Below are 56,209 nucleotides of genomic sequence, written 5' to 3' on the forward strand. Positions count from 1 at the left end.
CGCTGCTGCGGGTCCAGCATCGTGTCGTCGTGCCCGTCGGGCTCCTCCAGCTCCACCGACAAGCAGTGCGCGACCACCTCGGTGCCGGGCTGCCACTTGGTCACCCCGGGCCCGGTGCGCAGCACCACCCCGGCCAGGTCCGACCCGACCACGTGGTAGGGCAGGTCGTGCCGCTTGGTCAGCGGCGAAAGCCGGCCGTAGCGCTCCAAGAACCCGAACGTCGAGACCGGCTCGAAGATCGAGGTCCACACGGTGTTGTAGTTGATCGCCGAGGCCATCACCGCCACCAGCGCCTCACCCGGCCCCAGCTCGGGCAGCGCCACGTCCTCGACGTGCAACGACTTACGGGGATCCTTCTCCTTGGTCGACATCCCCTCGAACATGTCGACCTCGTCCTTGTGGACCGTGGCCGCACGGTAGTGGTCGGGGATCTCCAGGTTCGCGAAGTCTCCGGTGGCCGCGCTCTGCTCGTCTTCCTGGCTGGCCATGATCGCGTCGAGGATGCGCTGCACAGTCAGAGTCCTATCGGTTGATCGGAGGTGGGAGCCGGGAGGGACGGCCGAGGTCGACGGGAGGGCTGCCGCACCCGCGCGGGCCCGAGGTGACCACCTCGGCTGGTGGTCCCGAGCAGGCCGCGGCGGATGCGCCTCGAGGCAGATCGCGCCGACGATCACGCGATGGCTGCGGGCGACGAGACTCCATCTCTACCCCCGAGTTGTTGAGTGACATTGAATCGCCATCGGGCGACTTCTGCCACGGGCGGCGCTCCTCGAACCGCAGATCGCTCGGGTTGGGGCGGGCTCACGTACCGGATGTCCACTGTGCGGACGCTATAGTTCAATGGTGTCGAAATCAGGCGTCCTGGCTCGAGCGGCACGACTGCTGCGTGCGCTGTCCCAATCGGGTCCTGAGGGAGCAACGACGACAGAGCTCGGCCTCGCAGCCCGATTGCCGAGGCCGACCGCTCACCGAGCCTTGGAGGCGCTTCAGGACGAAGGCTTCGTGGACCGCGATCGTTCGAACGGCAGATGGCACCTCGGGCCCGAGCTGTTCCTGCTGGGGAGCTCGGCAGCCACGCGGTACGACCTCGCCGAGTATGCGAGACCGCATCTGTGCGCGCTGGCTGCTCGCACCGGCGAGAGCGCCTTCTTCTCGGCGCGCCGGGGCGACGAGACGGTCTGTCTCACCCGCGAGGACGGCGACTTCCCGATCCGATCGTTCGTGCTCTACGAGGGGGCGCGGTTCCCACTAGGCGTCACTTCTGCCGGGTTGGCCGTGCTCGCCCACCTTCCGGAGCGCGAGGTAGGGACCTACCTCGAACGGAACGACCTCACACGGACCTACGGCTCGAGCCATGGCAGCGAAGACCTCATCGCGCGCATCGCTGAGACGAGATCGAACGGCTACGCGACAAACCCCGGACTCGTTGTCGCAGGCAGTTGGGGTATGGCGGCGGCAGTGTTCGACAACCGCCACCGTCCCGAGTGGGCACTCACGCTGACAGGTGTCGAGTCGCGGTTCACCCCCGATCGACGGCGTGAGCTGGGAAGCCTGCTGCTTCGCCACGCGCACTCGCTGAGCAAGGAGCTGCAGAGCCGCTACCGATGGTGAGAGCGATCGCCCACCACCACCCGACTCGACGACCACGGCACGGCTGCGCCTGCTCGGTGCCGGCGCGGTCGTCGACCAGGTGCCCGCCGTCTCGGCCACACGTTCGGCAGTCGGCGACGGCCACGTCACCGAAGAGCCGGCTCCCGCGACCCCGACACGGCGCAGGGGGAGGGGCAGGGGCAGGGCAGGGGCGATCTGTCGGCCGGCACCTGTCAGCCAGACGCCGGCCAGCCGCGGGCTCGGGAGCGGAGAGCGTCGTGGACCCCGCCGAAAGCGGTCGGCGAGCCGATCAGCTTCTTCGGCACCTTGCACACCATGGTGTAGACGGTGTCGCACACGTTCGCGACCGGGCTCAGGGCGATCTGCGACACGAGCTGGTAGGCGTCCATCTCCGAGAGCGAGAGAAGCTCCGCGACCCAGCGGACCATCTCGGTGTGCGCGATCCGGAAGGCGTCCTCCAACGGCTTGGCCGAGCCGGTCGTCATCAGGTAGTCGTCGTTCTCGAGGCGCGGCCACGGGGTGGGCGTGTCCTTGATCAGGTCGACGATGATCACCGAGTCCATCGCGCACTCGACGGCAACGCCGCAGGTCTCGCCCTCGGCCTGACGAGCGTGGCCGTCCCCGAAGCTGAGCAGCGCTCCGTCCACGTTCACCCCCAGGTAGCACGTGGAGCCGGCCCGCATCTCGGGCGTGTCCATGTTCCCTCCCCACGACCCCGGGGTGAGTGACGACCGGACCTCGCCCAACGGCGGCGCGACCCCGACCGTGCCGTGCATGGGGTCCATCGGCAGCGGCAGGTGGAGGTCGCCCTCGACTGCTTGGTAGTGGACGAGCCGCGCCTCGTTGTCGAGCTCGTAGATCCAGGTGAGCTCGGGGAGGGCCGGGTGGAGCAGCGCCGTGTCCCGGCTGGCCGTCAGCGCGCCGAAGAACGGGACCGTGGTGCTGACACCCCAGCTGTACCGCGGCTCGATGCGCACGAAGTGCACCGCGACGGTGTCCCCGGGCTTCGCGCCCTCGATGAAGAACGGACCGGTCTGGGGGTTGAGGAAGCGGGGATCGCACACCTGCGACGTCACGTCCGCGGTGCTCCGGACCAGGCCCGCGAAGCAGTCCCGCGTCGAGGTGACGACGACGGTGCCGGGATGGATCGCGGCCACGGGCTCGGCACCGCCGAACGTGAAGAGGAGGGATTCGAGGGGTGCGTCCTCGTCGATCTCGAACTCGAAAACGTGAGTCATGGCATCCATTCGTCGGAAAGTAGTGGACAGGAAGTCGGCCCTGATCGAGGGCCTCGACACAGCCGTGGTCCGCCCGCGACGGCTAGCCCGGGGCCGGCGCGGCCTCGAGCAGTCCGAACCGGTCCTGGGCTCCACTGTCCCAGTGCCGCATCCGCGTGGTCGCCGAGTCACCGAGGGAGCCGAGCACGCCCGCGACCAGGCACTCCACCAGTGCGAACGCCGGGGCGAGTGCGTCGAAGGCGGAGGGCGACTCGACCTCGGTCGGCAGGACGACGTCCGCGTAGGCCGCGGCCGGCGAGAGCCAGGGGTCCGTCAGCAGGACGACGGACGCCTTGCGACGGCGCGCGTGCTGGGCGAGCAGGATGCTGTCGCGCTGGTAGCGCCGGTAGTCGAAGACCACCACGACGTCGTTGCGGTCGATGTCGAGCAGCTGGCTCGTGCGCCGCTGGGAGCTCGACTCGACGAGGCGGACCTTCGGTCGCAGCTGCTGCAGGTACAGCTCGAAGTACTGGGCGAGGACGTGGCTGAAGCGTCCGCCGCCGAGGGTCACCCGCCGGCTGCCGTCCCCGATCAGCGCGACGGCGGCGTCGATCTCCGAGGGCGGCACGGTGAGCAGGGAGGTCGCGACCGCGCGCGCCCGGACCTCCGCATGGTCGCGGACGAGCTCCGAGGCCGTACCGGACGGTCGGGTCGCAGCGAGCCGGCTCAGCGGTCCCGACGCGCCGGGCGCCAGCTCGTGACGGAGCGCCGCCTGGAGCTCCGGGAAGCCCTGGAACCCGATCCTGCGACAGAACCGGACGACCGTGGGGGCGCTGACCCGGGCGCGCTCGGCGAGGTAGGCAACGGTGTCCAGCCCGGCCGTCGGGTACTCGGCCAGGAGGGCGCGGGCCACCTTCTTCTCCGAGGAGCTGAACTGGTCCATCCCGTTGCGCACCTGGTCGGCCACCGTGAGCACGGCCGCGGGCCGGGGGGCCGGCAACGCGGTGCTCATGGCTCCTGGACTCGGTTCGCTGGGGTCCGTCGCATGTCGGGTGGGCGGGTTCACCAGCCGGCGAACGGGAGCAGCAGCTCATCGGCGACGGCGCCGTTGCTCGCGTCCTCGATCGCCCGGCCCAGGATCTCGACGCCCCGGTCGGCCTCCTCGTCGCTGATCACCAGGGGCGGGGTGATCTCCAGGACGTTGCCGCCCACGTAGTAGACGACGGCGCCGAGCTGCCAGGCGCGGTAGACGACCTGCTGGGCCAGTCGGCGGTCGGGGGCGTTCGTGCCCCGGTCACTGACCAGCTCGACGCCGATCGCCAGGCCGGCACCGCGGACGTCACCGATCTGGGGCAGCCGCGCCTGGAGCTCGCGCAGGCCGGCCACCATGCGCGAGCCGGCTGCCGCCGCACGGGCCGGGAGCTCCTCGGCGACGATGGTGCGGAGCACGGCGCGGCCCGCCGCGGTGCAGATCGGGTTGCCGGCGGTGGTCAGCAGCGCGGAGGCCGCGGGTCCGTCCAGGATCGCGGCCGGTCCGACCGCGGCCGACAGCGGCAGGCCGCCGCCGATGACCTTGCCGAAGGTAATGATGTCGGGCACGACGTCGTCGAGCTGGAAGGCGTGCAGCACGCCGGGGCGCCCGAGGCCCATCTTCACCTCGTCGCACACCAGCGGGACGTCGTGGCGACGGCACACCTCGTGGAGCCGCCGGAGGAAGCCCGGCGGCGGGAGCACCATGCCCCCGTCGGAGAGGATCGGCTCGACCATCACGCACGCGACGTCGCCGCGGGCCAGCTCGCGGTCGACCTCGGCCAGCGAGGCGGCGACGCTCGCCTCGACGGGGTCGTCGCCATCCGCGTGCGGCCGGAACGGATTGGGGTAGGTCGCGAGGTACAGGTCGGGGTCGGGAGCGAGTCCGGCGTCGATGTGGACACCGGAGACGCGCATGGCGACGCCGATGCCGCCGTGGTAGCAGTGCTCGAACGTGACCACGCGGCGGCGCCCCGTGGCGTGGCGGCAGGCCCGGATGACGACGTCGTTCGCGTCACTGCCGGCGTGCCCGAAGTACACCCGCCGGTCCCCCGAACCCGGCGTGAGCTCGAGCAGCTCCTCGGCGAAGCCCACCGAGTCGGGGTGGACGGCGGAGAGGCCACCGGCCCCGGGAGGGGCCTGGAGCGCGCGGGTCACCGCCTCGGTCACCGCCGGGTGCCCGTGCCCCAGACCGCAGGCGGTCCAGGTGGCACTGAGGTCGAGCAGCTCGCGGCCGCCCTCCTCCGTCAGCCAGACGCCGCGGCCGGCGACGACGGACAGCGGGAAGAAGCGCAGCTTCTCGATGCCGGCCACGACGGCGGCATCGCGCTCGTAGAGCGAGCCGGCCGCGGTGGTGGCAGGCGTGGACGAGGACGTCATCGGGACTCCATCTGTGCCGGTGGATCGAAAGGGGGAAATGAAGGACGGTCGGCTCAGGCCGACCAGGCGAAGCGCAGGCGGTCGACGACCTCGGCGATGTCGGTACCCGAGAACTGCCGCTGCTCGTGGCGACGCACCGCCACGAGCGCCTCGTGCAGGCTCTCACCGAGCAGCTCCCGGGCGACCGCGGACTTCTCCAGCGCGTCGAGCGCCTCCTCCTGCGTACCGGCCAGCTGCACCACCCCGAGCCGGCGGGCTTCCTCGACCGACAGGCCCGAGGGGTCCTGGTCCGTCTCCGGCGGGAGCGGCGTGCCGGCCGCCAGGCCCCGCAGCGCGGCGCCGAGGATGGCGCCACACGCGATGTAGGGGTTGGCGGAGGGGTCGACGCACTTGACCTCGACGTTGGCGCCGTAGGGGTTGCCCTGGGTGGCGGCGCAGAAGCGCACCGCTGCCTCCCGGTTCTCCAGGCCCCAGCAGGCGAAGGCGCCCGACCAGCGCCCGGGCTGGAGCCGCACGCTCGACAGGGCCGACGGCGCCAGCAACCCCACGATCTCGGGCAGGGCCTCGACGATGCCCGCGACGAGCGAGCCGCCCTCGGCCGTCATGCCGCGCGGCCCGTCCCCGCCGGAGAACAGCGGCACACCGTCGCGCGTGAAGGACAGGTGGAGGTGGGCGCCGTTGCCCATGCCGTCGACGAGCGGCTGCGGCGAGAGCGAGACGCGCAGGCCGTGCCGGCGGCCGACCCGACCGAGGAGGAAGCGCGCCAGCACGAGCTTGTCGACCGCCTGCAACGGCGCCGCCGGCGCCAGCGAGAGCTCGAACTGGTCGCCGCCGTACTCGGCGTGCAGCTGCTCGAGTCCGAGACCGGCTCGGTCGAACTCCTCCTCGACCTCGGCGAGGAAGGCCTCGTGGGCGAGCAGCGGGCTGAGCCCGTAGGCCGTCCACGACGCGTCCCGCTGCCCCGACTCGGGGAGCAGCACGAACTCGATCTCCCCGGCCGCGAGCACCTCCAGGCCGACCTCCTCGGCGGCGGCCTGCTGCCTCCGCAGGAACCCGCGCCAGCAGACCTCGTCGGGTTCACCGTCCTGGGTGAACATCTCAGCGGGGGCCCACGCGAGGCCGCCGCCGACGTCGACGGCGGCCTCCAGATCGGCGCGGAGGCGCTTGTCGCCCACCGCGCCGATCCCCGGCGTCATCGCGATCGCGTTGTCCGCGCAGAACACCGCCCAGGTCGCCGAGGCGCCGACACCCGACCGGTGGAGCGACCGCACCCGGTCGAGAGGCACCTGCTTCCCTCGGAGCACGCCGGCGGAGTCCACGATGCTCGCGAGGACCTGCCGGACTCCCCCACCAGCGAGGGCGTCCACCACTGACCCGATCTCGGCGTCGGACAGCACGGGCAGGGACGGGCGGGTGCTCATCACTTCTCCAGGAGGGGTCGGCGGACGGACGACGGCAGACGGCTCAACGTGGTCCGGTCAGTCGTCGGTCCACGCGTCGAACACGTCGGACAGCGTGCAGAACCACACGTCGTCCAGCGCCCGGATCGACGTCAGGAACTCCTCGAACCCGGCGACGTGGTGGGCGCGCCCGATGGTCTGCGGGTGCACCGTCAGGTTGTACACGGCGTTCGGCACCCGCTGGTGGGCGTAGTCGAAGATGTCCTGCCACCGCTGCAGCATCACGCGATGCGATCCCAGCTGGGGGGACACACCCGGGATGTACTCCACGGCCGGCCAGTCGTCGAGGTACCACGAGACCGGGATCTCCAGCAGGCGGCTGGGCGGACCGAACTGGTTGGCGGACTCGTAGGCGACGGTCACCGGACGCGGGTGGTAGGGCTCGAACTCCCGCCCCATCAACGAGCTGTCCCACTCGAACTCGAAGTCCTCGAGGATGCCGAGCGTCGCGTCGGAGAAGTCCCACGCAGGAGAGCGGTAGCCGCGCGGCTTGCGCCCCACGACCTGCTGGTGCTGCTGGAGCTGCAGCTCCATGAGCTCACGCTCGCGGTCGGCGTCGAGGGAGCGGATGTCCTCGTGGTAGCACCCGTGCGCGGCCATCTCGTGGCCGCCCTCGAGCACCGCTTCGATCTTGTCCGGGAAGGTGACCAGGTCGTGGCCGGGCGTGCACCAGGTCGTGGTGATCTCCAGTCGTCGGAACAGGTCGAGCAGCCGCGGTACGCCGACCTCGGCGCCGAACTCGCCCCGCGAGAGCACCGACGGGCTGGTCATGCCCATCGTGCCCATCCAGGGCGAGTGGGCGTCGAAGTCACAGGTGATGGCAACCGCCATCCGCTTGCCGTCGGGCAGGGTCAGGGACATTCGAGTGGCCTTTCAGATAGCTGCTGGTGGGACGGGAACACGGTTCACAACAGGGCGGGCGCGGTGCTGGGTACCGTCTCGAGCTCGATCGGCAGACCGGTGTCCACGCTCACGACCGAGACCGCGCGGGTGCGTCGGTCGACCGTCATGACGCATCGGTTGGGGAGGAGCGACCACCCGGGCTGCGGCCAGCCGCTGGACGCGATCACGACTTCATCCGCCGAGTTCTTGACCCGCAGGTGGTAGTACTCCTCGGGCTCGCCATCGGTGCGCGTCGGGTCGAACATCGAGCCCACGACGAGCTGATCCGGCGTGAGGAGGATCGAGTTCAGGCTGGAGTACGACGACACCTCGTCGATCGCGACCAGCGTCTCGCGCATCGCGTCGGCTGCCGGCAGGTCCCGCATCCGGGTCAGGATCGCGAGGAAGTAACGCTCGCTGTCGGTGTCTCCGACCGTGCCGGCACGCAGGGAGGGCGCGACCAGACCCTCGAGGGCCTCGATGTCGTGCACCGATCCGTTGTGCGCGAACGCCGCTCCGCTGCGCGAGAACGGGTGCGTGTTGTTCGCGGTCACGGCCAAGCCCATGGTCGCCCAGCGCAGGTGGACGAGCGAAGCCGTCGACCGCCGCTGCGACACGTGCCGGTCGAAGCTGTCGCACCGGAACGCGGGCTCGACCGACGTCACGACCTCGATCTCCCCGCCGTCGTCCCACGCCGCTCCCCACCCGTCCCCGTGCCGCTCCTGCGAGAGGTCGGCGAAGAGCCGGAGGTCGTCGGCGAGAACGTCGGTGATGCTGGCGGGCTGGTCCGAGACGATGCCCAAGAGGCGGCACATTGCTTGCGAGAGCTCCTTCGTTGCGCTGCGGGGACGGGGGACGACCGGGGGCTAGGCGGTGCTCCAGCGGTCGCGGAACGCCTGGTCCGCGGCGACGGCGAGCACGACGATCGCGCCCTTGGTGATCAGCTGCCAGTTCGAGTCGACGGCGAGGCTGAAGAAGATGTTGTCGAGCACGGCGAGGATGAGCAGGCCCACCCCGCTGCGCCAGATGCGACCCTCACCGCCGGCCAGCGAGGTCCCGCCGATGACCACGACGGCGATGGCGTCGAGCGCGAGGTTCGCACCGACGTCGCCCTGTCCGACACCGAGCCGGGAGGCGGCCATCACGCCACCGAGGGCGGCCAGCAGGCCGCTCAGGGCGTAGGTGCTGCCGCGGACCAGCCGGACCGGCACGCCGGAGAGCCGGCTGGCCTCGGCGTTGCCGCCGACGGAGAACACGCGGCGACCGTAGGTCGACTTGTGCAGCAGCACGGCGCCGACGCCGAACACCGCCATCAGCACGATCACCGAGAGCGGCACGCCGGCGACGCTGCCGGCGCCGAGCTCCATGAACGACATCTTGGTCACCGTGTACGGCTGGCTGTCGGAGTAGAGCAGGATGCCACCGGCGTACACCGACGTGGTGCCGAGCGTGGCGACGAACGGGTTGATGTTGAAGCGGGCGACCAGCACCCCGTTGACGATGCCGAGCACCAGGCCCAGCCCGAGGGCGGCGAGGATGCCCAGCGCCACGGAGTGGTCCATCGACACCTTGGCGGCGATCGTCCCGGCAGTCGCGAAGATCGCACCGACGGAGAGGTCGAATCCCCCGGCGATGATGACGAAGGTCATGCCGACCGCCGCGACGCCGAGCGGGGCGCTCTGGCTCAGCACGATCAACAGGTTGTCCGGCGCCAGGAAGCCGGAGTACAAGACGGTGGCCACGACGACGAGGCCGACCAGGACGGCCACCATCCCGTAGTCGACGGCCAGCCTGGCGGCGACGTCGCCGGCTCGCCGGCCGGCGGGCTGGGCCGGCCCCGTCGGGGCGTCGCCGGCTCCGGTCAGCGTCGGCGTTGCGCTCTGATCGCTCATTTCTTCCTACACTCCAAACGCGAGGTTGAGGACCTCACCCACGGTGGGGTCCTGTTCGTGCATGTCGATCTCCGCCACGACGCGACCCTCGGAGAGGACGAGGACGCGGTCACTGACGTCGAGAACCTCTTCGAGCTCGGCGCTGGCCACGACGACGCCCATGCCGTCGCGTGCGAGCTTCCGCAGCGTTGCGAGGACCTCGACCTTCGCCCGTACGTCGATGCCGCGGGTGGGCTCGTCCGCGAGCAGCACCTCGGGCCGGTGGTGCAGCCACTTGGCGATCGCGACCTTCTGCTGGTTGCCGCCGGAGAGCTGGCGGACCGGGTAGAACCCGACCCGGCGACCGAGGTTGAGGCTGTCGAGGAGCTCGGTGGAGCGCGACAACTGGCGCCGCCGGCTGACGAGCCCACGCGACGACGCGCTCCCCAGGTCGGTCAGCGTGATGTTGTCCGGGATCGGCATGCCCAGGACCAGCCCCTGGCTCTTCCGGTCCTCCGGCAGCAGCGCGATGCGCAGCCTGCGGATCGCCGCCCGAGGGGAGCGCGGCCAGCGGACCGCGCGCCCCCGCATCGTCAGCCGCCCGGTCGAGGTCGGCTCGGCGCCGGCGAGACTGCGCAGCAAGCTGCTCCGGCCCGACCCCACCAGCCCGGCCAGACCGACGATCTCACCGCTGCGCACCGAGATGTCGATCCCGGTGATCGCGCCCGGCAGCCGCACGTCGCGCGCCTCCAGGAGGAAGTCGCCGGTCACGGGCACGCGATCGCGCTCGACCCGCAGCGGCGTGTCGCCGACCATCGCGGAGACGAGCGACCGCCCGTTCCACTCCGCCACGGGAGCGGAGGCGACCTTCCGGGAGTTGCGCATCACCGTCACGGTGTCGCTGACCCGGAGCACCTCCTCGATGTTGTGGCTCACCAGGACGATCGTCACGCCGCGGTCGCGGAGGTCGCGCATCAGCCCGAGGAGGAAGTCGCGCTCCCGCTCCGAGAGCGCGGCGGTGGGCTCGTCCAGCAGCAGGATGCGCGCCTCGGCGTGCACTGCCCGCATGATCTCGAGGATCTGCTGGTCGGCGACCGAGAGCCGGTCCGCCCGGACGTTCGGGTCGATCCGCACACCGAACTGCTCGCAGAGGGCGATGAACCGCTTGGTCATCGCCCTCTCCGAGAGCATCCCTCGGCGCGCCGACTCCTGACCGAGGTAGACGTTCGCCTTCGCCGTCAGCTGGGGCACGACGGTCAGCTCCTGGTACACCGAGCGGATCCCGGCCGCCATCGCCGCACGGGGCCTGCCCGGCGCGACGTGGTGGCCGAAGATCTCGATGGTGCCCTCGCTGGGCGCGATGCGGCCGCTCAGCATCCCGAGGACCGTCGACTTGCCCGCGCCGTTGGCACCCATCAGGGCATGCACCTCGCCGCGGCGGACGGTGAGGTCCACCTCCGTGACCACCGTGTTGTTGCCGAACCGCTTGCTGACCTGCGCGCAGCGGATGGCGACGTCGGTGTCGACGTCGGTGTCGACGTGGTGGCTGGCGAGAGACATGAGCTGGCTCCTTCCGGGCGTCAGCGAGTGCCGGCTACTTGAACTCGGCCTTGAACTGGTCGACGTTGTCGGCGGTGACGAACGGCGCGCCGTCGAAGGTCAGCTCGGAGCTGAGGTCGAACGACTCCGGGATGTCCTTGCCCTCGTAGGCGTCCACGGTGAGCTCGACGCTCTTGGCCACCTCGGTGTAGGGCAGCATCGGCAGGCTCATGGTGACCTTGCCGTCCTTGATCGCGTCGACGATCCACTCGTTGGCGCCGTAGTCGTAGACCTTGACCTGACCGGTCTTGCCCGCGGCCTCGATGGCCTGGACGACGCCCTTGGTCATCTCGGCGTAGTTGGTGACGTAGATCTTCAGGTCCGGGTTCGCCTGCAGCACCGCCTGCGCGACGTCGTACGCCGAAGCGGTCGTGTAGTCGGACTGCTGGTTCGAGACCACGTCGAAGGCCGAGTTGCTCTCGACCTTGTCCTTGAGCGCCGCCAGGGCGTTGTTGGTGTTCGCGTTCAGGTTCGGACCGGTGAGCAGCGCCAGCTTGCCGCCGTCGGGGTTGTCCTCGACGATCGCGTCCATCCAGGCGTCGTACAGCTCCGGCGTCTGACCGCCGACGAAGCCCATCGTGCCCTCGGTGAAGGTGGCGTCACCGCACAGGCTCTGGTTGGAGACGAAGACCTTGATGCCCTGCGCCATCGCCTGGCGGATCGGGGCGCACGCCTGGTCGGGCGCCACCGCGGCGACGATCCAGGTGTTGTAGGTCTTGCGCGTCATGGCGGTCTGGAACTGGTTGATCTGGGTCGCCGAGTCCCAGTTCCCCGAGATGACCTCGAGGTCGACGCCGAGCTTCTCGGCGGTCTCCTTCGCCGCGTTGACGTTGGTCTGCACGTAGGAGTTGTTCGTGCCGGAGATGAAGTAGCCGATCTTCATGTCGCCCGCACCGCCGCCGGCGGAGGAGGACGACGCGTCGTCCCCGCCGCAGCCGGCCAGGGCGAACAGGCTGGTGGCGGTGAGGACGGCGAATGCCTTCGTGAGGAATCCACGACTCATGGACGTGCCTTTCTGAGGTGGTGAAGCACGGAGAGGACGACCCCGGACGGTGGTCGCCGAGGGGTCAGCGCGCGAGGGTCTCCTCGTGCGCGATCCAGGCGTCGCAGGCATCACTCAAGGTGGTGAACCAGACGTCGCCCGCCGAGACGGCGTGCTGGATGAGGGACTCCAGCACCAGCATGTGGTGGGCCCGACCGATGGTCTGGGGGTGCATCGTCAGGTTGAACAGCCCGCCGGGGTGGTGCGCCCGGCCGTAGTCCAGGATCTCCTGCCAGCGCAGCCCCATGTCGCGGTGGGAGCCCAGGCCGGGCGCCGTCTCCCTGATGTAGTCGACGTCCGGGGCATCGTCGAGGTACCACGACACCGGCAGCTCGACCAGCGGGCTCGGTGCGCCGAAGGTGCTGGCCTCCTCGTAGCGCACGTCGACCGGCCGGGCCCGGTACGGCTCGAAGTCCCGTCCCATCAGCGAGCTGTCCCAGTCGAACCCGTAGTCCTCCAGGATCTGGGCGGTCACCGCCGAGTAGTCCCAGGCCGGGGAGCGGTATCCCCGCGGGAGCCGGCCGACGATCTGCTGGTGCTGGGCCAGCTGGACGTCCATGAGCCGCCGCTCCTCGGCGGGCTCCAGGGTCGGGATGGCCTCGTGGTAGCAGCCGTGAGCGGCGATCTCGTGGCCGGCCTCGAGGATCTTCTCGATCGTGTCGGGGAAGGTCACGAGGCTGTGGCCGGGGACGCACCAGGTCGCCTTGATGTCGAACTCGGCGAGCAGGTCGAGCACGCGGAACGCACCGACCAGCGCGCCGAACTCCCCGCGGGAGTGGTACGACGGCGAGTCGATCCCGAGCATGCCCATCCAGAGGCACTGGGCGTCGAGATCGAAGGTGAGGGCCGCGGCGAACCGCTTGCCTTCGGGCAGCTGTAGGGGCATGGAGGAGTTCCTGGGATGTTCCTGGGGCGGACCGACGCCGAGGCGCCATGAGGGCAGGGAGAAGCGGCCGAAGGGGTGGGGTCGAGGAGGGCTGGCCCGGGGTGCGGCGGGCCCGCCCGAGGGGGCCAGCCGCGGTGTCGACCTGTGCGGCAGACCACGGTTGGCACCCGAGGTCACAGAGGTTAGAAGTATTCCAAGATCGAGTCAATGACCGAATTTGAAATATTTGTTACGAACTTCGAACGGGCCTCCCAGCCGGCCTCGATCGACCCCGGTCCGCGTTTGACAACGGGTTCGGCGGCCCTGTACCCCTTGCTCACACGAGTCGCGCGGCGCCACCGCCGCGTAGAGACGCAGGCGGGGTGCGGCCGCCCTGAGTCGATGTCGTCCTCCCCTCTGCCGCCCGTACGCGGGTGCGCCGCACCCCGCTTGGAGTCACTCGATGCCCGAACGCCTGGAGTTCCGTCTCGATGACCTCGACGCCCCCGTCGAGATCCTGATCGACACGTGGGGGGTCCCCCACATCTACGCCGAGTCGCGTGCCGACCTCTTCGTCGCGCAGGGCTTCAACGCCGCCCGCGCCCGGCTCTTCCAGATGGATCTGTGGCGCCGCCGCGGTCTGGGCCTGATGGCCGAGGCGTTCGGGCCCCAGCACGTCGAGCGCGACCGGGCGGCCCGGCTCTTCCTCTATCGCGGCGACATGCGCGCCGAGTGGCTGGCCTACGGCTCCGACACCAAGGCGATGACGACGGCGTTCGTGCGAGGCATCAACGCGTTCGTCGCGCTCTGCCGCCGGGACCCCAGCTTCCTGCCGCCGGAGTTCGAGGAGCTCGGGTACCTCCCCGGGACCTGGGAGGCGACCGACATCCCGCGGATCCGCAGCCACGGCTTGTTCCACAACCTGGAGCAGGAGGTGGCCCGCGCCGCCACCCTGCGCGACTACGGACCGGCCGTCGAGGACCTGCGCCGGATCCGCGACCCGCACGCCCCGGTCGCGATCCCCGAGGGCCTCGACCTGACGGTCATCCCCGACGACGTCCTGCGCGTGTACCGCCTCGCCACCGGGCCGGTGGACCTCAGCACCCCGTGGACCGACCCGTCGGGCGAACGGACCCCCGAGGGGAGCAACAACTGGGTGCTGGGCTCCAGCAAGACGGCCACCGGGCGCCCGCTGCTCGCCAACGACCCGCACCGTGCCGTCACCCTGCCGTCCCTGCGCTACGTGGCGCACCTGTCCGCACCCGGCCTCGACGTCATCGGCGGCGGCGAGCCGGTGCTGCCCGGGGTGTCCATCGGCCACAACGGCCACCTGGCCTTCGGGTTGACGATCTTCGCCATCGACCAGGAGGACCTCTACGTCTACCGGCTGAACCCGAGCGCGCCGGACGAGTACGCCTACCGGGACCGCTGGGAGCCGATGACCACGCTGACCGAGGACATCCCCGTGCGAGGGTCCGAGCCGGTGACCGTCGAGCTCCGCTTCACCCGCCACGGCCCGGTCATCTGGGAGGACCCCGACGCGGGGTCGGCGTTCGCCGTGCGCGCTGCCTGGCTCGAGCCCGGCATGGCTCCCTACCTCGGCAGCGCCGACTACATGACCGCCGCCGACGCCGACGAGTTCCGCTCCGCGATGAACCGCTGGGGCGCGCCCGGGGAGAACCAGGTGTACGCCGAGCCCGGGGGCACGATCGGTTGGCGCCCGGGGGGTCTCGTGCCGGTCCGCCCGAACTGGGACGGGCTCCTCCCGGTGCCCGGTGACGGTCGCTACGAGTGGGCGGGCTTCTACGACAACGACGTCCTGCCGAGCTCGCACGAGCCGGAGTCGGACTGGGTGGCGACGGCGAACGAGATGAACCTGCCGAAGGACTTCCCGGCCGACGTGACGGTCGGGCACGACTGGTACCCGGCCTACCGGTACGAGCGGATCGCCGAGGAGCTCGACGGGCGCGACGCGTGGACGGTCGAGGACTGCCTCGCGCTCCAGACGGACTACGTCAGCCTGCCGGCACGCGCCCTCCAGACGCTGTTGGCACGCGTGGACACCGACGACGAACGGCTGCGCGACGCCGTCCAGCTGCTGACCGACTGGGACACCCGCGAGCACGCCGACTCGGCCGCCGCGGCGCTGTACGAGGTCTGGCTGCGCAAGCACCTGCGGCCCCGGCTCCTGGAGACCGCGCTCTCGCGTCATCTGCCGGCGGCCGAGGTGGCCGGCGCCGCCGCGCGCCTGCTCCCGCAGGAGGAGTACTGCGGTGACCCGCGCGTCGACCTCGAGCTGCTGACCCGGCCGGTGCACCACCTCGGCCCGGACGGGGAGCGGATCGCGGGCGAGATCATGACCGACACCCTGGCAGCGGCGGTCGACGACCTGACCGAGCGGTTCGGTGCGGACATGGCGTCGTGGTCGTGGGGCGCCCTGCACGTCGCCGAGCTCGTGCACCCCGCGCACCGCGTGCTCCCGCAGGACTCCCCGTGGACCGCGCTCGGCCCGGTCCCGCGCGGCGGCAGCGGCGACACGGTGGGCAGCACGTCATTCGGGAGCGACTTCCGCCAGACCGCCGGCGCCTCCTTCCGGGTCGTGATCGACGTCGGGGAGTGGGACAACTCCCTGGTCGTCAACTCCCCCGGCCAGTCGGGCGACCCGCGCAGTCCGCACTACGCCGACCACCTCGAGACCTGGGCCGCGGACGGCGCCTTCCCCCTTCTCTACTCGCGCGAGCGCGTCGAGGAGGCGACGACGGAGCGGATCTACCTGCTCCCGCGCTCGTAGCGGTCCGGCGCCGGGGCGCTGCCCCAGCGCTGTCGCGTGTCCTCGATCAGCTCCAGCCGGGAGCGCCCCCGCTCCCCCAGCTGGGCGGACACCGCGGCGACCAGGCTCTCGACCACGGCCATGGCGGGAACCAGGGAGTCGAAGGGCGAGGGCGCCTCGACCCGGGAGGGGAGGACGACCTTCGCGACCCGGGAGATCGGTGAGAGCCACTGGTCGGTCAGCAGCACGACGGTGGCCCCGCGCTCGTCCATCCACTGCGCGAACCGGACCGTGTCGACGTCGTACCGCCGGTAGTCCAAGGCCACCAGCACCGGCCCCCGCGCGACGTCCGCCCCGACGGCCAGCCGTTCCAGCTCGTCGTCGGTCACCATCGACACACCCGGCCTCAGCAGCTTCAGGTGGGAGGTCAGGTAGTCCGCGAGCACCCTGCTGAACCGGCCGCCCACGACGTAGACGCTCCGCTTGGCGTCACACAGCAGCTCCACGGTCCGCGCGAACTCCGCCGGGGGCAGCTCGTTGAAGGTCGCGCGGAGCGTCTCGACGAAGGTCGACGCCGCGTAGGGCAGCAGGTCGTCGTTGTCGGGAGCGGCGGGGTGGTCGCCGTACTGGCGCAAGGGAGATCCCATGCCCTCGTTGACCTCGTGCCGCAGCGCCTCCTGGAAGGCCGGGTAGCCCGAGTACCCGAGCCGGGCGACGAACCGCACCACGGTGGGAGGGCTGACGCCCGCGCGGGCTGCCAACTGGGCCACCGTCTCCAGGCCAGCGACGGGGTACGCCGCGAGCAGCGCCCGGGCGACCTTGCGCTCGCTGTCGCTGAAGGTGGCCAGCGACTCACGGGTGTGACTTGCCACCGACCCCAACGCACTCACCTCCGCTCGGTCAGGAGATCGCCGGGCTGCCGGCGCTCTCCCCGGAACCTACCGACCTCGGGCCCGGAGTGGAGGCGAACGCCGACCACCGGCCGAACCCGAGGAACCAGACCCCGGAAACAGAAAACCCGGACCCCAACTAGGGTCCGGGTAGTCCGGGATCTCTTGAGAGATCACACTGCGCGCCCGTAGGGATTCGAACCCCAAACCTTCTGATCCGTAGTCAGATGCTCTATCCGTTGAGCTACGGGCGCCCGTCGCCCGCCGGGCGGACGACTGGACGAGGATAGCCGACCCCTCGGGCGTTGCCGAAATCAGCACCGTCCCCGACCATCGGCGGGTGGTCCGCGTCCCGCTCCTCGTCCTCGTGATCCTGCTCGCCGCGGGCTGCGCCGGGCACAGCGGTACGCCGGAGCCCGCGCCGACCAGCGTCGCCGCCTTCCCCGACCTGCCCCGCATGCGGGGGCCGTTGCCCGTGCGGTTGCAGCCGGCGCTGCCGCTTGCGGGCAGCGACCCGTGCGCGCCCGCGCCCGGGCGGTACTGCCTGGGCGACCAGGGCTACCGGGCGCTCGGCGCCGAGCAGCAGGGCATCGTCGGCGCCGCGTCGACGGCGCCCGACGCCGAGCACACCGGATGGGACGTCGTGGTCCGGTTCGAGCCGGGCCCGGCCGTGCGCCGGGCCGCCGCCGACGCCGCCGGCATGGGTGGCGTGGTGCTGATCGTCGACCCGGCCGACCGGGTCCTCGCCGCCGTTCCGCCGCTCGACCTGGGCGCCGCGAAGGCGCACTTCTTAGGTCTCGAAAAGGCCGAAGCCTGGGCCCTGGTCGACGGGTTTTCCCGCTCAAAACAAGGGATGTGACGCACCACACGCCCCGTTGATCGATCCAATGTGAGAGCGTCCGACGACGGGGGTACTGTCGCCCCACCCACGGGGTCGGGCGCGTCGCGCCCCCGCCTCCGCGGGGGCAACAGAGTCGCCGACAACGACGCCGAGCGAGCCGCCGCGAACGCGCGAGAGGGAACCGCCATGACCGCCACGACGACCGCCCCGACGACCCACCAGGGCATCCTCGACTTCGTCAACGACGTTGCCGCGATGACCCAGCCCGACCGCATCCACTGGTGCACCGGCTCCGACGAGGAGTGGACCGAGCTCACCGACGCCCTGGTCGCCACGGGCACCTTCACCCGCCTGAACCCGGACATCAAGCCGAACTCCTTCTACGCCGCGAGCGACCCGATCGACGTCGCACGCGTCGAGGACCGCACCTACATCTGCTCGGTGGACGAGCGCGACGCAGGGCCCACGAACAACTGGATGGACCCGGAGCAGATGAAGGGGATCATGCGGGGGCTCTACCAGGGCTCGATGCGCGGCCGGACCATGTACGTGATCCCGTTCGTGATGGGCCACCTCGACGCCGAGAAGCCGATGTTCGGGATCGAGCTCACGGACTCGGCGTACGTCACCGCCTCGATGCGCGTGATGGCCCGGATGGGCACCCAGGTGCTCCAGCGGATGGAGGAGCTCGAGGCCGAGTTCGTCCCGTGCATCCACTCCGTCGGCCACCCGCTGGAGCCCGGCCAGCCGGACGTCGCCTGGCCGTGCAACGACACCAAGTACATCGTGCAGTTCCCCGAGGAGCGCGCGATCTGGTCCTACGGCTCCGGGTACGGCGGCAACGCGCTGCTCGGCAAGAAGTGCTACGCCCTGCGCATCGCGAGCGTGATGGCCCGCGACGAGGGCTGGCTGGCCGAGCACATGCTCATCCTCAAGCTCACCTCGCCCGAGGGCACCGTGAAGTACATCGCCGCGGCGTTCCCGTCGGCGTGCGGCAAGACCAACCTCGCGATGCTCCAGCCGACCATCCCGGGCTGGAAGGTCGAGACGCTCGGCGACGACATCGCCTGGATGCGGATCGGCGAGGACGGCCGGCTGTGGGCGGTCAACCCCGAGTACGGATTCTTCGGCGTCGCCCCGGGCACCAACGAGCACACCAACCCGAACGCGATGAAGACCATCAACAAGGGCAACTCGGTCTTCACCAACGTCGCGCTCACCGACGACGGCGACATCTGGTGGGAGGGCCTGGAGAACCCGCCGGCCAGCGCGACCTCGTGGAAGGGCGAGCCGTGGGGCCCGCAGTCCGAGGAGCTCTCGAGCCACCCCAACTCGCGCTACTGCACCCCGATCAAGCAGTGCGACATCCTCGCGGCCGAGTACGACGACCCGCGCGGCGTGCCGATCGACGCGATCCTGTTCGGCGGCCGCCGCAAGACCACGGTGCCGCTGGTGTTCGAGGCCCGGGACTGGACGCACGGGACGTTCCTCGGCGCGACGCTGTCGTCGGAGACGACCGCCGCGGCCGTCGGCGCGGTCGGCGTGGTGCGCCGCGACCCGATGGCGATGCTGCCGTTCATCGGCTACAACGCCGGCGACTACTTCAACCACTGGATCACGATCGGCAAGGACAACGACGAGGCGTTGCTGCCGAGGATCTTCTACGTCAACTGGTTCCGCCGTGACGACGAGGGCGGCTTCCTCTGGCCGGGCTTCGGCGAGAACAGCCGGGTCCTCAAGTGGGTCGTCGAGCGGCTCGAGGGCCAGGCCGCGGCCGTCGAGACCCCGATCGGACACGTGCCGGCCCCCGAGTCGCTGGACACCGACGGCCTGGACCTGTCCGACGAGGCGCTGGCCGCCGCCCTCCACGTCGACGTCGAGGAGTGGAAGGCCGAGCTGCCGCAGATCCAGGAGTGGTTCGAGAAGTTCGGCGACGACCTGCCCACCGTGCTCTGGACCGAGCTCGACGGCCTGCGGGCGCGGCTCGACGGCTGATCCCACCCGGACCCCCGAAGGGCCTCGACCGCGCCGGTCGGGGCCCTTCGTGCGTACCTGTGGAATCATCAGCCACAAGAGTTCGGCTGACGGGGGGCTGGTCGAGAAGGGGGAACGGCGGCGTGGAGAGCTACGGGCCCGAGGAGCGCGCGCTCTTCGAGGGAGCAGGTACCGCGCTGTACGAGGAGCTGGTGTCCGCGGGCGGACTCCCCGTCGAGGATCGTCGCCTGCTCAAGGGCGGCGAGTGGGCGGCGGCCGTCGAGCAGCTGCGCGAGATGGGCCTGATCAGCGTGTCGACCGACGGCGCGCGCTGGGAGGCCCAGGACCCGTCGACGGTGCAGTCCCGGATCGTGTCCCCCCTCGGCCAGGAGGGCGCCCGACTGCTCACCGAGTCCTCGCACTGGGCGACCGCGTTCGGCACGCTGACCCACACCTGGCGCAAGGCGGCGCACGCGGTGGAGTCCGGCCCGTTCATCTACCTCCACGTCGACCAGATCGATCACTACATCGCCACCCTGGTCGCCGACTGCGAGGAGGAGATGCTCACCGCGCAGCCCCAGGCCATCCGGGACATGAAGCTGATGCCGATCGGACTGCTGCGCGACACCGCCCTGCTCGAGCGGGGCGCCCGGATCCGCACCCTGTACCAGCACAGCGCCCGCCGCAACAACGTCACCCGCCAGTACGTCGCGGAGGTGACCGAGCGCGGTGGCGAGGTCCGCACGCTGGACGAGTTCTTCAACCGGATGATCGTGATCGACCGCCGGGTGGCGGTCATCCCCAGCAAGGAGACGCACCGGGTGGCGCTCGCCGTCCGCGAGCCGTCCGTGGTCGCCTACCTGGTCGACGTGTTCGAGCGGTCCTGGGAGCGCGGCCGGCCGTTCACCAGCCGGGAGGCGTCGGTGATGAAGGACATCGCCAGCGAGCAGCGGTCGATGACGCTGCGGATGCTCATCGAGGGGCACTCCGACCCCGTCTCGGCCAAGCGGCTCGGGGTCAGCCCACGCACCTACGCGGGCTACATCTCCGACCTCAAGGACGAGTTCGAGTCGGAGACCCGGTTCCAGCTCGGCTACACGATCGGCCGGCTCGGCATCACCGGGCAGGACGACGAGGACGTCGACCAGGACGACCCGGGAGCGTGAGCGGACGCGACGAAGGGCAGCGACCCGAGGTCACTGCCCTTCGTCGTGGTGGTCGAGCCGGGCCGGGGGGTGGCACTGGGACCGAACAAGTGGGGGGTGAGTTGGGTCCCCGACTCGACCGAGCTGTGTCTGCTGTCAGCGACCGCCCGGGGGCCGAAGACCCCAGGTGCTGTCAGCGTGCGCCGGAGCGGTCACGGCGACCAGTCCGAGGCTGAGCGTCGCGGTGACCACGGCGACGGCGATCTTTCGCGCAATGTTCATGTTCCCTCTCCCACCTTCTGCCATCGGGTCCCACGGAAGACCCGGTGACACCAGTGTGGGCGAGGAACGCCCCTGAGCACGAACGCACGGCTGCCTCAAATCTCTGCATTGCACATTCCTGCAACCGCTGCATGAATATGCAGTCAGATCCGCATACCGCAGGTACGGCGCGACCCCCTGGCGCGAGGCGCACAGGGGGCCGCAGCTGGCGGAGGCGGAGGGATTTGAACCCTCGATGGGGTTGTAGCCCCAAACCCGCTTAGCAGGCGGGCGCCATAGACCGGACTAGGCGACGCCTCCCGACAGCCCGCACAGGCTACAAGGACGTCCGTCCGGACGGCCAATCAGGGGCGGATCACCGGGTGACCGCCGGCCGGTTCACAGCGGCCGGAGGCCGTGTCCGTCCTGCAGGTGGGCCTGGAGGTCGCGCACGAAGTCCTCCCGGTCGGCGGCGAGCATCTGCACGGGGATCGTGGTCGACCGCCCGTCCTCCAGCCGCAGCACGACCACCGGCGTACCGCCCGGGCTCGCGGTCACCGCCTCGGTCACCTCGCCCCACGCCGCCCGGTCGGTGCCGACCTGGCGGACCAGCCGCACCCGGTAGCCCCCCTCGCCGAGGCGGACCACCGGCATCCGGCGGAACCCGACGTACACCGCCACCACCCCGGCCAGGCCGGCGCCGCCCACCGCGATCAGCACCGCGACGGGCAACCCGAGGAGGACCACGAGGAGGGTGACGAGGACCAGCAGCAGGGCGAGCAGCACCAGCAGCGCGCCGGCGAATCGGGCGGCGAGGGCCGGCGCGAGCCGATAGTCGGACGTCTGCATGGGTTGATTGAACAAGACACCGGAATTTGCCGGGCCACCGGGTTGTGGCGCGCTCACGTCGGGGTGACACTCGAAGTCCCCCCACCGCTCCGGGCCTCCGGGAGGTTCTCATGACCGTCACCTCCATCGAGACGACGTCCGCACTGCAGGGCCTTGCGCAGGCCCTGGAGGCCCCCCGCCGGCCCGGAGTCCCCCTCGGTACGTGGCGCTGGGGTGTGCGGCAGCGGATGGCGGCGGTCCGCGACGCGCTGGTCGCCGAGACCGGCCTCGCCGGCGAGGGCTGGCTCGCAGCGCGGGAGATCGGGCTGCTCCGCGAGCGCAACACGCTGCTCCGCAGGCTGAGCTCCTTGGGGCCTCAGGTGCTGGAGAACCCGGACGTCGACGAGGTCCGCTCGGAGCTGCACCGGCTGCTCGCCGACGTCTCGCACCACATGCAGCGTGTCCGCGACCTCGCGTACGACGAGGTCGCGTTGGAGCTCGGCGGCTCCGAGTAGGCCCACGGGGCCGGAGACCGCACCTGGCAGAGGGGGCGGGATTCGAACCCGCGGTGGGTCTCCCCACGACCGCTTTCAAGGCGGTTCCGATCGGCCACTCCGGCACCCCTCCGTGCCTCCGCACGCGGCGGAGCACTCGAGGAGTCTAGGACCTGGCTAGCGGAGGACCTCGACCAGCACATCGCCCTCCTGGACGACGTCGCCCGGCGCGACCTTGACCGCGCGCACGGTGCCGGCGAACTCCACGAGCACCGGGATCTCCATCTTCATCGACTCCAGCAGCACCACGGTGTCACCGGCCGCGACCGCATCGCCCGGAGCCACGGCGACGCTCATCACGTTGGCCACCATCTCCGCCACGACCTCCGCCACCTGCTCACGCGCCATGCTGCGAACCTAGCCGTTACCGCCGCGTAGGCCGGTATCAGAGGAGGGGTCGGGTGCGGGCCGGCTCGGGGCGCAGGGCCGTGGCCTCCTCGGCGCGCCGGCCGCGGCGACCGGACGACCCGGTGACGGCGAGGTCGAGGCGGATCACCGCGAAGCCGAGCAGCAGCCCGACGACCACGCCGTACACGACGGCGAGCACGGACTCCTCGAGGGTGACCGCGGGGTTGACCAGGGCGTTCGCGACGGGCGTGGTTGCCGCAACGCCGAACGCGCAGACCCACCAGCCCTGACGACGCCGGGCGCGCATGTGGGTGCCCCACGCCAGCGCAGGGATGCCGAGCGCGGTCTCCAGGGGCCGCGGGAAGGCACCGAGGTTCTCGCGGCTCCAGGTCACGCCGTCGAGCAGGCTGCCGACCAGGCCGGGCGTGCCGTAGCGGCGCAGCAGCTCGGCGTAGGCGAGCGTCAGCGCGAGCACGGCGGTGCCGATCAGGACGGTCGCCACGCCCCGCCGGCCGAGCCCGTGCAGGCCGGCGCCCAACCGGTAGACGACCGCGAACGCGCCCAGCAGCGCGAGGCCCAGCGTGACGTACTCGAACCGCGCCACGGTCACCACCGGTTCGAAGCCGACCACCGCCACGGCTCCGGCCGCCGCGACCACGACCGCGACCACCACCTCGCGCGCGGCGTGCACGAAGCGCACGGCGGGCACGGTGACCATCACCGCCAGGACGGCGGCGACCACGCAGGTGAGCACCGCGGCGCCGGTGCGCAGCCGGTCGTCGTCGCTGAGCACGGTGGCCACGCCCAGCACCAGCGCGAGCGTGCCGACCACCACCGGCCGGCCACCGGCGCGAGCCGCGAGCGCCCAGGAGTACGCCGTCGAGACCGCGATCGCTCCCGCCCCGCAGAGCCACCCGGGGCCGACGTCGGCTGCGCCGGCGCCGAGGGCACCCAGCCCGGCGAGCACGAGGACGACGCAGGCCGCGACCGGGAGCCGTGAGCTCGCCACCCGCTCGGTCCGGGTCCGGGCGGCAGCGGCCAGGCGCGCCCACCGGGACGGCGGCCGCTCGGCACGACGACGCGGAGCGGACCTGGACACGGCAGGGAAGGTTACATTCGCCGGTTGGCGAGCGACGGGTTGGTGCTCCGGGCCGTGGCGAGGCTCTCCCCGTCGAGCCGGGCGGACAGCACCTCGGGCCCGTCACCGGCCTCCGCCAGCACGTCGCCGAGCGGGTCCACGACGAGCGAGTGGCCGGTGTAGCGGGGCCCCGGCTGGCCGGCGGCGACCACGAAGACGGTGTTCTCGATCGCCCGCGCCCGGACCAGGGTGCGCCAGTGGTCGGCCTTGCGCGGGCCGGCGACCCACGCGGCCGGCGCGACGAGGACCTCGGCGCCCTCGTCGACCAGGCGCCGGGCGAGCTCGGGGAAGCGGAGGTCGTAGCAGGTCATCAGACCCAGCCGGAAGCCCGCCACGTCGACGAGCACGGGCTCGACCGGGCCGGCGGTGAGCCGGTCGGACTCGCGGTAGCCGAAGGAGTCGTAGAGGTGGATCTTCCGGTACGACGCCTCGGCGGCTCCGCGCATCACGAGCGTGTTGAACGGCCGCGCCGGGTCGTCGCCGGTCTCGAACATGCCGGCGACGACGGTGGTGCCGCGCTCCCCCGCGACCCGGGCGACCTCGGTCGCGAACGGCCCTTCCAGCGTCTCGGCGTACGCACTCACGTCGTCACCGGGCTCGCCGAAGTCGCGGGCGAACGCCTCCGGGAAGACCACCAGGTCGGCGCCGTCGGGGGCCAGCTGGCCGAGCAGGTCGCGGTTGCCGCCCGGCTCGAGGCCGGACGCGTGCTGGACGACGGAGACTCGCAGGATGGCCACCCTGGGAGACTGCCACACATGTCGTTCGCCGCGATCGTCCTGGCCGGGGGTCGAGCCGTGCGCATGGACGGCGCCGACAAGGCGTCGGTGGAGCACCAGGGCCGCACCCTGCTCGAGCACGCGGTGGAGGCGCTCGTCGACGCCGACGAGGTCGTGGTCGTCGGCGACGCGGTACCGACCACGCGCCCGGTGACGTTCTGCCGGGAGAGCCCGCGGCACGGCGGGCCGGTCGCGGCGCTGCTGACCGGGTACGACGCGCTCCGGTCGCGCCCCACGACGGTCGGCGTGCTCGCGGTCGACATGCCCCGCGTCACGCCCTGGACGTTCCGCCGGCTGCACGAGGCTGCCGCCGGACGCGACGGCGCCTTCCTGGCCGACGCCGACGGCCGCCGACAGCTCGCCGGCGTGCTGCTCGCCGACCGGCTCGACGACGTGCGTCCGGACCACGAGGGCCAGCACGGGATGGCGTTCCGGCGGCTGCTCGACGGCCTCGACCTCGCCGACGTCGCGCCCGAGGGCGACGAGGGCCGCGACGTGGACACCTGGGCCGACCTGCGCGACCTCTAGGGGGGTTGCGGACGGCCCGCGGTTGGCGGAAATCTGGGTCTCGTGAACCTCCACGACTGGATCGACGAGCTGAGCGACGTCCTCGACGTGGACACCGAGGTGGACGAGGGTCTGGTGCTGGACCTCGCCCGGGTGGCGGCGCACAACGTCGCGCGCCCGGCGGCGCCGATCACGGCGTACCTGCTCGGGTTCGCGGCCGGCTCCCAGGACGCGGACCCCGAGCAGATCGAGGCCCTGGCCGCGAAGGTGCAGGTGCTCGCCGACGGCTGGGACCGGCCCGCCGGCGCGCCCGACCCGGACGACGTCGACGACGACGTCCCCGACGACAGCGCCGTCGACCACACGGGGGACGCGTACGAGGAGGTGTGACCCCCCGCTGGTGGTCACCACTAGCGTGGGCGTCATGCGTGCCGTCGTAGCCAGCGGGCCCGGTGGCCCCGAGGTCCTGACCGTGGGCGAGCTGCCCGACCCCCAGCCGGGCCCGGGCGAGGTCGTCCTCGACGTCGTCGCCGCGGGGCTCAACCGCGCCGACCTGCTGCAGCGGCAGGGGTTCTACCCGCCGCCGCCGGGCGCGTCGGACGTGATCGGGATGGAGTGCAGCGGCACCGTCGCCGCGGTCGGCGAGGGCGTCGAGGGCTGGTCCGTCGGCGACCCCGCGTGCGCGCTGCTCGCCGGTGGTGGGTACGCCGCGAAGGTCGCCGTACCCGCCGGGCAGGTGATGCCGGTGCCCGCCGGCGTCGACCTGGTGACGGCGGCGGCGCTGCCCGAGGTGGCCTGCACGGTCTGGTCGAACGTGTTCATGGTCGCCGGCCTGCAACCGCGGGAGACGCTGCTCGTCCACGGCGGCGCCGGCGGCATCGGCACCTTCGCCATCCAGCTCGCCCACCAGCTGGGCTCGCGCGTGCTCACGACGGCCGGGACGCCCGAGAAGCGTGCCCTGTGCGTCGCCCTGGGCGCCGACGTGGCGATCGACTACCGCGAGCAGGACTTCGTCGAGGAGACGAAGGACGCGACCGACGGGCGCGGTGCGGACGTCGTCCTCGACAACATGGGTGCGAAGTACCTCGACCGCAACATCGACGCGCTCGCGACCGAGGGCCGGCTGGTCATCATCGGCATGCAGGGCGGCACGAAGGCCGAGCTCGACATCAACAAGCTGCTCCGCAGGCGCGCGGCCGTCATCGGCACCACGCTGCGCTCGCGACCCGTGGCCGAGAAGGCCGCGATCTGCTCGTCGGTCGTCGAGCACGTGTGGCCGCTCGTCGCCGAGGGGCTGGTCAGACCGATCGTGCACGGGACCATGCCGGTCGAGGACGTCGCGGCCGCGCACGCGCTCATGGAGTCCGGGGAGCACAGCGGGAAGATTCTCCTGACCTTCTGATGGATACCGTGGACCCATGAGCCAGGAGCAGCAGCAGGTCGTCGTCATCGGTCCGGACGGGCAGCCCGTCGGCGTGACCGAGGACGGTGAGCAACGTTCGGTGACCGAGCTGGTCGAGCAGCCGGACAAGGTGATGCGGATCGGCAGCATGATCCGGCAGCTCCTCGAGGAGGTGAAGTCGGCGCCGCTGGACGAGGCCAGCCGCAACCGGCTCAAGGAGATCCACCAGGCGTCGATCAAGGAGCTGGAGGACGGCCTCGCCCCCGAGCTGGTCGAGGAGCTGGAGCGGCTGTCGCTGCCGTTCACCGAGGACGCCACCCCGTCCGACGCCGAGCTGCGGATCGCCCAGGCCCAGCTGGTCGGCTGGCTCGAGGGGCTGTTCCACGGCATCCAGACCGCGATCTACGCCCAGCAGATGGCGGCGCGGGCCCAGTTCGAGCAGATCCGGCGCGCGCTGCCCCAGGGCATGGCGCCGGCGGAGGCCCAGGTCGAGGACCCGCAGGCCGGCCAGCCCAAGCCCGGCGACTCCGGCGGGATGTACCTCTGATCCGGGTCAGGAACGGCGCCGGCCGAGGCCGGCGACCAGCAGCAGGCCGAGCAGCCCGACGATGACGAGCGCCACGCCCGGCGCCGCGAGCCGGGCCAGCGTGGTCGGCTCGCCGGCCACCAGGCTGAGGGTGGCGTGCGCGGGCTCGGCCGGCGTCGGCGACGTGCCGGGGCCCAGCAGCCGCTCCACCCGGGCCACCCGGGCGTCGGTCGCGGGTGCCGCCCCGTGCACGTCGATGTGGCCGCCGCTCACGAAGAACACGTACTCCCGGCCCTTCTCCAGGCCCGGCTCGCCGCAGGCGCGCGGGCTGCGTGGCGTCGTGAGCGACGCCTGCGCGCCGACGTCGCCCTTGTAGACCCGCTCGACGTCCACCGCGTAGTGGATGCCGGGGCCCTGCCGGGTGCGGTCGGCGACGGTGCCGGTGAAGACCTGGTCGGCCCGCTTGGCCAGCGCTGCCGGCGAGCTGTCCAGCTGCGGGCAGGCCGAGGCCGCCGTCCCGGTGGCGGCGACGACGCCGCCCACGAGCAGCACCAGGGCGAGCAGGCGGCCCAGCAGACGGCCCAGGAGACGGTTCGGCACGGCGTCCAGTGTGCAGATCACAGGTCGAGGAGGCCAGCCAGCACCCGCGCGACCCCGTCCTCGTCGTTCGCCGGAGCCGTCCGGACCGCCGCCGCCAGCACCGTGTGGTGGGCGTTCGCCATCGCGTACGACGTGCCCGCCCAGGCGAGCATCGGCAGGTCGTTCGGCATGTCGCCGAAGGCCACCACGTCGGCCGAGCCGATGCCCAGGTCCGCGCACAGCAGCTCCAGGGTCGACGCCTTGGTCACCCCCGGGCCGCTGATCTCCAGCAGGGCGGTCGCCGACGACCAGGTGATCACCAGCCGGCGCTGGACGACCGCCTCGGCGGCGTCCCAGAACTCCTGGGGCGACAGCTCCTCGTGCCGGGCGAGCAGCTTCAGCGCCGGGCGGTCGAAGAGCTCGGCGATCGGCCCGCGCCGCGCGCCGTCCGGCACCGGGTGCCGCTCGAGGAACTCGCTCTCGAGCCCGATGCCGTCGAGGGTCTCGACCGCGAACACCGAGCCGGGGATGGCCTCGCGCAGGAGCGCGCAGACCTCGAGCCCGAGCGCGGGGTCGATGGGGCGCTCCAGCTGGGGCCGGTGGCGCGCGACGTCCCAGACCAGTGCCCCGTTCGACACGACGGCGAGGCCGTGCTCGCCCACGTGCTCGAAGACCTCCTCGGCCCAGCGCAGCGGCCGCCCGGTCACGAACACGACCGGGATGCCGAGGGCCTCGACCCGCGCGAGCACGTCGGCGGTGTAGTCGGAGACGCTTCCGTCGCTGCGGACCAGGGTGCCGTCCAGGTCGGTGGCGACCAGCTTCACGGGAGCGGTCTCGCCATCACCAGCTGGCCGTCCTCGTTGCTGCCGCGCAGCTCGGTGAACCCGCACTTGGCGAGCACCCGGATGCTGGCCTTGTTCTCCGGCGCGACGCTGGCGCGCACCCGGACGCCGGCGCGGTCGGTCTCGGCCAGCAGGGCGGTGAGCGCCTCGGTCGCGAAGCCCCAGCCGTGCGCCTCGTCGACCAGCCCGTAGCCGACCTCGACCTCGGGGACGCCGTCCGGCGCGTCCTCCGGCGGTCCGAAGAAGCCGATCGAGCCGAGCGCCGTCGTACCCCGCACGATGTGACGCGGCCCCCAGGGGTCCCCGGCGCGGTACATCGTCGCGGCGTCGCGATCGTCCTGCCGCGGGTAGTCGCGGTGCCAGCCCTCGCGGCGGTCGCCCGCGAGGATGGCCGCGGCCTCCTCGGGCGTCCACAGCGGCAGCCGGAGACGCGCCGTCGTGATCACGTCGGGGAGGGTCACCGGGTGTCCCCGAACCAGCGGTCCAGCTCGAGGGCCAGCCCGTCCTCGTAGACGCTGGCGGTCACGTCGTCCGCGGCGGCGAGGACGTCCTCGATCGCCTGGCCCATCGCCACGCCCCGGCGCGCCCAGGCGAACATCTCGAGGTCGTTGCGGCCGTCGCCGACCGCGAGGGCGTCGGCGGCGGTGAGCCCGAGCTTCCCGGCGACGAAGTCGAGGCCGGAGGCCTTGGAGACGCCGACCGGCGCGAGGTCGAGCCACGCCGTCCACCCGACGACGTAGCTGGTGCCGTGCAGGCCGAGCTCGCCGGCCAGGGCGACGAACTCGTCGGCGGTGGACTCGGGGTCGCGGATGATCACCCGGCTGACCTCCGTGGCGAGGAGGTCGTCGACGTCGGTGACGATCATGTCGCCGGAGAGCTCACCGTCCGGGAAGTGCGAGGTGACCCGGTAGCCGACGCCGCGCTCCTCGACCGCGACCAGCGCGCTCGGGTGCCGGGCCAGGATCGCCTCGACGGCCGGCCGGGCGTCGAAGGTCTCCTCGTGGACGACCTCCAGGGGCGGGTACCGGAACACGACCGCGCCGTTCGACGCGACCACCCAGACCCGGTCCCGGTCCGCGCCCGACAGCTCCAGCACGTCGGCGACGTTCGTCATGCCGTGCGGCGAGCGACCGCTGGCGAGGACGACGTGCGCGCCGGCGTCGACGGCCCGCCGTACGGCGTCCTTCACAGCCGGCGAGATCTCCTCACGGGTGACGCCGGACCCCTCGATCCACTTCAGGATGGTCCCGTCGATGTCCAGCGCGACGAGCCTCGGTTGCCAGTCCGTCACTCCCTCGTTCACGAAGCGACCGGCTCCAGCACCTCGCGGCCGCCCAGCCACGGCTGCAGCGCCTTCGGGACCCGCACGGACCCGTCGGCCTGCTGGTGCGTCTCGAGCAGCGCCACGATCGTGCGGGTGATCGCGCAGAGCGTGCCGTTGAGGGTCGCGACCGGCCGGGTGCCGTCCTCGAACCGGCCGCGGATGTCGAGGCGGCGGCTCTGGAACTCGGTGCAGTTCGAGGTCGAGGTCAGCTCGCGGTACTTGCCCTGGGTCGGGATCCACGCCTCGCAGTCGAACTTGCGGATCGCGGACAGGCCGAGGTCGCCGGCGGCGACGTCGATGACCTGGTAGGCGAGCTCGAGCTTGTCGAGGAACTGCTTCTCCCACTCCAGCAGTCGCTGGTGCTCGGCGTACGACTCCTCGAGGGTCGTGTAGACGAACATCTCGACCTTGTCGAACCAGTGCACGCGGATGATGCCCTTGGTGTCCTTGCCGTGCGAGCCGGCCTCCTTGCGGAAGCACGGGCTGAACGCGGCGTACCGCCGGGGCAGCGAGGCGGCGTCGAGGATCTCGTCCGAGTGGTACGCCGCCATCGGGACCTCGGACGTGCCGACCAGGTACATGTCCTGGCCCTCGATCCGGTAGACGTCGTCGGCCGCCTGGCCGAGGAAGCCGGTGCCCTCCATCGCGCGCGGCTTGACCATCGACGGGGCGATGACGGGCGTGAAGCCGACCTCGCGGGCCTGCTCCATGGCCAGGTTGACCAGCGCGAGCTCGAGCTCGGCGCCGACGCCGGTCAGGAAGTAGAAGCGCGACCCCGACACCTTCGCACCGCGGTCGAGGTCGATCGCCCCGAGGATCCGGCCGAGCTCGACGTGGTCGCGAGGCTCGAAGCCCTCGGCGGCGAAGTCGCGTGGCGTGCCGACCCTCTCGAGGACGACGAAGTCGTCCTCGCCGCCGGCCGGCGCCTCGTCGGCCGCGAGGTTGGGGATGTCCATGATCGCGGCCTGCCAGGCCGCCTCGGCCTCGGCCTGGGCGGCCTCGGCCTGCTTCACCTCGGCGGCGAGCGCCTTGGTGCGGGCCAGCAGCTCCTGCTTCTCCTCGCCCTGCGCCCGGGCGACCTGCTTGCCGAGCTGCTTCTGCTCGGCCCGCTTGGCCTCGAACGACGCGATCGCCGCGCGACGGGCGGCGTCCGCGGACAGCGCCCGATCCACGACCTCGGTGGACAGACCGCGCTTGGCCTGGGCGGCTCGCACGCGGTCGGGGTCGTCACGGAGGATGCGCGGGTCGATCATGTCGGCAAGGCTATCCGGGGCGACGCAGGCCCCGCCGCCCAGATACCCGGCAGGCATACTTCCCCCCATGCTCGACCGACCCCGCGCCGTCATCCTGAGCTGGGCTGCCGTCTGCTTCGGGCTGTTCGCGCTGGTGGCGGTCGCCGTCGTCGCCGGGTGGGGGTCGATGACGTCGCTGGACGACCGCGGGGAGCACGCCGAGACCTGGGCGGTCGACTCACCGTGGCTCCGGCAGCCGCTGAACGCCGTCGAGGACGCCTTCGGCACCGTCGGGATGACGATCCTCACGACGCTCCTCGTGGTGTTCCTGGTGGTCAGGGGGCACCGCCGCGCGGCCGTGTTCACCGCTGGCGCGATGATCGCGACCTCGCTGCTCACCACGGCCCTCAAGCTCTCGATCGGCCGCGGCCGGCCGGAGTGGCAGAACCCGGACGAGTTCCTGCACAGCATGTCCTTCCCGTCGGGCCACGCCTCCTCGATCGCCGCGATGGGCGGCATCCTGGTCGTGCTCGTCTCGATGTTCGTCCGCCGGGCGAACCTCCGGCGCACGGCGTACGCCGCGATCGTGCTCGTGGTCCTGGTCGTCGGCGCCGACCGGGTGCTGCTCGGGCGGCACTACCCGAGCGACGTGGTCGCGGGCTTCCTGCTGGGCATCGGCATGGTGCTGCTCGGGATCGCGCTCCACAACCCGCTGCCGCGCAGCCACGCCGCCACCGTCGAGCCGCTGCCGGAGGTGTACCTCTCCGAGCGCAGGCTCGCGGTGATCCTCAACCCGAGCAAGGTCGAGGACGTCGGGCAGTTCGAGTCGATCGTCACCGCGATGGCCGCGGAGGCCGGCTGGTCGGCCCCGACCTGGTACTACACGACCGTCGAGGACCCCGGCACCGGCATGGCCGAGGCCGCCGCGGTCACGGGGGCCGACCTGGTGCTGGTCTGCGGCGGCGACGGCACCGTGCGCGAGGTCTGCGCCGAGCTGGCCGGCACCGGCATCCCGGTCGGCATCGTCCCCGCCGGGACCGGCAACCTGCTGGCGCGCAACCTCGACATCCCGCTCTACATCCGCGCCGCCATCGACGTCGCGCTGAGCGGCCAGGACCGCGCGATCGACCTGGTCGAGGTGTCCGGCGACGGGTTCGAGGACACCCACTTCATGGTCATGGCGGGCATGGGCTTCGACGCCGCGATCATGGAGGGCGTCAACGAGGACATCAAGAAGCGCGTGGGGTGGCTGGCCTACGTGCTGTCGGCCCTCAAGTCCCTGATGTTCCCCGCGGTGCGCGTCGAGGTCTCGGTCGACGGCGGCGACTTCACCAAGCACCGCGCGCGCACGGTCGTCGTCGGCAACGTCGGCTTCCTGCAGGCCGGGATGCCGCTGCTCCCCGAGGCCCGCATCGACGACGGCGTCCTCGACGTGGTGCTGCTGCACCCGCGCAAGTTCCTCTCCTGGGTCCCGCTCGCCTACCGCGTGCTCGCCCGCCGGCCCCGCACCGACGACCTCGTGAACCGGATGACCGGGCACACCGTCGTCATCCGCGCCGCCACCGACACCCCGCGCCAGCTCGACGGCGACTCGATCGGCCCCGGCAAGGAGCTGCGGATGACCTGCATCCACGGGCGGCTGCTGGTCCGGGTGCCTCGGTGACACGCCGGCGGGTTTCACCGGTCAGCCGGTGAAACCCGACCGACACGCCGGGGGTGATCGGCGTGTCGGTCGGGTTTCGGCGGACAGGTTCAGCGCGGCGTGAGCCAGAAGACGGGCAGCTCCCGCGGGGTGCGCTCGGCGTACTTCGCGTAGTTGGGCCAGGTCTCGAGCATGGTCGCCCACTTCTCGTCGCGCTCCGGACCGGTGAGGAGGCGGGCGTCGGCGGCGACGGTGCGGCCGCCGAAGGTCACCAGCGGCTCGTCGGCGGCCTTCAGGTTGGCGACCCACGCGGGCGGCTCGGGGGCACCCCAGTTGGAGCCCGCGACCAGCCAGCCGGCGCCGTGCGGGACGCACAGCAACGGCGTCACGCGCAGGATGCCGGTCCTCCGGCCGGGCACCCGGAGCTGGAGCTCGGGCAGCCCGGCGAAGGTCAGCAGCGTGATCCGGCCGCGGGTGACCCGCTGCAGGGCGAGGTCCGAGCCGACGATCACCCGCGAGAACCGGTGCAGCCAGGGCTGGGAACCCAGCCTCAGGGCCAGCCACCGCATCGGGTTCACAGCGGGAGCCTAGGCCCCCGCGGTCGCCCGCGGGGGCCTCGCGGACCTCAGGCCCGGAACGCCCCCACCGTCGTCCGCAGCGACCCGGCGAGCTGGGCCAGCTCGTCGACGGCCGTCCGCGCCTGGGTCAGGGCCTCGGTGGTGGAGTCGGCGGCCGCGGCCACACCGCTGATGTTGACCGCGATCTCGCTGCTGCCGGTGGAGGCCTCGGCGACGTTGCGGGACATCTCGTTGGTCGTGGCCGTCTGCTCCTCGACCGCCGACGCGATGGTCAGCTGGTAGTCGTTGATCGAGGTGATGATGGCGGCGATCTGCCCGATCGCATCCACCGCGCCCGAGGAGTCGGCCTGGATCGCCTCCACCCGGCGCGCGATGTCCTCGGTGGCGCGGGCGGTCTCCTGGGCCAGCTCCTTGACCTCGTTGGCGACGACGGCGAAGCCCTTGCCGGCCTCGCCGGCGCGAGCCGCCTCGATGGTCGCGTTGAGCGCCAGCAGGTTGGTCTGCTCGGCGATCGAGGTGATGGTCTTGACGACGTTCCCGATCTCCTGGGACGACGCACCGAGCTTGCCGACGGTCAGGTTCGTGCTCTCCACCATCGACACGGCCTCGGCGGCCACGTGGGCGGCGTCGTTGGCCGAGGTCGAGATCTCCCGGATCGACGCACCCATCTGCTCGGCACCGGCGGCGACGGTCTGGACGTTGCGCGAGATCTCCTCGGAGGCCCCGGAGACCACCCCGGCCTGCACCGCGGTCTCCTCGGCGCCCGCGGCGATCTGCTGCGAGGACGCCGACAGCTCCTCCGACGCGGCCGCCACGGCGTCGGCCGACGACACCACGGAGCCCATGAGCTCGCGGAGCTTCCCGGTGGCGACATCGAGGCTCTCGGCCATCCGGCCGACCTCGTCCCGGGCCGCGACGTCCGCGCGACGGGTGAGGTCACCTTCGGCCAGCGCGTCCGCCACGTCCTTGACCCTGCCCACGTTGCGGGCCAGGGCGGTCGCGACGAGCCACCCGACGCCGAGAGCGAGGCCGATCCCGGCCAGCAGCAGGACGATGACCGTCAGGCGGTTGCTCCGGTACGAGCTCTGGGCCGCGGCCGCGGCCTGCTCGGCCTCGGCCGCCTCGATCCCCGTCAGCGTCGTGAGCGAGTCGGCCATCGTCGTGGTGAGCGGCTTCATGACCCGCTCGTTGGCTTCCGACCAGGCCGCGTTGGAGTTGCCCATCGCGAGCGGCGCCATCACGGTGCGCTGCTTCCGGACGTACTCGTCCATGGCCGCGGTCAGCTCGTCGAAGGCCTCCTGCCGCTGCTTGTCGAGACCCCCGGCGCGGTAGCGCGCCGCGGCCTCGTCGAAGTCCGAGCGGAGGGCCTGCAGCTCGTCCAGGGCGGCCCGCGAGTCCTCGTCGGTCACCGCGATCAGGGCGTCGCGGGACTTCAGCCGCATCACGTTGACGGCCACCTCCATGTCCCCCGCGGCGTCGACCGCCGCGAGGTTCTCCGTGTAGATGTCCTCGGCGGCGTTCGCGGACGCGCTCAGTGCACGGAGGCCCATGAGGCCGACGGCGAGCGCCACGATCGCGGTCACCAACACGGCGCTGAGCACCTTGGTGCGGACGGAACGGTCGCGGAACCAGGTCGACCAGGTGGAGGGTCGGGACGCGGACATGCTGTGCCTTTCGCCGGATAACGTCGCCGAGCACGATCGGCCGCGATGCCGCAGACCTGAGGAGTCGGTGGTGCGCCGCCGACGGCGCCGTTACGGGCGGGCGTGCTCGATCGCCTCGAGCTCCTCGGGTGACAGCTGCTGGTCGCACGTCCACCCGGCGATGCTCTTGGCGTAGGTCCGCGCCTCGCTGCGACCGTGGATCGAGGTCAGCACGACACCGTCTCCGCCGTCGTCCAGCAGCGCGAGAGACCACGAGAGGTGCCCGCCCATGTCGCCGAAGGCGTCGTACCGGACCACCGCCAGGTGACGCAGCGCATCCGTCGCCTCGGCGCGCAGGGCCGCGACCTCCTGGCGCAGCCCGTGCACGTCCTCGGGCAGCGCCTCGGCACCGGTGGCCATGCGTCGTCCGGTCCCGCGGCGAGCGCCGAGGGCGACTGCGAGGGCGACGACGGCGAGGGTGAGGGCGGCGATGTCCACGCGCCGAGCCTAGGTGCGGGCCGCGAGCCTCGCGGTGAGGGCATCCAGCGTGTCCACCTCGGCGGAGCCTGTGCGGCCTGGGCGCCCCGGTCTCACCGGCTCCCGCCGGAATCCTGACGCGCGCGGCCGCGTGCGACCATGACGACCGTGACCCGACGCATCGCCTACCAGGGGGAACCCGGCGCGAACTCCCACCAGGTCTGCATGGAGCACTACCCGGACTGGGAGGCCGTGCCGTGCGCGTCGTTCGAGGACGTCTTCGCCGCCGTCGAGTCGGCCCCTGGAGGTGAGCGGAGCGCGGACCTGGCGATGATCCCGATCGACAACTCGATCGCGGGCCGGGTCGCCGACATCCACCACTTCCTGCCGAGCTCCGGCCTGCACATCATCGCCGAGCACTTCCTGCGGATCCGCTTCTGCCTGATGGGCGTCCCGGGGACGACGATGGACACGATCAAGACCGTGCACAGCCACGTGCACGCGCTGGGCCAGTGCCGCAAGATCATCCGCGAGCACGGCTTCAAGCCCATCATCTCCGGCGACACCGCCGGGGCCGCCCGCGAGGTCGCGGAGGCCGCCGACCCGACCCAGGCCGCGATCTCGCCCCCACTGGCCGCGGAGATCTACGGGCTGGAGATCCTCGCGGAGGACGTCGAGGACGAGGAGCACAACACCACGCGCTTCGTCGTGCTCTCCCCCGAGCTCGTCGAGGCCCCGGCGGGCAACGGGCCGGTCGTCACCAGCTTCATCTTCAACGTGCGCAACCTGCCGGCCGCCCTCTACAAGGCGCTGGGCGGCTTCGCGACCAACGGCGTGAACATGACCAAGCTCGAGAGCTACATGGTCGGCGGCGAGTTCACCGCCACCCAGTTCCTCGCCGAGGTCGACGGGCACCCCGACGACATCGGCGTGCAGCGCGCACTCGAGGAGCTCGCGTTCTTCACCACCGACGTCAAGGTGCTCGGGGTCTACCCCGCCGACCCGTTCCGCGCCGAGGTCAGCCCCGGTCCTGCATCGGGTTGAACCGCCGCGGTCGAGTAGGTTCGGCCCGTGGACCAGCAGGACCCCCGGATCGCCGACCTCGGCTTCGCTCGCGTCGACATCGACCGCGCCGCGCGCACCGGCGACCCCGAGGTCGTGTACGGCGCGGGCAAGACACCCGACCAGGTCGTCGCGATCCTCCGCGCGCTGCACGAGAGACACCCCGAGCGGGCGGTCCTCGCGACCCGGCTCGCCCCCGAGGCCCTCGACGTCGTGAGCCGGGCGCTGCCCGACGCCGCCATCGACCTCGTCGCCCGCGCGGTCACCCTCGGGCCGCTGCCGACGCCGACCGGCACCGTCCCGGTCGTCGCCGCCGGCACCTCCGACGCCCCGGTCGCCGCCGAGGCGGCGCTGACCGTGGCCGTCCACGGTGCCGGGGTCGACCGGATCGACGACGTGGGCGTGGCCGGCCTGCACCGGCTGCTCGGCGTCCGGGACCGCCTCGAAGCGGCCGACTGCCTGGTCGTCGTGGCGGGCATGGAGGGCGCGCTGCCCTCGGTGGTCGGCGGGCTGACCGGCGTACCGATGGTGGCCGTCCCGACCAGCGTCGGCTACGGCGCCTCCCTCGGCGGCGTCGCGGCCCTGCTGGCGATGCTGAACTCCTGCGCGCCCGGGGTCACCGTGGTCAACATCGACAACGGGTACGGCGCGGGGGTGCACGCCGCGCGGGTGGCCCGCCAGAGCGTGCCGCGATGACCGCGCTCTGGGTGGACGCCTCCGCGGGGGCCAGCGGCGACATGCTGCTCGGTGCCCTGGTGGGCGCGGGGGTGCCGCTCGACGTGGTCCGGGACGCCGTCGACGCGGTCGCGCCGGAGCCGATCGCGCTGCGGGTCGAGCAGGTACGCCGGGGCGGGCTCGCCGCCACCCGCGTGCACGTCGACGTCACCGACTCGTCGGTGCACCGCACCTGGCACCACGTCCGCGAGCTGCTCGGTCACGGCGCCCTCGAGCCGCGCGTCCGCGACCTCGCGCTCACGACGTTCGAACGGCTCGCGGTCGCGGAGGCCGCCGTCCACGGCACGACGCCCGACGAGGTGCACTTCCACGAGGTCGGGGCGCTGGACGCGATCGCCGACGTGGTCGGCGTGTGCGCGGGGTTCGCCCACCTCGGTGCCGAGGCGGTCACCGTGTCGCCGGTCGCGGTCGGCTCCGGCACGGTCGAGACCGCGCACGGCACGCTGCCGGTGCCGCCGCCCGCCGTCGCCGAGCTGCTCCGGGGGGTGCCCACCCACGCCGGCCGGGTCGCGATGGAGCTGTGCACGCCCACCGGCGCGGCGCTGCTGACCACGCTCGCGACGTCGTACGGGCCGCAGCCGGCGATGACCGTCGACGCCATCGGCATCGGTGCGGGCGGCCGCGACCCCGACGGGCACGCGAACGTGGTCCGGCTCTTCACGGGCGTGCCGGGCGGCGCCGCCGGCGCCGAGGGACCGCTGCTGCTGGAGTGCAACGTCGACGACCTCGACCCGCGGGTGTGGCCGTCGGTGATCGCGGCGCTCCTCGAGGCCGGCGCCTCCGACGCCTGGCTGACGCCGATCCTGATGAAGAAGGGACGCCCGGCGCACACGCTCAGCGCGCTGGTGGACGGCGGCCGGGCGGCCGACGTGCGGGCCGCGATCTTCCGGCAGACCACCACGATCGGCCTGCGGGAGCAGCCGCTGCGCAAGCACGCGCTGGAGCGCGAGTTCGTCTCGGTCGACGTCGACGGACAGACCGTGAGCGTCAAGCTCGCCCGCCATCAGGGTACGGTCGTCAACGCCCAACCCGAGTTCGACGACGTGGCCCGCGCCGCGGTCGCCCTCGGCCGACCGGTGTCCGACGTCCTCGCCGCGGCCGCCGCCCTCGCCAGAAAGTTCCTGTAGTGGATCCCGTGGTCATCGGCCTGACCTTCCTCGCCATCTTCGTGGTCGAGCTGCCCGACAAGACGTTCCTCGCGACCCTGGTGCTCGCCACGAAGTACCGCCCGATCCTGGTCTGGATCGGCGTCGGGCTGGCGTTCACCGTGCAGACGGTCGTCGCCGTGCTGCTCGGGCACGCGGTGTCGTTCCTGCCCGACGACCTGGTCAAGGCGATCGCCGGGGTGATCTTCCTCGTGGGCGCGGTGATCCTGATCCGGGAGGGCCGCAGCCACCAGGCCGCGGAGGGGTCGGACGTCGAGACCAAGGACGTGCACGGCATCCGCGCGGTCATCGCGTCGTTCCTGGTGCTCTTCGCGGCCGAGTGGGGCGACCTGTCCCAGCTGCTGACGATCTCGCTGGTCGCGAAGTACGAGCAGCCCGCGGCCGTGTTCGTCGGTGCGCTCGCCGCCCTGCTCCTGGTGAGCGGCCTGGCCGTGGTCGCCGGCCGCGGGCTGCAGCGGTTCATCAAGTTGCACGTGCTGCACTACGTCGGCGCCGCGATCTGCCTGGTGCTCGCAGCCCTCACGGCGTACGAGCTCTTCTCCTAGGCTGTCGGTCATGTCCACGCACGGCGCCGACAGCGAGGTCGGCACGCTCCAGACCGTCATGCTCCACCGGCCGGGGAACGAGCTGAAGCGGCTCACCCCGCGCAACAACGACCGCCTGCTGTTCGACGGCATCCCGTGGGTGGCCCGGGCCCAGGAGGAGCACGACGCGTTCGCGCAGCAGCTGCGCGAACGCGGCGTCGAGGTCCTCTACCTCACCGACCTGCTGACCGAGACCCTCGCGAGCGACGACGCGCGCAACCACGCGATCACCACCGCGCTCGCCGGCCTGCACCTCGGCGACACGCTGCGGTCCTACCTCGCCCGGTTCCTCCGGGAGGCGTCACCGGAGGAGCTCACCGACTACCTCACCGCGGGCATCCGCAACGACGAGGTGCGCGGCGGCCACGGCATCGTCACCTCGCTGCTCGCCAGCGACGACTTCCTCATCGACCCGCTGCCGAACCTGCTGTTCACCCGCGACTCCAGCGTCTGGGTCCGGGATCGCGTGGCGGTGACCTCGCTGGCCATGCCGGCGCGCACCCGCGAGACGCAGCTGACCGAGCTCATCTACACCGAGCACCCGCGGTTCCGCGGCACCCGGAAGATCCACGGCTGGCACCACGAGCACGTGGAGGGCGGGGACGTGCTGCTGATGGCGCCGGGCGTGATCGCGGTCGGCGTCGGCGAGCGCACCACCCCCGCCGGCGTGGAGCGGTTCGCCCGCCAGGTCTTCCACGCCGACCTGGCGCGCACGGTGCTCGCCGTACCGATCGCGCAGGAGCGCGCGACCATGCACCTCGACACGGTCTGCACGATGGTCGACACCGACAAGATCGTGATGTACCCGAACGTCGCCGACTCGCTCCAGGCGTACGCCGTCACGCTCGCCGACCGCGCCGAGGACGACCGCGACCTGGTGCTGCAGGTGGCCGACGCCGAGCCGTTCCTGGTCGCGGCCGCGAAGGCGATGGAGATCGACACCCTCCACCAGATCGACACCGGCCTCGACCCGGTGACCGCCGAGCGCGAGCAGTGGGACGACGGCAACAACACCCTGGCCGTCGCGCCCCGGGTGGCGGTCGCGTACGAGCGGAACGTCGAGACCAACGCCCGCCTCGAGGAGGCCGGCATCGAGGTGGTCCGCATCTCCGGCTCCGAGCTCGGCTCCGGCCGCGGCGGCCCCCGCTGCATGAGCTGCCCGATCTCCCGGGCCCCGCTCACCGTCGACTGATCTGACGGATAGTCCCTGACGAAAATGTCGTGAACTGGCCGGCCGGCCGACATTTTCGTCAGGGACTATCCGCCTAGACAGCCTCGGGGTAGGGGTCGGGGAGGTCCGGCTCGAGCTCCGGCATCACCATGGGCTTGGGGCGGAGAAGGACCCCGCCGGCGACGGCTGCGAGGAGGGCGGCGGCCGCGCCGACCGCGAACGCGAGCTGGAAGCCGCCGTTGAGGGCCTCGAGCGGCGCGGTGCCGGCGGCCGCCAGCGACTCGGTGCGGGCCGTCGAGATGCTGACCAGCACGGCCAGGCCGAGCGCGCCGCCCATCATGAACGACGTGTTCACGACGCCGGAGGCGAGGCCGGACTCGTGCGGCTCGACGTCGCCCATCGCCGCGAGCAGCACCGGGTTGAACGCGATGCCCGCGCCGGCGCCGAGCAGCAGCATCGACGGCAGCACGTGGACGGCGAAGTCGCCACCGACCGGCGCCTGCGAGAACAGCGCGAGGCTGATCGCGGCCAGGGTCAGGCCGGCGACCAGCGGCGGGCGGATGCCGAACCGCATCACGAGCTTGTCCGAGACCCGCAGCGAGCAGACCGCCATCACGACGCTGGTGGGGACGAACGCGAGACCGACCTCGAGGGCGCCGTACCCGAGCACCTGCTGGAGGTAGAGCGCGGCCAGGAAGAACCACGCGAACATCGCGGCCGCCCAGAACACGCCCACGACCTGCGACACGACGACGTTGCGGAGCCGGAACAGCCGCAGCGGGACCAGCGGCTCGGCGGTGCGCGACTCCCAGAGGACGAACGCCGCCAACAGGACCGCGCTGCCGCCGAGCAGGGCCCAGGTGCTGCTGACGATCCCGTAGACCGAGAGCATCAGCGCGCCGGTGACCAGCACGGCGCCGAGGACGTCGATCCGCGCGCGCTGCGGGACCACCTCGTCGCCGGGGAGCACCCGGCGGGCGGCGAGCCAGACGCCGACCCCGATCGGGACGTTCACCAGGAAGATCCAGTGCCACGAGAACAGCCCGGTGAGGACGCCGCCGAGCAGCACGCCCACGGCGCCGCCCCCGGACATCACGAAGCCGAAGAAGCCCATCGCCTTCGCCCGCTCGCCCGGGTCGGAGAAGAGCCCCATGATCAGCGACAGCGCGACCGCGGACACCGCGGCACCGCCGAGACCCTGGACCGCGCGCCCGACCACCAGCAGCGACGCGGTCGGCGCCAGCCCGCAGGCGACCGAGGCGGCGGTGAACGACACCACGCCGCCGAGGAAGACGCGCTTGTTGCCCAGCAGGTCGCCGAGCCGGCCGGAGAGCAGCAGGAACCCGCCGAAGGTCAGCAGGTACGCGTTGACCACCCACGCCAGCGCCGACTGGGAGAACCCCAGGTCCGCCTGGATGGACGGCAGCGCGACGTTCACGATGCTCGAGTCCAGCACGATCATCAGGTCGCCGAGGCACAGCACGTACAGCGCCAGCCAGCGGCTCTTCAGGTCGGTCATCATCGTCTCCTCGGTGGCAGGTTCCCTCACCTGCTCCACGAACCAGGAACTACGAAATCGACAGACCTGCCGAGAATTGCTTTCTCATCGGTGCCGTCGGGCGTCAAACGTGCCGGCGCGACTGCACCACCCGGAACCGCGGGGCGACGTAGGCGCCGTCGGTGTACGAGGCGTTCGCCGCCGGGTTGGCGCCGGTGCCGTGGAAGTCGGAGAACGCCGCCGACTGGTTGACGAACACCCCGCCGAGCAGGTTCTCCGACAGCGCCACGCCCGCGTCGAGCGCGGCGTCGCGCATCTGCTCGACGACCTCGTCGGACGTCGAGTACACGGCCGCGGTCATCGCGCCGTGCCGCTGGACGGTGTCGCGGAACAGCTCGATGGACTGGTCGGTGCCGTCGGTCTCGATCAGGTACGAGACCGGCCCGAAGCACTCCGACTCGTAGACGTCCGCGTCCTTCGCGGTCAGCCGCAGCAGCGTGGGCGTGCGGACCGTGGCGCCGTCGTACGAGGGATGGCGAACCTCACGGCTCGCAACGAGCACATCACCGCGGCGACCGGCCGACGCAGCCTCCAGTCGCTCGACGACGCCCGCGTTCACGATGCCGCCGAGCAGCTCGACGGCGCGGGCGTCGTCCCCGAGCAGCCGGTGGAGCGCGGCGCCGATGCCCGCGGCCACCTCGGCCGGCGACTTCACCCCGTCCTCGGTCGCCACCCCTGCCGCCGGCAGGTAGACGTTCTGCGGCGCGGTGCACATCTGGCCGGAGTAGAGCGAGAACGAGAACGCGAGGTTCTGGCACATCGCGGCGAAGTCCGAGGTGGAGTCGAGGACGACGGTGTTGACGCCCGCCTTCTCGGTGAACACCACGGCCTGCCGGGCGTGCTCCTCCAGCCAGTCGCCGAACGCGTTCCCGCCGGTGAAGTCGACGAGCCTCACCTCGGGGCGGACGGCGAGCGTCGCGGCCAGGTGGTCGTCGGGCTCCTCGGCGGCCAGCGTGACCAGGTTCGGGTCGAAGCCCGCCTCGGCCAGCACCTCGCGGCAGACCTGCACGGTGATCGCGAGCGGCAGCACCGCCGCCGGGTGCGGCTTGACGACGACCGGGTTGCCGGTGACCAGCGAAGCGAACAGGCCCGGCCAGGAGTTCCAGGTCGGGAAGGTGTTGCACCCGATCACCAGCGCGACGCCGCGGGGCACGACGGTGAAGGTCTTCTCCATCCGCAGCGGCTCGCCGCGGCCGGGCTTCTCCCAGATCGCGGTGGCCGGCGTCCGGGTCATCTCGGTCCACGCGTAGGCGATCGCCTCGAGTGCGCGGTCCAGCGCGTGCGCCCCGCCCGCCTGGAACGCCATCACGAACGCCTGGCCGCTGGTGTGCTGCACCGCGTTGGCCAGCTCGAAGATACGCGCGTGGAGGCGGTCCAGGATCTCCAGGCACACGCCCGTGCGACCCTCGGGACCCGCGTCCCGCCACCCCTTCATGCCGGCACGCACCGCCGACAGCAGCGCGTCGACGTCCACGACCCGCGGGTAGGAGACGCCGAGGTCCAGGCCGAACGGCGAGCGCTCGGTCGCCACCGTGCCGGAGGCACCCGGGGTCTCCAGCGGGAAGGCGCCGCCGAGCCACGCCTCGAACGCCGCCCTGCCGGACCCGGCGGCCTCCTCGCCGTACACCCGCGGCGACGGCGACTCGTCGAAAGCCGAGAAGTACGTGCGGCCGGCGCAGGCCGCGACGGCGTCGTCGAGACGCTGGCGGTGGCGGTCGAGGAGGGCGGTCGGGGCGGCGGTCATGGTCGATCTCCTTGTGACAGTGACGAGACACTCTCGCACAGAACTGTCACAAGCCGGGAGCCCGACTACCCTGCTCCTCCATGAGGGTGCGTTGGATCGGGCTGACGCTCGCGCTCGTGGGGATCGGAGCCGTCGCCGGGTACGGCGTCGGCGTCCTCCGGCACGAGGCCCCCACCACCTTCGCGGCGGCCGCGCCGGTGCCGGCGAGCTCGCCGTCCATCCCGGTGCTGCCCCTGCAGCCGTACGCACCCGACATCGACTACCCGCCGCTCGCGGCGGGGCTCGAGTACGCGCCGCACCGGCTCGGTGACCCGACGTACCAGTGGCGGTACGACGTGCCGCGCGGGTGGGTCCCCGAGGACGTCTCGCCGCTGTTCGAGGTCCGGTGGCGCCCGGCCGACGAGCCGACGACCGGCGGCTACAGCCTGCGCGCGAAGCTGGTCAACGAGCACCGGACCCCCGGCGAGATGGTGTCGGCGAAGCTGGCGGCCGTGCGGGTGCTCTACCGCGACGTCACGGTGCTGGCCCGCACCGACGACATGCTCTCGTTCCGGTACCGCGAGCCCGACCGCAACACGCTGCGCTTCAACACGTTCACCTGGTTCGCCGCGCCGGGCGGCACCACCGCCGAGTTCGAGATGAGCGTCGTGGGGCGGGCGGTCGACCTCCCCGGCCTCGACAGCCTGCGCGACCACGTCGCCGCCAGCGTCGAGAAGCTGACCCGTCCGGCCGCCGGAGTGGCACGCTGAGCACATGGAACGCGTGCTGGGCATCGGCGGGTACTTCCTGCGGGCGACCGACCCGGACGCCCTGAGCGCCTGGTACCGCGACTGCCTCGGGCTGGACGTCGACGAGCACGGCCTGTGGCGGCCCGAGCCGGGACCGACGGTGTTCGCGGCGTTCGCGGCCGACACCGACTACCTCGGCTCCCGCGACCAGGGGACGATGCTGAACTTCCGGGTCCGCGACCTCGACGCGATGCTCGCGCAGCTGCGGGCGGCCGGGGCCGACGTCGCCGAGGAGGTCCAGGACCTGGACGGCGTGGGCCGGTTCGGCTGGGTCACCGACCCGGAGGGCAACCGGATCGAGCTCTGGCAGCAGGCCTGAGCGCGGGTCAGAACCCGCGCGCCTGCACCTCGTCGAGGACGAGGTTCGCGGTCGCCCGCGTGGCGCTGCGGACCTGCACCCACAGCAGCCGGTTCGCCGCCAGCTGGACCACCCGCTCCACCGTCACCCCACCGGGGCAGTCGGTGAACAGCACGGTCCGTGACGGGTGGCCGTCGAAGGTGCCCTGGACCTGGGTCTGCTTGGCACCGCACTCGGGGTGCTGCGGCAGCCGGACCGGCAGCTCGGTCCCGGGCAGGATGCCGAGGAAGACCCCCTGGGCCGTCGAGCTCACGTCGGTCCAGCGCGGCGACGTCCCGACCGACAGCGCGGGGAACTCGCCGCCGTCCAGCGGCGCCGTCCACCCGCTCGGGGCCAGCGCCCGCTCCCAGTCGCCGGGCACGGTCACGTAGAGGGTGCCGGTGTCGTCGCCGACGGTGGCCTCGCTCTCGCCGCGCTGCTCGTACCAGTAGCCGGCGCCGGCGCCGGCCGCGAGCGCGAGCACGCCGGCCAGCGCACCGGCGACCCAGCGGCCCCGGCGGCGCCGGGGCGGGACCGGTGGCGGTAGCGGGTCGCCGGACGGCAGCGGCGACGGGCGCGCCCCGGGCTGGGTCAGGTGCGGGTCGACGGGCAGCCACGCGGCCGACCGGTCGTCGGCGGTCACCGGCGTGAGCGCCGCCTCGAGCGCGGCGAGGTACGACGCGACGTCCGGCCAGCGGTCGTCGCGGTCCCGGGCGAGGCCCCGGCGTACGACGGCGTCCACCTCGCGGGGGAACGGGCGCTCGGGCGAGGAGAGCGGCGGCGGCGCGGCGGGCGAGGCGGGCGCCGACAGGGTCGCGTGCGAGTAGGGCGCCCGCCCGCTCAGCAGCAGGTAGGTCAGCGCGGCGAGGGAGTACAGGTCGGCGCGCGGGTCGAGCGGCTCGCCCTGCGCCTGCTCCGGCGCGACGAACGTCGGCGTGCCCGCGATCATCGTCAGCCGCGAGGACACGTCCAGCGCCTTGCCGAGGCCGAGGTCGGCGACCATCGCGCGCACGGAGCCGTTGGCCGACCCGCTCGCGGAGTCCTCGACGGTGCGGAACAGCACGTTCGCGGGCTTCACGTCGCGGTGCAGCACGCCGCGCTCGTGCAGCGCCCGGAGGCCCGACCCGACCTGGCGCACGACCTCCAGAGTCTGCGCCGGCGTCAGGCCCTCGACCTCGAGCCGGTCGGCGAGGGTGCCCTGGTCGGCGTACGACATCACCAGGTACGGCCGGCCGTCCTCGAGCTCGCCGGCGTCGTACACGCTCACGACGTACGGCGACTCCACCTTGCGGAGGAACCGCCCCTCCTCGACGAACCGCTGGCGCACGGCGGTGTCCTCGGTCCAGTTCTCCGCGAGGACCTTGACCGCGACCGGCGAGTCGAGCTGCTCGTCGTACGCGAGCCACACCGTCGCGAAGCCGCCGGAGCCGATGCGACGGCGCACGACGTAGCGACCGAGACGAGAGGGCATGGACACCGGGCCATTATCACGGGCTCGGGGTCCGACCCCGAGATACTTAAGGGTCGGATCAGGGATGCGGCGCCGTTCCTCCCCGATGTGGGGACCCCCGCGCGACCGCGAGGCTCGTCGTCATGATCAAGGTCCAGTCCCTCACCAAGAAGTACGGCGGCTTCACCGCCGTCGACGACGTCAGCTTCACCGCCCGGCCCGGCCGCGTCACCGGCTTCCTCGGCCCGAACGGCGCGGGGAAGTCCACCACCATGCGGATTATGGTCGGCCTCACGCCGGCCACCTCGGGCCACGCCGAGGTCAGCGGGCGGCGCTTCGCCGACCTGCCGAACCCCGGCCTCGAGGTCGGCGTCCTGCTCGACGCCTCCGCCCAGCACGCCGGCCGGACCGGCCGCGAGATCCTCACCGTCGCGGCGCAGACCATGGGCCTGGGGCGCGGCCGGGTCGACGAGATGCTCGAGCGGGTCAGCCTGACCCCGAGCGAGTCCGGCCGGCGGGTGCGCAACTACTCCCTGGGCATGCGCCAGCGGCTCGGCATCGCGACCGCGCTGCTCGGCGACCCCGAGGTGCTGATCCTCGACGAGCCCGCGAACGGCCTGGACCCGGCGGGCATCCGCTGGATGCGCGACCTGCTGCGCGGGTACGCCGACCAGGGCGGCACCGTGCTGCTCAGCAGCCACCTGCTGCACGAGATCGAGGTCATCGCCGACGACCTCGTCGTGATCGGGCAGGGCCGGATCGTCGCCCAGGGCACCAAGGCCGAGCTGCTCGCCACGGCGGGCACCCTGGTCCGCACCCGCGACGTCCCCACGCTCGCCCGCGCCCTGGTCGACGCCGACCTGGAGTTCTCCCCCACGACCGACGCCCTGCGCGTCGACGCCGACCCCGACCGGGTCGGCCAGGTGGCGCTCGCCGCGGGCGTCGCCCTCACCGAGCTGCGCGCCGCCGACGGCGCCGGCCTCGAGGAGATGTTCCTCGAGCTCACCGCAGACACCCAGCGAGACCACAACCGAGAAGGAGTGGCGGCATGACTGCCGTAGCCGTCGAGAACGAGGTCGTGCGCACCGCGCGGCCGACCCCCACCCGGATCCCGATGTCGCGGATCGTGGCCGTCGAGCTGCGCAAGTCGTTCGACACCCGGTCCGGCTTCTGGCTGATGATGTCCATCGGCATCCTCGCGGTCGTGGCCACGACGGCCACCATCCTGTTCGCTCCGGACGACCAGCTCACCTACGACAGCTTCGCCGCGTCGATCGGCTTCCCGATGGCCGTCGTCCTCCCGGTCATCGCGGTGCTCTCCGTGACCAGCGAGTGGAGCCAGCGCACCGGACTCACGTCGTTCACCCTGGTCCCGCACCGGGGCCGGGTGGTTCGCGCCAAGCTGGCCGTCACGGTCGGCGTCGGCGTGGCGTCGATGCTCCTCGCCGCCGCGGTCGGTGCCGTGGGCAACGTCCTCGGGTCGACCATCGCCGGCGTGCCCACCACGTGGGACGTCACCGCCATCGAGCTCGCGTACATCGTGCTGGCCAACGTGCTCGGGATGCTCATCGGGTTCATGCTGGGCGTCCTCCTGCGCAACTCGGCGGCCGCGATCGTGGGCTACTTCGTGATCAGCTTCGTACTGGTGCCGCTGTCGGCCCTGCTCGCGCAGAGTCAGGCGTGGTTCGAGAAGGCACAGCCGTGGGTCGACTTCAACTTCGCCCAGGGCTACCTCTTCAACGGCGACATGGGCGGTGCGCACTGGGCTCAGCTCGGCGTCGCCAGCGTGATCTGGCTGGTGATCCCGATGACGATCGGCCTCTGGGGCGTGCTGCGCGCCGAGGTGAAGTAACGCTTCGGTCACCCTTCCCCGTCGGCCGTCTAGGGTGCTGTCGACGGGGAAAGGTGGTGACCGTGACGATCGAGGCACTCACGCCGGACGAGCTCGACGACCTCGCCCGGCGTGCGCAGCAGGGGGACCGCGACGCGCTGGAGGCGCTGCTGGCGGCCGTCCGGCCGCGCGCGCTCAACGTGTGCCGGGGCGTGCTGCCGCACCTGCCGGACGCCGAGGACGCGTGCCAGGACGCGCTGATCAACATCGCGAACAAGATCGGCTCCTGGGGCGGCCGCGGCCGGTTCACCACCTGGATGCACGTGGTCGCCGTCAACAGCGCGCGCACGACGTACCGCCGGATGAAGAACCAGGCCACCGCCGCGGACCCGCAGGAGGTCGGGCCGCTCGAGCGGCCCGACCCGCGGACCACCAGCGTCATCGCCGGCACCCGCCTGGACCTGCTCGACGCGATGGAGACCATCGAGAAGGACCACCCGCAGTTCGTGGAGCCGCTGCTGCTGCGCGACGTCTACGGGATGTCCTACGAGGAGATCGCCGAGCAGGTCGGGGCCCCGCTCGGCACGATCAAGGCGCAGATCCACCACGGCCGCAGGCTCGCGAGGCCGCTGCTCCGCGGCGAGTGATCTTGCGCACCGGAGGTGAACGACTCAGATGAGCGACTCGCCCGCCGATCATCTCTCCGACAGCATTGGGACGAGGCAGGACAGCAGGGACGCCGTGGCCACTGACGCAGCACGCGCCGGGGACCCCACGCCCGGGCCGGGTCCGGGCACCCGCATGGTGCCGCTGGACCGGCAGTGGCGCCACTTCCGGGCGGTGCTGCGCATCGTCGTCCTCGCCTGCGTTGTGTGCGCGGTGCTCCTCCAGCCGTTCGTGCTGCCCGCCGACACCCGCGAGGTCGTGACCTCGGTCGCGACCGTGGTGAGCGGAGCGTTCCTCGCCGTCAGCTCGTGGCTGCGCGCCCGGCACACCATCGGCCGGCGCCGGCGCTTCTGGCGCCTGGTCATGCTCGCGGTCCTGCTCGCCATGCTCGGCAACGGGTGGACCGCGGCGGTCGGCGCCGACCCGGTCGCCTCCCCGAGCCGCGTGGGAGACCTGTCGATCACCCTGGCCCTGGTCGTGGCCATCGCCGCGGTGCTGGGGTACCCGAGCATCCGCAGGCGAGGCATCGACCACGTCGTGGTCTTCCTCGACGGGTTCCTGGTCGGCGGCGCGATCCTGGTCATCTCCAGCACGCTGGTCTACGCACCGCTGCTCGACCTGACCCGGGGCAGCAGCCTCACCTCGACCGTCTCGACGATGCTGAACCCGGTGCTCGACGTGACGGTCCTCGTGGTCGTCATCCTGGCCCTGCTGCGCAGCCGGGGCGCCGACCGGCGCGCGCTGCTCCTGCTGGCCCTCGGCTTCTCGTGCTGGATCCCGAGCGACCTGGCGTACGCCGTCCTGGTCGCCAAGGGCGACTTCCGCTTCGGGACCCCCCTCGACCTCGGGTGGATCGTCGGCTACGCGCTGGTCGCGCTCGCGGCCTGGTACCCCAGCGTCGAGACGGACACCCCCGAGGACTCCGGGAAGCCGACGCAGGTGCCGGACACGGCCCTCGTCTACACGGCGCTGATCTCGGCCGCCGCCGTGCAGGTGCTGTCCGGGGCCGTGGACCTGAACGCCGCCAGCCGAGCACTGTGGCTGGCGCTCGCGGTGGCGGTGGCCGGCCGCCAGATCCTGCTCACCCGGGACAACGTCGCGCTGCGCCGCAGCCTGGAGCAGCGGGTCCAGGAGCAGACGGAGGACCTGCGGCGGCTGGCCCGGCAGACCGAGGTGCTGCTCACGTCCGTCGACGACGGCATCTACGGCGTCGACGCCTCCGGCGACCTCACGTTCGTGAACCCGTCCGGTGCCCGCGCGCTCGGCTACGCGGGTCCGGACCTGCTCGGCCGCAACGCGCACGACGTCTTCCACGTCGCGTCCGAGGACGGCGGGTCGTATCCCTACAGCGGCTGCTACATCGCCGAGGCCATCGACACCGGCACGGTCACCTCCGCCCAGGACGACGTCTACATCCGCGCGGACGGGTCCACCTTCCCCGTCGAGATCAGCGCGAGCCCGCTGGTCGACGAGCGCCCCGACGCGCGCACGGTGCGCGGCGCGGTCGTGGTGTTCCGCGACGTCACGCAGCGGCGCGAGGTCGAGCGGATGAAGAACGAGTTCCTGTCCGTCGTCAGCCACGAGCTGCGCACGCCGCTCACCTCGATCCGCGGGTCCCTGGACCTCGTGGTCAGCGGGGTGCTGGGGGAGCTCGCCCCCCGGGCCCGATCGCTGCTGTCGACGGCGGCCGACAGCACCGAGCGGCTCACCCGGCTGATCAACGACATCCTCGATCTCGAGCGGATCGAGTCCGGCACCCGGACCATGGAGCTCACCACGATCGAGGCGGGCGAGCTGCTCACCCGCTCGGCCACCGAGATGGCCGGCCTGGCCCGCTCGACCGGCGTCCGCGTCGAGGTCCGCCCCAGTCCGGGCCGCGTCGTCGCGGACCCGGACCGGATCGTGCAGACGCTCACGAACCTGGTCAACAACGCGATCAAGTTCTCGAGCGAGGGCCAGACGGTCGTGCTCGACACCCGGCTCGAGGACGGGCACGTCCTGTTCCGGGTGCGCGACCAGGGCCGCGGCATCCCGGAGGACAGGCTGCAGTCGGTGTTCGAGCGGTTCGAGCAGGTCGACTCCTCCGACTCCCGACAGAAGGGCGGTACCGGGCTGGGACTCGCGATCAGCCGCGGCATCGTGGAACGGCACGGCGGCCAGATCTGGATGGAGAGCACGCTGGGCGAGGGCACCACGGTGTTCTTCACGCTGCCCCGGCCCGGGCACGCCCGGCAGCCGCGCACGAGGCCGGCCGCGCTGGCCGGGACCGAACGGAGCCGGTCGTGAGACAGCCGACCGTCCTGGTCGTCGACGACGACGACGACATCCGGGAGATCACCCAGCTCGCCCTCGAGGCGGTGGCGGGCTGGCGGGTGATCGCCGCCGACGGCGGCGCGGCCGCCATCGAGCTCGCCCGCGAGCACCGGCCGGACGCCGTGCTGCTCGACCTGATGATGCCGGTGATCGACGGGCGGGCGACGTTCCAGGCGCTGCGGGCGGACGAGCGGACCCGCGACATCCCGGTGATCCTCCTCACCGCCAAGCTCCGCGCCGGTGGCGCCCAGGCCTGGGACGATCTCGACGTCGTCGGCGTCATTGCCAAGCCGTTCGGCCCGATGACGCTGGGCGCCGAGGTCGCCGAGATGCTGGGGTGGGAGGACGTGTGACGACGCTGCGGCACGCCGCGGCGGCCCTGGCGACGGCCGGCCTGATCGCCGGACTGGTCACCGGCTGCACGACCGAGGCCGACCGGCCGGACGGCTCGCCCGCGCCCGCGCCCGAGGCGTCTCCCGCAGGCGCCGTCGTCGACGGGTACAGCACCCCGGTCGAGGACCGGGTGTACCCGGAGGTCGGCGACCCGGGTGTCGACACGCTCCACTACGCGCTCGACCTCACCTGGGACCCCGTCGCCAGGACCCTGGACGCCGTCGAGGAGCTCCGCTTCCGCGCCACCACCGACGCCGAGGACGTCCGACTCGACCTCGCCCCGCCGCTGCGGCCGAGCGCGGTGACGGTCGACGGCGAGGACACGACGTACGACCACGAGGGGAAGGACCTCGTCGTCCACGAGCCCGTGACGGCGAACGACGAGCACACGCTGGTGATCCGCTACTCGGGATCGCCGGAGCCGGTGCCCGCACCGGTCCAGCGCAGCGACTTCTCCAGCACCGGGTGGACCGTCACCGACGACGGCGGCGTGTGGACCATGCAGGAGCCGTACGGCGCCTACAGCTGGTACGCCGTCAACGACCAGCCGTCCGACAAGGCGCTCTACGACGTCACGATCACCGTGCCCGCACCGATGGTCGGCGTCTCCAACGGCACGCTGGTGTCCCGCCGCGACTCCGGCCGCCGGACCACCACGCACTGGCGGCTCGACGAGCCCGCCTCGTCGTACCTCGTGACGGTCGCGATCGGAGACTTCACGATGACCCGGGACCGCTCCTCGTCCGGCGTCCCGATCACCTACTGGACGCCGACCGGCCGGCCCGGGATCGTCCAGCGGCTGCGCCGGGCGCCGGCCGCGCTCGACTGGCTCGAGGACCGGCTCGGCCCGTACCCCTTCGACACGCTCGGCTTCCTCGTCGTCGACTCGAAGAGCGGCATGGAGACGCAGACGATGATCACGCTCGGCGACACCCCCTACGCGACGTCGCCCGAGGTGCTCGTGCACGAGATGGCGCACCACTGGTACGGCGACGAGGTCACCCCCGTCGACTGGCGCGACGTCTGGATGAGCGAGGGCATGGCGACCTACCTCCAGGGCGTGTGGCAGAGCGAGGACGAGGGTCGGCCGCTCGAGGAGCGGATGGACCTCTGGGCGACGTTCGACACCCAGCTGCGCGGGGACGCCGGGCCGCCGGGGTTCTTCCACGAGGACTCGTTCGGGGCCGGCAACGTCTACTACATCCCCGCCGTGATGTGGGACGAGCTGCGCAAGAAGCTCGGGGACGACCTCTTCTGGAAGCTGGTCCGCGCGTGGCCGGCCAGCCAGGAGGACGGCAACGCGAACTACCAGGAGATCACCACCTGGTGGTCCGAGCGGAGCGGCCAGGACCTCTCCGGCTTCTTCAGCGCCTGGCTGCTGAGCCCGGAGACGCCGCAGCGCGGCTGACGGCGCGCCCGCGGGTTTCACCGGTCAGCCGGTGAAACCCGGCGTCTGCCCTGGGCTGAATCGGTTGCGGCCGGCCGCCCGAGCCGGAAGCGTGCCGCGGGTGAGGATCCTGGTGCTCGGCGGTTCGGTGTTCCTGTCCAAGGCGGTCGCGACGGAGGCGGTCGCGCGCGGCCACGAGGTCACGTGCGCGACCCGCGGCACGTCCGGACCGGTGCCGGAGGGTGCGGCGTTCGTGGCGTGGGACCGCACCGACCCGGTGCCCGACGAACTCGCGGGCACGACGTACGACGCCGTGGTCGACGTCGCGCGCATCCCGTCCTGGGTGCGCACCGCCGTGGCGGCCTTCCCCGCCGCCCACTGGGTCTTCGTCTCCACGGTCAACGTGTACGCCGACGACGCGACCCCGGGCGGCACGCCCGGGACGCTGCCGCTGCGCGAGCCGCAGCACGACGACGTCGACCTGAAGCAGGAGCCCGAGGCGTACGGGCCGATGAAGGTCGCCTGCGAGCAGCTGGTGCGCGACGGCGCCGCGTCCTGGACGGTGATCCGCCCGGGCCTCATCGTCGGCCCGGACGACCCCACGCGCCGCTTCACCTACTGGCCGGTGCGGCTGGCCGACGGGGGCGAGGCGCTGGCCGGCGGTGACCCCGAGGACGAGATGCAGGTCATCGACGCGCGCGACCTGGCCGCGTGGATCGTCACCTGCGCCGAGCGGCGCACCCCCGGGGACTACGACGGCGTCGGCGAGGTGCTGCCGATCCGCGACCTGATCGCGCAGGTCGCCGTCGGCGTGCGCAGCGACGCCGCGCTGACCTGGGTGCCGCAGGAGTTCCTCACCGAACAGGGCGTCGAGCCGTGGATGGGCCCGGAGGCGCTGCCGCTCTGGCTGCCCCGGCCCGAGTACGACGGGCTCGGCAGCCACGACCCGGCACCGTCGCTCGCCGCGGGGCTGGTGCTGCGGCCGGTCGCCGACACCGCCCGGGACACGCTCGCCTGGGTCCGGTCCACCGAGGACGCCCCGGTGAGCGGAATGTCACGCGAGCGCGAGACCACGGTGCTGGCTGCTTGGCATAGCCTCCGGGAATGACGCACCGCCTGTCCGCCGCCGAGCTGATCGACCTCGTCCTCGACGCGGGTTCGTGGACCTCGTGGGACACGCCGCCGGCGTACGGCGCGATCAGCGAGGAGTACGCCGCCGACCTCACCGCCGCGCGGGAGAAGAGCGGCGTCGACGAGTCCGTGCTGACCGGCGAGGGGCTGATGAAAGGCCGCCGGGTCGCCGTGGTGATGGGCGAGTTCCGGTTCCTCGCGGGCTCCATTGGCCGCGCGTCGGCGGACCGGCTGGTCGCCGCGATCGAGCGCGCCACCCGCGAGGGCCTGCCGCTGCTCGCCGGCCCGGTCAGCGGCGGCACCCGGATGCAGGAGGGCACGCCGGCGTTCGTGCAGATGGTCCGGATCACCGAGGCCGTCGCCGCGCACAAGGCCGCCGGCCTGCCGTACCTGGTCTACCTGCGGCACCCGACGACCGGCGGCGTGATGGCGTCGTGGGGGTCGCTGGGGCATGTCACCGTCGGCGAGCCCGGGGCGCTGATCGGGTTCCTGGGCCCGCGGGTCTACGAGGCGCTGTACGGCAAGCCGTTCCCCGAGGGCGTGCAGACCGCCGAGAACCTCTACGCCCAGGGCATCATCGACGCGGTCCTCCCGCCCGAGGAGATCGCCGGCATCCTCGACCGCGCACTGGCGATCATCCTGGCGCCGCGGCGGGGGATCAGGCCGGTGCCGGCCCCCGTCCCGCTCAGCCCGCTGCCCGACGTCGAGACCTGGGACGCGGTCACCCGGTCGCGGCGCCCGGACCGGCCCGGCGTCCGCCGCCTGCTCAAGTACGCCGCCAGCGACGTGGTCCCCCTCAACGGCACCGGCCAGGGCGAGCACGACCCCGGACTGCTGCTCGCGCTCGTGCGGTTCGGTCAGGCGCCGTGCGTGTTCCTCGGGCAGGACCGCCGCGGGCAGACCACCGAGCACCCGATGGGTCCGGAGGCGCTGCGCGAGGCCCAGCGCGGGATGCGACTGGCCTCCGAGATGGGGCTGCCGCTGGTGACCGTGATCGACACCCAGGGCGCCGCGCTCTCCCCCGAGGCCGAGAACGGCGGCCTGGCCGGCGAGATCGCGCGCTGCCTCAGCGAGCTGGTCACCGTCCGAGCACCCACGCTCTGCCTGATGCTCGGCGAGGGGAACGGCGGCGGCGCGCTCGCGTTCCTCCCCGCCGACCGGGTGATCGCCGCCCAGCACGCGTGGCTGTCGCCGCTGCCGCCCGAGGGCGCCAGCGCGATCGTGCACCGCGACCTCGACCACGCCCCCGAGATGGCGCGGGCGCAGAAGGTGCGTGCGCTCGACCTGCGCGACGCCGGCATCGTGGACCGGATCGTCGCCGAGCTCCCCGACGCCGCCGACGAGCCCGAGGCGTTCTGCCAGCGCGTCGGCGCCGTCCTCGAGCACGAGCTCGCCGCGCTGCTCGACTCCGGCCCCGGGACGCCCGCGGAGCGGGCCCGCCGGTACGTGTAACGCGGTGTTATGACCACTATGAACCCGTTGCAGCGGGCTCCTAGTCGTCACAACACCGCGTTACAGCAGCTCGGCGCGAGTAGAACACGTTACAGTTCGGCGGCATGAGGACGTACGTCGTGAGCGGGGCCGCGTCGGGGATCGGGGCCGCCACCGCGGCGCTGCTGGGCAGGGACGGCGACCGGGTGATCACCGTCGACCTGCACGACGCCGACGTCACGGCCGACCTCGGCACCCCGGAGGGCCGGGCGGCGGCGGTCGCCGGCGTCCGCGAGCTCACCGACGTCGTCCACGGGCTCGTCCCGGCCGCCGGCATCGCCGGGCGGACCGGCGTCCCCGGCGACCTGCTGGTGTCGGTCAACTACTTCGGGGCGGTCGCCCTGGTGCGGGGGCTGCACGCGGAGCTCGCGGCGGCGCAGGGCGCGGGCGTCGTCCTGCTCGCGTCGAACTCGATCACCGGCATGCCCGGGTGGAACGCGCCGGTCGCCCAGGCCTGCCTGCGCGACGACGAGGCCCGCGCTCGCGAGGAGGCGGCGCAGGTCGACTCGGTGATGGTCTACCCGTCCAGCAAGGCCGCGCTGGCCTGGTGGGCCCGGCGCGAGGGCGTCAAGCCGGAGTGGGCCGGATCCGGCATCCGGCTCAACTCGGTCGCGCCCGGCGCCACCGAGACGCCGATGGTCGACCAGATGCGGGCCGACCCGCTGCTCGGGCCGGCGGTCGACGCCTACCCGAACGCGATCGGCCGGCTCGGCCGCCCCGAGGAGGTCGCCGCGACCATCGCGTTCCTCCTCTCGGACGGCGCGTCGAACATCGTGGGCGCCGTCCTCTACGTCGACGGCGGCACCGACGCGATGCTGCACCCGATCTCGCCGCCCGGCTGGGAGGTCGGTCCGATCGAGGCGTGATCAGCCGACGCAGGACTGCGCGGCGCGGGTCAGCGAGTCCTTGATCTCCGGCCGGTCGGCGAGGTCCGGGTTCAGGAAGTGCCCGTCCGCGGCGAAGAACCCGTCGTCGACCAGGGTGTCGAAGCCGAGGTCGTCGACGACGTACGCCGCGACGCACGCCGCCTGGACGTCGTTCATCGCACTGGTGAGCGAGTCCGCCAGCTCGCTGGTCGCCCGGTCCTGCACCCGCACCGGCGCCTCCGGCGGCGGCTCGGTGCCGCCCCGTCCCAGCGCCCAGACGACCGCCGCGACCGCGACCAGCAG

The 56,209-nt window shown here is 72.3% G+C and carries 56 protein-coding genes and 3 tRNA genes; 27 read left to right on the forward strand and 32 right to left on the reverse strand.

Annotated features, from left to right (window positions below; genetic code table 11):
• Positions 1-512: alcohol dehydrogenase catalytic domain-containing protein (locus ABD086_RS20320; protein ID WP_425571666.1), on the reverse strand; the 512-nt coding region annotated here is incomplete at its 3' end.
• A gap of 328 nt (positions 513-840) precedes the next feature.
• On the opposite strand from ABD086_RS20320, the gene ABD086_RS20325 reads away from it, so the two are divergent.
• Entirely contained in the window at positions 841-1,611 is a 771-nt protein-coding gene (locus ABD086_RS20325; RefSeq protein WP_343909600.1) for an IclR family transcriptional regulator, read from the forward strand.
• Between the two features lie 212 nt (positions 1,612-1,823).
• Here the strand turns inward: ABD086_RS20325 and ABD086_RS20330 are convergent, their stop codons facing one another.
• The 10 genes from ABD086_RS20330 to ABD086_RS20375 form a co-directional block, all read right to left on the reverse strand.
• Positions 1,824-2,849 carry an acetamidase/formamidase family protein gene (locus tag ABD086_RS20330; protein ID WP_343909603.1) on the reverse strand — a complete coding sequence of 342 codons (1,026 nt, stop codon included), beginning with the start codon at positions 2,847-2,849 and terminating at the stop codon, positions 1,824-1,826.
• 82 nt (positions 2,850-2,931) lie between these two features.
• On the reverse strand, positions 2,932-3,840 hold the full coding sequence (locus ABD086_RS20335) for a MurR/RpiR family transcriptional regulator (protein ID WP_343909605.1): 909 nt from the start codon (positions 3,838-3,840) through the stop codon (positions 2,932-2,934).
• Between the two features lie 50 nt (positions 3,841-3,890).
• Positions 3,891-5,237 carry an aspartate aminotransferase family protein gene (locus ABD086_RS20340; protein WP_343909607.1) on the reverse strand — a complete coding sequence of 449 codons (1,347 nt, stop codon included), beginning with the start codon at positions 5,235-5,237 and terminating at the stop codon, positions 3,891-3,893.
• Between the two features lie 53 nt (positions 5,238-5,290).
• Positions 5,291-6,658 (reverse strand): type I glutamate--ammonia ligase, encoded by a 1,368-nt coding sequence (locus ABD086_RS20345; RefSeq protein WP_343909609.1) that lies wholly within the window; start codon positions 6,656-6,658, stop codon positions 5,291-5,293.
• Positions 6,659-6,715: 57 nt separating this feature from the next.
• Positions 6,716-7,558, reverse strand: coding sequence for a polysaccharide deacetylase family protein (locus tag ABD086_RS20350; protein WP_343909611.1), 843 nt, complete (start codon positions 7,556-7,558; stop codon positions 6,716-6,718).
• Between the two features lie 44 nt (positions 7,559-7,602).
• Positions 7,603-8,382, reverse strand: a complete 780-nt coding sequence (locus ABD086_RS20355; protein WP_343909613.1) for a class II glutamine amidotransferase — start codon at positions 8,380-8,382, stop codon at positions 7,603-7,605.
• Between the two features lie 63 nt (positions 8,383-8,445).
• Positions 8,446-9,471 (reverse strand): ABC transporter permease, encoded by a 1,026-nt coding sequence (locus tag ABD086_RS20360; RefSeq protein ID WP_343909615.1) that lies wholly within the window; start codon positions 9,469-9,471, stop codon positions 8,446-8,448.
• Positions 9,472-9,477: 6 nt separating this feature from the next.
• Entirely contained in the window at positions 9,478-11,010 is a 1,533-nt protein-coding gene (locus ABD086_RS20365) for a sugar ABC transporter ATP-binding protein (protein WP_343909617.1), read from the reverse strand.
• Between the two features lie 34 nt (positions 11,011-11,044).
• The gene (locus ABD086_RS20370; RefSeq protein WP_343909619.1) at positions 11,045-12,052 is read right to left on the reverse strand and encodes a sugar ABC transporter substrate-binding protein; all 1,008 of its coding nucleotides are present in this window, start codon (positions 12,050-12,052) and stop codon (positions 11,045-11,047) included.
• 64 nt (positions 12,053-12,116) lie between these two features.
• On the reverse strand, positions 12,117-12,977 hold the full coding sequence (locus ABD086_RS20375; RefSeq protein ID WP_343909621.1) for a polysaccharide deacetylase family protein: 861 nt from the start codon (positions 12,975-12,977) through the stop codon (positions 12,117-12,119).
• Positions 12,978-13,419: 442 nt separating this feature from the next.
• Between ABD086_RS20375 and ABD086_RS20380 the strand changes: the two genes are divergently transcribed.
• Positions 13,420-15,747 (forward strand): penicillin acylase family protein, encoded by a 2,328-nt coding sequence (locus ABD086_RS20380; protein ID WP_343909623.1) that lies wholly within the window; start codon positions 13,420-13,422, stop codon positions 15,745-15,747.
• On the opposite strand, the gene ABD086_RS20385 is transcribed toward ABD086_RS20380, so the two are convergent.
• Both ABD086_RS20385 and ABD086_RS20390 read right to left on the reverse strand, forming a co-directional pair.
• A complete protein-coding gene (locus ABD086_RS20385; protein ID WP_343909625.1) occupies positions 15,726-16,598 on the reverse strand; it encodes a MurR/RpiR family transcriptional regulator in 873 nt (290 codons plus the stop codon). The two genes, ABD086_RS20380 and ABD086_RS20385, sit on opposite strands and share 22 nt — an antisense overlap.
• A 199-nt stretch (positions 16,599-16,797) precedes the next feature.
• Positions 16,798-16,870 (reverse strand) — tRNA-Arg (locus ABD086_RS20390).
• Positions 16,871-16,956: 86 nt separating this feature from the next.
• Here ABD086_RS20390 and ABD086_RS20395 point away from each other — a divergent pair.
• The 3 genes from ABD086_RS20395 (at position 16,957) to ABD086_RS20405 (ending at position 20,597) form a co-directional block, all read left to right on the forward strand.
• Positions 16,957-17,475 carry a hypothetical protein gene (locus tag ABD086_RS20395; protein ID WP_343909627.1) on the forward strand — a complete coding sequence of 173 codons (519 nt, stop codon included), beginning with the start codon at positions 16,957-16,959 and terminating at the stop codon, positions 17,473-17,475.
• A 168-nt stretch (positions 17,476-17,643) separates the two neighbouring features.
• Positions 17,644-19,452, forward strand: a complete 1,809-nt coding sequence (locus ABD086_RS20400; protein WP_343909629.1) for a phosphoenolpyruvate carboxykinase (GTP) — start codon at positions 17,644-17,646, stop codon at positions 19,450-19,452.
• 122 nt (positions 19,453-19,574) lie between these two features.
• Positions 19,575-20,597: a LuxR family transcriptional regulator gene (locus tag ABD086_RS20405; protein WP_343909631.1), complete on the forward strand. Its 1,023-nt coding sequence runs from the start codon at positions 19,575-19,577 to the stop codon at positions 20,595-20,597.
• A gap of 135 nt (positions 20,598-20,732) precedes the next feature.
• Here the strand turns inward: ABD086_RS20405 and ABD086_RS20410 are convergent, their stop codons facing one another.
• The 3 genes from ABD086_RS20410 to ABD086_RS20420 form a co-directional block, all read right to left on the reverse strand.
• Positions 20,733-20,858 carry a hypothetical protein gene (locus tag ABD086_RS20410; protein WP_343909633.1) on the reverse strand — a complete coding sequence of 42 codons (126 nt, stop codon included), beginning with the start codon at positions 20,856-20,858 and terminating at the stop codon, positions 20,733-20,735.
• Positions 20,859-21,064: 206 nt separating this feature from the next.
• Positions 21,065-21,158, reverse strand: a tRNA-Ser gene (locus ABD086_RS20415).
• A 78-nt stretch (positions 21,159-21,236) separates the two neighbouring features.
• Positions 21,237-21,686, reverse strand: a complete 450-nt coding sequence (locus tag ABD086_RS20420; RefSeq protein ID WP_343909635.1) for a hypothetical protein — start codon at positions 21,684-21,686, stop codon at positions 21,237-21,239.
• A 110-nt stretch (positions 21,687-21,796) separates the two neighbouring features.
• Here ABD086_RS20420 and ABD086_RS20425 point away from each other — a divergent pair, with 110 nt between their 5' ends.
• Positions 21,797-22,180, forward strand: a complete 384-nt coding sequence (locus tag ABD086_RS20425) for a hypothetical protein (protein WP_343909637.1) — start codon at positions 21,797-21,799, stop codon at positions 22,178-22,180.
• A gap of 24 nt (positions 22,181-22,204) precedes the next feature.
• Here ABD086_RS20425 and ABD086_RS20430 read toward each other — a convergent pair.
• The 4 genes from ABD086_RS20430 to ABD086_RS20445 form a co-directional block, all read right to left on the reverse strand.
• Positions 22,205-22,292, reverse strand: a tRNA-Ser gene (locus tag ABD086_RS20430).
• Between the two features lie 44 nt (positions 22,293-22,336).
• Complete coding sequence (locus tag ABD086_RS20435) at positions 22,337-22,567, reverse strand: biotin/lipoyl-binding carrier protein (protein ID WP_343909639.1); 231 nt, start codon at positions 22,565-22,567, stop codon at positions 22,337-22,339.
• A 37-nt stretch (positions 22,568-22,604) separates the two neighbouring features.
• On the reverse strand, positions 22,605-23,666 hold the full coding sequence (locus ABD086_RS20440; RefSeq protein ID WP_343909641.1) for a hypothetical protein: 1,062 nt from the start codon (positions 23,664-23,666) through the stop codon (positions 22,605-22,607).
• 11 nt (positions 23,667-23,677) lie between these two features.
• Positions 23,678-24,442 (reverse strand): carbon-nitrogen hydrolase family protein, encoded by a 765-nt coding sequence (locus ABD086_RS20445; protein ID WP_343909643.1) that lies wholly within the window; start codon positions 24,440-24,442, stop codon positions 23,678-23,680.
• A gap of 18 nt (positions 24,443-24,460) precedes the next feature.
• Here ABD086_RS20445 and mobA point away from each other — a divergent pair, with 18 nt between their 5' ends.
• The 4 genes from mobA to ABD086_RS20465 are packed head-to-tail and all read left to right on the forward strand — an operon-like array spanning position 24,461 to position 26,937.
• Entirely contained in the window at positions 24,461-25,009 is a 549-nt protein-coding gene (gene mobA / locus ABD086_RS20450) for a molybdenum cofactor guanylyltransferase (RefSeq protein WP_343909645.1), read from the forward strand.
• A gap of 42 nt (positions 25,010-25,051) precedes the next feature.
• Complete coding sequence (locus ABD086_RS20455; RefSeq protein ID WP_343909647.1) at positions 25,052-25,378, forward strand: DUF6457 domain-containing protein; 327 nt, start codon at positions 25,052-25,054, stop codon at positions 25,376-25,378.
• 34 nt (positions 25,379-25,412) lie between these two features.
• Positions 25,413-26,390 carry an NAD(P)H-quinone oxidoreductase gene (locus ABD086_RS20460; RefSeq protein ID WP_343909649.1) on the forward strand — a complete coding sequence of 326 codons (978 nt, stop codon included), beginning with the start codon at positions 25,413-25,415 and terminating at the stop codon, positions 26,388-26,390.
• 16 nt (positions 26,391-26,406) lie between these two features.
• Positions 26,407-26,937 carry a bacterial proteasome activator family protein gene (locus ABD086_RS20465; RefSeq protein ID WP_343909651.1) on the forward strand — a complete coding sequence of 177 codons (531 nt, stop codon included), beginning with the start codon at positions 26,407-26,409 and terminating at the stop codon, positions 26,935-26,937.
• A gap of 6 nt (positions 26,938-26,943) precedes the next feature.
• Here the strand turns inward: ABD086_RS20465 and ABD086_RS20470 are convergent, their stop codons facing one another.
• Genes ABD086_RS20470 through serS form a run of 5 tightly spaced genes read right to left on the reverse strand, consistent with a single transcriptional unit; the run spans position 26,944 to position 30,914 of the window.
• The gene (locus ABD086_RS20470; RefSeq protein WP_343909653.1) at positions 26,944-27,516 is read right to left on the reverse strand and encodes a hypothetical protein; all 573 of its coding nucleotides are present in this window, start codon (positions 27,514-27,516) and stop codon (positions 26,944-26,946) included.
• 17 nt (positions 27,517-27,533) lie between these two features.
• Positions 27,534-28,319 (reverse strand): Cof-type HAD-IIB family hydrolase, encoded by a 786-nt coding sequence (locus tag ABD086_RS20475; RefSeq protein WP_343909655.1) that lies wholly within the window; start codon positions 28,317-28,319, stop codon positions 27,534-27,536.
• Complete coding sequence (locus ABD086_RS20480; protein WP_343909657.1) at positions 28,316-28,798, reverse strand: GNAT family N-acetyltransferase; 483 nt, start codon at positions 28,796-28,798, stop codon at positions 28,316-28,318. Before ABD086_RS20480 ends, ABD086_RS20475 begins: the two co-directional genes overlap by 4 nt.
• Positions 28,795-29,640 (reverse strand): HAD family hydrolase, encoded by an 846-nt coding sequence (locus tag ABD086_RS20485; protein WP_343909659.1) that lies wholly within the window; start codon positions 29,638-29,640, stop codon positions 28,795-28,797. Before ABD086_RS20485 ends, ABD086_RS20480 begins: the two co-directional genes overlap by 4 nt.
• Positions 29,637-30,914, reverse strand: a complete 1,278-nt coding sequence (serS, locus tag ABD086_RS20490) for a serine--tRNA ligase (RefSeq protein WP_343909661.1) — start codon at positions 30,912-30,914, stop codon at positions 29,637-29,639. Before serS ends, ABD086_RS20485 begins: the two co-directional genes overlap by 4 nt.
• Before the next feature lie 67 nt (positions 30,915-30,981).
• On the opposite strand from serS, the gene ABD086_RS20495 reads away from it, so the two are divergent.
• Positions 30,982-32,556, forward strand: coding sequence for a bifunctional phosphatase PAP2/diacylglycerol kinase family protein (locus ABD086_RS20495; protein WP_343909663.1), 1,575 nt, complete (start codon positions 30,982-30,984; stop codon positions 32,554-32,556).
• Positions 32,557-32,645: 89 nt separating this feature from the next.
• Here ABD086_RS20495 and ABD086_RS20500 read toward each other — a convergent pair whose 3' ends face one another.
• The 3 genes from ABD086_RS20500 to ABD086_RS20510 form a co-directional block, all read right to left on the reverse strand.
• Positions 32,646-33,104, reverse strand: coding sequence for a nitroreductase family deazaflavin-dependent oxidoreductase (locus tag ABD086_RS20500; RefSeq protein WP_343909992.1), 459 nt, complete (start codon positions 33,102-33,104; stop codon positions 32,646-32,648).
• 56 nt (positions 33,105-33,160) lie between these two features.
• Positions 33,161-34,777: a methyl-accepting chemotaxis protein gene (locus ABD086_RS20505; protein ID WP_343909665.1), complete on the reverse strand. Its 1,617-nt coding sequence runs from the start codon at positions 34,775-34,777 to the stop codon at positions 33,161-33,163.
• A gap of 90 nt (positions 34,778-34,867) precedes the next feature.
• Positions 34,868-35,254: a DUF4446 family protein gene (locus tag ABD086_RS20510; RefSeq protein WP_343909667.1), complete on the reverse strand. Its 387-nt coding sequence runs from the start codon at positions 35,252-35,254 to the stop codon at positions 34,868-34,870.
• A gap of 138 nt (positions 35,255-35,392) precedes the next feature.
• Between ABD086_RS20510 and ABD086_RS20515 the strand changes: the two genes are divergently transcribed.
• The 5 genes from ABD086_RS20515 to ABD086_RS20535 are packed head-to-tail and all read left to right on the forward strand — an operon-like array spanning position 35,393 to position 39,972.
• Entirely contained in the window at positions 35,393-36,277 is an 885-nt protein-coding gene (locus tag ABD086_RS20515; RefSeq protein WP_343909669.1) for a prephenate dehydratase, read from the forward strand.
• A 27-nt stretch (positions 36,278-36,304) separates the two neighbouring features.
• On the forward strand, positions 36,305-36,991 hold the full coding sequence (gene larB, locus ABD086_RS20520) for a nickel pincer cofactor biosynthesis protein LarB (RefSeq protein ID WP_343909670.1): 687 nt from the start codon (positions 36,305-36,307) through the stop codon (positions 36,989-36,991).
• Complete coding sequence (gene larC, locus ABD086_RS20525; RefSeq protein ID WP_343909671.1) at positions 36,988-38,157, forward strand: nickel pincer cofactor biosynthesis protein LarC; 1,170 nt, start codon at positions 36,988-36,990, stop codon at positions 38,155-38,157. The genes larB and larC overlap by 4 nt, the downstream gene beginning before the upstream one ends.
• Positions 38,157-38,741, forward strand: coding sequence for a TMEM165/GDT1 family protein (locus tag ABD086_RS20530; protein ID WP_343909673.1), 585 nt, complete (start codon positions 38,157-38,159; stop codon positions 38,739-38,741). The genes larC and ABD086_RS20530 overlap by 1 nt, the downstream gene beginning before the upstream one ends.
• A 10-nt stretch (positions 38,742-38,751) precedes the next feature.
• Complete coding sequence (locus tag ABD086_RS20535; RefSeq protein WP_343909675.1) at positions 38,752-39,972, forward strand: arginine deiminase; 1,221 nt, start codon at positions 38,752-38,754, stop codon at positions 39,970-39,972.
• 73 nt (positions 39,973-40,045) lie between these two features.
• Here ABD086_RS20535 and ABD086_RS20540 read toward each other — a convergent pair whose 3' ends face one another.
• Both ABD086_RS20540 and paaN read right to left on the reverse strand, forming a co-directional pair.
• Complete coding sequence (locus ABD086_RS20540; RefSeq protein ID WP_343909677.1) at positions 40,046-41,470, reverse strand: DHA2 family efflux MFS transporter permease subunit; 1,425 nt, start codon at positions 41,468-41,470, stop codon at positions 40,046-40,048.
• Positions 41,471-41,573: 103 nt separating this feature from the next.
• Positions 41,574-43,253 carry a phenylacetic acid degradation protein PaaN gene (paaN, locus tag ABD086_RS20545; protein WP_343909679.1) on the reverse strand — a complete coding sequence of 560 codons (1,680 nt, stop codon included), beginning with the start codon at positions 43,251-43,253 and terminating at the stop codon, positions 41,574-41,576.
• An 80-nt stretch (positions 43,254-43,333) separates the two neighbouring features.
• Between paaN and ABD086_RS20550 the strand changes: the two genes are divergently transcribed.
• Positions 43,334-44,002 carry a hypothetical protein gene (locus ABD086_RS20550; RefSeq protein WP_343909681.1) on the forward strand — a complete coding sequence of 223 codons (669 nt, stop codon included), beginning with the start codon at positions 43,334-43,336 and terminating at the stop codon, positions 44,000-44,002.
• Positions 44,003-44,006: 4 nt separating this feature from the next.
• On the forward strand, positions 44,007-44,360 hold the full coding sequence (locus ABD086_RS20555; protein ID WP_343909683.1) for a VOC family protein: 354 nt from the start codon (positions 44,007-44,009) through the stop codon (positions 44,358-44,360).
• Between the two features lie 7 nt (positions 44,361-44,367).
• Here ABD086_RS20555 and ABD086_RS20560 read toward each other — a convergent pair whose 3' ends face one another.
• Positions 44,368-45,849, reverse strand: coding sequence for a serine/threonine-protein kinase (locus ABD086_RS20560; protein ID WP_343909994.1), 1,482 nt, complete (start codon positions 45,847-45,849; stop codon positions 44,368-44,370).
• 122 nt (positions 45,850-45,971) lie between these two features.
• Here ABD086_RS20560 and ABD086_RS20565 point away from each other — a divergent pair, with 122 nt between their 5' ends.
• From ABD086_RS20565 to ABD086_RS20605, 9 genes are all read left to right on the forward strand, one after another.
• Complete coding sequence (locus ABD086_RS20565) at positions 45,972-46,880, forward strand: ABC transporter ATP-binding protein (protein WP_343909685.1); 909 nt, start codon at positions 45,972-45,974, stop codon at positions 46,878-46,880.
• The gene (locus ABD086_RS20570) at positions 46,877-47,680 is read left to right on the forward strand and encodes an ABC transporter permease (RefSeq protein WP_343909687.1); all 804 of its coding nucleotides are present in this window, start codon (positions 46,877-46,879) and stop codon (positions 47,678-47,680) included. The genes ABD086_RS20565 and ABD086_RS20570 overlap by 4 nt, the downstream gene beginning before the upstream one ends.
• A 62-nt stretch (positions 47,681-47,742) precedes the next feature.
• A complete protein-coding gene (locus ABD086_RS20575) occupies positions 47,743-48,306 on the forward strand; it encodes an RNA polymerase sigma factor (RefSeq protein ID WP_343909689.1) in 564 nt (187 codons plus the stop codon).
• 94 nt (positions 48,307-48,400) lie between these two features.
• A complete protein-coding gene (locus ABD086_RS20580; RefSeq protein ID WP_343909691.1) occupies positions 48,401-50,611 on the forward strand; it encodes a sensor histidine kinase in 2,211 nt (736 codons plus the stop codon).
• A complete protein-coding gene (locus ABD086_RS20585; RefSeq protein WP_343909693.1) occupies positions 50,608-50,991 on the forward strand; it encodes a response regulator in 384 nt (127 codons plus the stop codon). The genes ABD086_RS20580 and ABD086_RS20585 overlap by 4 nt, the downstream gene beginning before the upstream one ends.
• Positions 50,988-52,439, forward strand: a complete 1,452-nt coding sequence (locus tag ABD086_RS20590) for a M1 family metallopeptidase (protein ID WP_343909695.1) — start codon at positions 50,988-50,990, stop codon at positions 52,437-52,439. The genes ABD086_RS20585 and ABD086_RS20590 overlap by 4 nt, the downstream gene beginning before the upstream one ends.
• Positions 52,440-52,539: 100 nt before the next feature.
• Positions 52,540-53,526, forward strand: a complete 987-nt coding sequence (locus ABD086_RS20595) for an NAD-dependent epimerase/dehydratase family protein (protein ID WP_343909697.1) — start codon at positions 52,540-52,542, stop codon at positions 53,524-53,526.
• Positions 53,523-55,001 carry a carboxyl transferase domain-containing protein gene (locus ABD086_RS20600; RefSeq protein ID WP_343909699.1) on the forward strand — a complete coding sequence of 493 codons (1,479 nt, stop codon included), beginning with the start codon at positions 53,523-53,525 and terminating at the stop codon, positions 54,999-55,001. The genes ABD086_RS20595 and ABD086_RS20600 overlap by 4 nt, the downstream gene beginning before the upstream one ends.
• Before the next feature lie 104 nt (positions 55,002-55,105).
• Positions 55,106-55,906 carry an SDR family oxidoreductase gene (locus ABD086_RS20605; RefSeq protein WP_343909701.1) on the forward strand — a complete coding sequence of 267 codons (801 nt, stop codon included), beginning with the start codon at positions 55,106-55,108 and terminating at the stop codon, positions 55,904-55,906.
• Here ABD086_RS20605 and ABD086_RS20610 read toward each other — a convergent pair.
• Positions 55,907-56,209: hypothetical protein (locus tag ABD086_RS20610; RefSeq protein WP_343909703.1), on the reverse strand; the 303-nt coding region annotated here is incomplete at its 5' end.

The organism is Nocardioides aquiterrae, assembly GCF_039526625.1.
Taxonomy (GTDB): Bacteria; Actinomycetota; Actinomycetes; order Propionibacteriales; family Nocardioidaceae; genus Nocardioides; species Nocardioides aquiterrae.

Bases quoted from the DNA above. Each gene is read 5' to 3' on its own strand.
- ABD086_RS20325 (WP_343909600.1), top strand. From the start codon at position 841: ATGGTGTCGAAATCAGGCGTCCTGGCTCGAGCGGCACGACTGCTGCGT.
- ABD086_RS20330 (WP_343909603.1), bottom strand. From the start codon at position 2,849: ATGACTCACGTTTTCGAGTTCGAGATCGACGAGGACGCACCCCTCGAA.
- ABD086_RS20335 (WP_343909605.1), bottom strand. From the start codon at position 3,840: ATGAGCACCGCGTTGCCGGCCCCCCGGCCCGCGGCCGTGCTCACGGTG.
- ABD086_RS20340 (WP_343909607.1), bottom strand. From the start codon at position 5,237: ATGACGTCCTCGTCCACGCCTGCCACCACCGCGGCCGGCTCGCTCTAC.
- ABD086_RS20345 (WP_343909609.1), bottom strand. From the start codon at position 6,658: ATGAGCACCCGCCCGTCCCTGCCCGTGCTGTCCGACGCCGAGATCGGG.
- ABD086_RS20350 (WP_343909611.1), bottom strand. From the start codon at position 7,558: ATGTCCCTGACCCTGCCCGACGGCAAGCGGATGGCGGTTGCCATCACC.
- ABD086_RS20360 (WP_343909615.1), bottom strand. From the start codon at position 9,471: ATGAGCGATCAGAGCGCAACGCCGACGCTGACCGGAGCCGGCGACGCC.
- ABD086_RS20365 (WP_343909617.1), bottom strand. From the start codon at position 11,010: ATGTCTCTCGCCAGCCACCACGTCGACACCGACGTCGACACCGACGTC.
- ABD086_RS20370 (WP_343909619.1), bottom strand. From the start codon at position 12,052: ATGAGTCGTGGATTCCTCACGAAGGCATTCGCCGTCCTCACCGCCACC.
- ABD086_RS20375 (WP_343909621.1), bottom strand. From the start codon at position 12,977: ATGCCCCTACAGCTGCCCGAAGGCAAGCGGTTCGCCGCGGCCCTCACC.
- ABD086_RS20380 (WP_343909623.1), top strand. From the start codon at position 13,420: ATGCCCGAACGCCTGGAGTTCCGTCTCGATGACCTCGACGCCCCCGTC.
- ABD086_RS20400 (WP_343909629.1), top strand. From the start codon at position 17,644: ATGACCGCCACGACGACCGCCCCGACGACCCACCAGGGCATCCTCGAC.
- ABD086_RS20410 (WP_343909633.1), bottom strand. From the start codon at position 20,858: ATGAACATTGCGCGAAAGATCGCCGTCGCCGTGGTCACCGCGACGCTC.
- ABD086_RS20420 (WP_343909635.1), bottom strand. From the start codon at position 21,686: ATGCAGACGTCCGACTATCGGCTCGCGCCGGCCCTCGCCGCCCGATTC.
- ABD086_RS20425 (WP_343909637.1), top strand. From the start codon at position 21,797: ATGACCGTCACCTCCATCGAGACGACGTCCGCACTGCAGGGCCTTGCG.
- ABD086_RS20435 (WP_343909639.1), bottom strand. From the start codon at position 22,567: ATGGCGCGTGAGCAGGTGGCGGAGGTCGTGGCGGAGATGGTGGCCAAC.
- mobA (WP_343909645.1), top strand. From the start codon at position 24,461: ATGTCGTTCGCCGCGATCGTCCTGGCCGGGGGTCGAGCCGTGCGCATG.
- ABD086_RS20460 (WP_343909649.1), top strand. From the start codon at position 25,413: ATGCGTGCCGTCGTAGCCAGCGGGCCCGGTGGCCCCGAGGTCCTGACC.
- ABD086_RS20465 (WP_343909651.1), top strand. From the start codon at position 26,407: ATGAGCCAGGAGCAGCAGCAGGTCGTCGTCATCGGTCCGGACGGGCAG.
- serS (WP_343909661.1), bottom strand. From the start codon at position 30,914: ATGATCGACCCGCGCATCCTCCGTGACGACCCCGACCGCGTGCGAGCC.
- ABD086_RS20495 (WP_343909663.1), top strand. From the start codon at position 30,982: ATGCTCGACCGACCCCGCGCCGTCATCCTGAGCTGGGCTGCCGTCTGC.
- ABD086_RS20500 (WP_343909992.1), bottom strand. From the start codon at position 33,104: ATGCGGTGGCTGGCCCTGAGGCTGGGTTCCCAGCCCTGGCTGCACCGG.
- ABD086_RS20505 (WP_343909665.1), bottom strand. From the start codon at position 34,777: ATGTCCGCGTCCCGACCCTCCACCTGGTCGACCTGGTTCCGCGACCGT.
- ABD086_RS20515 (WP_343909669.1), top strand. From the start codon at position 35,393: ATGACGACCGTGACCCGACGCATCGCCTACCAGGGGGAACCCGGCGCG.
- larC (WP_343909671.1), top strand. From the start codon at position 36,988: ATGACCGCGCTCTGGGTGGACGCCTCCGCGGGGGCCAGCGGCGACATG.
- ABD086_RS20535 (WP_343909675.1), top strand. From the start codon at position 38,752: ATGTCCACGCACGGCGCCGACAGCGAGGTCGGCACGCTCCAGACCGTC.
- ABD086_RS20540 (WP_343909677.1), bottom strand. From the start codon at position 41,470: ATGACCGACCTGAAGAGCCGCTGGCTGGCGCTGTACGTGCTGTGCCTC.
- paaN (WP_343909679.1), bottom strand. From the start codon at position 43,253: ATGACCGCCGCCCCGACCGCCCTCCTCGACCGCCACCGCCAGCGTCTC.
- ABD086_RS20550 (WP_343909681.1), top strand. From the start codon at position 43,334: ATGAGGGTGCGTTGGATCGGGCTGACGCTCGCGCTCGTGGGGATCGGA.
- ABD086_RS20555 (WP_343909683.1), top strand. From the start codon at position 44,007: ATGGAACGCGTGCTGGGCATCGGCGGGTACTTCCTGCGGGCGACCGAC.
- ABD086_RS20560 (WP_343909994.1), bottom strand. From the start codon at position 45,849: ATGCCCTCTCGTCTCGGTCGCTACGTCGTGCGCCGTCGCATCGGCTCC.
- ABD086_RS20565 (WP_343909685.1), top strand. From the start codon at position 45,972: ATGATCAAGGTCCAGTCCCTCACCAAGAAGTACGGCGGCTTCACCGCC.
- ABD086_RS20570 (WP_343909687.1), top strand. From the start codon at position 46,877: ATGACTGCCGTAGCCGTCGAGAACGAGGTCGTGCGCACCGCGCGGCCG.
- ABD086_RS20600 (WP_343909699.1), top strand. From the start codon at position 53,523: ATGACGCACCGCCTGTCCGCCGCCGAGCTGATCGACCTCGTCCTCGAC.
- ABD086_RS20605 (WP_343909701.1), top strand. From the start codon at position 55,106: ATGAGGACGTACGTCGTGAGCGGGGCCGCGTCGGGGATCGGGGCCGCC.